Annotated in this window: 50 protein-coding genes and 1 pseudogene (2 of these 51 cut by a window edge); 22 read left to right on the top strand and 29 right to left on the bottom strand. The window is 41.9% G+C overall.

Annotation, left to right across the window (positions count from 1 at the left end; genetic code table 11):
* Positions 1-2,188: the 5' portion of an AAA domain-containing protein gene (locus RMX69_RS02770; RefSeq protein WP_322636461.1), read on the bottom strand. It extends 1,832 nt beyond the left edge of the window; only the first 2,188 of its 4,020 coding nucleotides appear in the window; its start codon is at positions 2,186-2,188; its stop codon lies off the left edge, out of view.
* Positions 2,189-2,427: 239 nt separating this feature from the next.
* On the opposite strand from RMX69_RS02770, the gene RMX69_RS02765 reads away from it, so the two are divergent.
* The 8 genes from RMX69_RS02765 (at position 2,428) to pstB (ending at position 10,336) form a co-directional block, all read left to right on the top strand.
* Positions 2,428-3,681 carry an exonuclease SbcCD subunit D gene (locus RMX69_RS02765; RefSeq protein ID WP_322636460.1) on the top strand — a complete coding sequence of 418 codons (1,254 nt, stop codon included), beginning with the start codon at positions 2,428-2,430 and terminating at the stop codon, positions 3,679-3,681.
* A gap of 416 nt (positions 3,682-4,097) precedes the next feature.
* The gene (locus tag RMX69_RS02760) at positions 4,098-4,379 is read left to right on the top strand and encodes a hypothetical protein (RefSeq protein WP_322636459.1); all 282 of its coding nucleotides are present in this window, start codon (positions 4,098-4,100) and stop codon (positions 4,377-4,379) included.
* 15 nt (positions 4,380-4,394) lie between these two features.
* Positions 4,395-4,787 (top strand): type II toxin-antitoxin system VapC family toxin, encoded by a 393-nt coding sequence (locus tag RMX69_RS02755; protein ID WP_322636458.1) that lies wholly within the window; start codon positions 4,395-4,397, stop codon positions 4,785-4,787.
* Between the two features lie 554 nt (positions 4,788-5,341).
* The gene (locus RMX69_RS02750; protein ID WP_322636457.1) at positions 5,342-6,499 is read left to right on the top strand and encodes a sulfate ABC transporter substrate-binding protein; all 1,158 of its coding nucleotides are present in this window, start codon (positions 5,342-5,344) and stop codon (positions 6,497-6,499) included.
* Between the two features lie 57 nt (positions 6,500-6,556).
* Complete coding sequence (locus RMX69_RS02745; protein ID WP_322636456.1) at positions 6,557-7,558, top strand: PstS family phosphate ABC transporter substrate-binding protein; 1,002 nt, start codon at positions 6,557-6,559, stop codon at positions 7,556-7,558.
* Positions 7,559-7,609: 51 nt separating this feature from the next.
* The gene (gene pstC, locus RMX69_RS02740) at positions 7,610-8,551 is read left to right on the top strand and encodes a phosphate ABC transporter permease subunit PstC (protein WP_322636455.1); all 942 of its coding nucleotides are present in this window, start codon (positions 7,610-7,612) and stop codon (positions 8,549-8,551) included.
* 6 nt (positions 8,552-8,557) lie between these two features.
* Positions 8,558-9,457, top strand: coding sequence for a phosphate ABC transporter permease PstA (gene pstA, locus RMX69_RS02735; protein ID WP_322636454.1), 900 nt, complete (start codon positions 8,558-8,560; stop codon positions 9,455-9,457).
* A gap of 51 nt (positions 9,458-9,508) precedes the next feature.
* Positions 9,509-10,336 (top strand): phosphate ABC transporter ATP-binding protein PstB, encoded by an 828-nt coding sequence (gene pstB / locus RMX69_RS02730; RefSeq protein ID WP_289795197.1) that lies wholly within the window; start codon positions 9,509-9,511, stop codon positions 10,334-10,336.
* Between the two features lie 283 nt (positions 10,337-10,619).
* Here pstB and RMX69_RS02725 read toward each other — a convergent pair whose 3' ends face one another.
* Positions 10,620-10,766, bottom strand: a complete 147-nt coding sequence (locus tag RMX69_RS02725; protein WP_289799886.1) for a UPF0175 family protein — start codon at positions 10,764-10,766, stop codon at positions 10,620-10,622.
* A 505-nt stretch (positions 10,767-11,271) separates the two neighbouring features.
* Between RMX69_RS02725 and RMX69_RS02720 the strand changes: the two genes are divergently transcribed.
* Both RMX69_RS02720 and RMX69_RS02715 read left to right on the top strand, forming a co-directional pair.
* A complete protein-coding gene (locus RMX69_RS02720; RefSeq protein WP_289795195.1) occupies positions 11,272-11,697 on the top strand; it encodes a hypothetical protein in 426 nt (141 codons plus the stop codon).
* Between the two features lie 83 nt (positions 11,698-11,780).
* The gene (locus RMX69_RS02715; protein WP_322636453.1) at positions 11,781-13,901 is read left to right on the top strand and encodes a single-stranded-DNA-specific exonuclease RecJ; all 2,121 of its coding nucleotides are present in this window, start codon (positions 11,781-11,783) and stop codon (positions 13,899-13,901) included.
* A gap of 78 nt (positions 13,902-13,979) precedes the next feature.
* Here RMX69_RS02715 and psb30 read toward each other — a convergent pair whose 3' ends face one another.
* Positions 13,980-14,114 carry a photosystem II reaction center protein Ycf12/Psb30 gene (gene psb30, locus RMX69_RS02710; protein ID WP_199784655.1) on the bottom strand — a complete coding sequence of 45 codons (135 nt, stop codon included), beginning with the start codon at positions 14,112-14,114 and terminating at the stop codon, positions 13,980-13,982.
* A gap of 227 nt (positions 14,115-14,341) precedes the next feature.
* Here psb30 and RMX69_RS02705 point away from each other — a divergent pair, with 227 nt between their 5' ends.
* The 3 genes from RMX69_RS02705 (at position 14,342) to RMX69_RS02695 (ending at position 15,700) form a co-directional block, all read left to right on the top strand.
* On the top strand, positions 14,342-14,692 hold the full coding sequence (locus RMX69_RS02705; protein WP_104907911.1) for a YkgJ family cysteine cluster protein: 351 nt from the start codon (positions 14,342-14,344) through the stop codon (positions 14,690-14,692).
* A gap of 162 nt (positions 14,693-14,854) precedes the next feature.
* Complete coding sequence (locus RMX69_RS02700; protein WP_322636452.1) at positions 14,855-15,283, top strand: TMEM165/GDT1 family protein; 429 nt, start codon at positions 14,855-14,857, stop codon at positions 15,281-15,283.
* A gap of 114 nt (positions 15,284-15,397) precedes the next feature.
* Positions 15,398-15,700 carry a TMEM165/GDT1 family protein gene (locus tag RMX69_RS02695; protein ID WP_104907910.1) on the top strand — a complete coding sequence of 101 codons (303 nt, stop codon included), beginning with the start codon at positions 15,398-15,400 and terminating at the stop codon, positions 15,698-15,700.
* 34 nt (positions 15,701-15,734) lie between these two features.
* Here RMX69_RS02695 and RMX69_RS02690 read toward each other — a convergent pair whose 3' ends face one another.
* Together RMX69_RS02690 and RMX69_RS02685 are read right to left on the bottom strand one after the other, a co-directional pair.
* A complete protein-coding gene (locus tag RMX69_RS02690; RefSeq protein ID WP_322636547.1) occupies positions 15,735-16,127 on the bottom strand; it encodes a phytochelatin synthase family protein in 393 nt (130 codons plus the stop codon).
* 212 nt (positions 16,128-16,339) lie between these two features.
* Positions 16,340-17,266, bottom strand: a complete 927-nt coding sequence (locus RMX69_RS02685; protein WP_322636451.1) for a cobalamin-binding protein — start codon at positions 17,264-17,266, stop codon at positions 16,340-16,342.
* 449 nt (positions 17,267-17,715) lie between these two features.
* Here RMX69_RS02685 and RMX69_RS02680 point away from each other — a divergent pair, with 449 nt between their 5' ends.
* On the top strand, positions 17,716-19,935 hold the full coding sequence (locus RMX69_RS02680; RefSeq protein WP_289795192.1) for an ATP-binding protein: 2,220 nt from the start codon (positions 17,716-17,718) through the stop codon (positions 19,933-19,935).
* A 207-nt stretch (positions 19,936-20,142) separates the two neighbouring features.
* Here the strand turns inward: RMX69_RS02680 and RMX69_RS02675 are convergent, their stop codons facing one another.
* From RMX69_RS02675 to RMX69_RS02660, 4 genes and pseudogenes are all read right to left on the bottom strand, one after another.
* Positions 20,143-20,589 (bottom strand): GNAT family N-acetyltransferase, encoded by a 447-nt coding sequence (locus RMX69_RS02675; protein ID WP_289795191.1) that lies wholly within the window; start codon positions 20,587-20,589, stop codon positions 20,143-20,145.
* Positions 20,590-20,782: 193 nt separating this feature from the next.
* Positions 20,783-23,797, bottom strand: a complete 3,015-nt coding sequence (gene pruA / locus RMX69_RS02670) for an L-glutamate gamma-semialdehyde dehydrogenase (RefSeq protein ID WP_322636450.1) — start codon at positions 23,795-23,797, stop codon at positions 20,783-20,785.
* A 348-nt stretch (positions 23,798-24,145) separates the two neighbouring features.
* Positions 24,146-25,516: a protein kinase domain-containing protein gene (locus tag RMX69_RS02665; RefSeq protein WP_289795189.1), complete on the bottom strand. Its 1,371-nt coding sequence runs from the start codon at positions 25,514-25,516 to the stop codon at positions 24,146-24,148.
* Between the two features lie 51 nt (positions 25,517-25,567).
* Positions 25,568-25,792 (bottom strand): annotated as a pseudogene (locus RMX69_RS02660) (GUN4 domain-containing protein); the annotation flags it as partial.
* A gap of 47 nt (positions 25,793-25,839) precedes the next feature.
* On the opposite strand from RMX69_RS02660, the gene RMX69_RS02655 reads away from it, so the two are divergent.
* Entirely contained in the window at positions 25,840-26,490 is a 651-nt protein-coding gene (locus RMX69_RS02655; protein WP_289795188.1) for a hypothetical protein, read from the top strand.
* A gap of 147 nt (positions 26,491-26,637) precedes the next feature.
* On the opposite strand, the gene RMX69_RS02650 is transcribed toward RMX69_RS02655, so the two are convergent.
* The 11 genes from RMX69_RS02650 to RMX69_RS02600 form a co-directional block, all read right to left on the bottom strand.
* Positions 26,638-27,366: a HEAT repeat domain-containing protein gene (locus RMX69_RS02650; protein ID WP_322636449.1), complete on the bottom strand. Its 729-nt coding sequence runs from the start codon at positions 27,364-27,366 to the stop codon at positions 26,638-26,640.
* A 170-nt stretch (positions 27,367-27,536) separates the two neighbouring features.
* On the bottom strand, positions 27,537-28,382 hold the full coding sequence (locus RMX69_RS02645; RefSeq protein WP_289795186.1) for a HEAT repeat domain-containing protein: 846 nt from the start codon (positions 28,380-28,382) through the stop codon (positions 27,537-27,539).
* Positions 28,382-28,639: a phycobilisome linker polypeptide gene (locus RMX69_RS02640; protein ID WP_409878079.1), complete on the bottom strand. Its 258-nt coding sequence runs from the start codon at positions 28,637-28,639 to the stop codon at positions 28,382-28,384. Before RMX69_RS02640 ends, RMX69_RS02645 begins: the two co-directional genes overlap by 1 nt.
* A gap of 83 nt (positions 28,640-28,722) precedes the next feature.
* On the bottom strand, positions 28,723-29,592 hold the full coding sequence (locus RMX69_RS02635; RefSeq protein WP_289795185.1) for a phycobilisome linker polypeptide: 870 nt from the start codon (positions 29,590-29,592) through the stop codon (positions 28,723-28,725).
* Positions 29,593-29,766: 174 nt separating this feature from the next.
* Positions 29,767-30,579 carry a phycobilisome linker polypeptide gene (locus tag RMX69_RS02630; protein WP_289795184.1) on the bottom strand — a complete coding sequence of 271 codons (813 nt, stop codon included), beginning with the start codon at positions 30,577-30,579 and terminating at the stop codon, positions 29,767-29,769.
* 690 nt (positions 30,580-31,269) lie between these two features.
* On the bottom strand, positions 31,270-31,761 hold the full coding sequence (gene cpcA, locus RMX69_RS02625) for a phycocyanin subunit alpha (RefSeq protein ID WP_012411562.1): 492 nt from the start codon (positions 31,759-31,761) through the stop codon (positions 31,270-31,272).
* A 92-nt stretch (positions 31,762-31,853) separates the two neighbouring features.
* Entirely contained in the window at positions 31,854-32,375 is a 522-nt protein-coding gene (locus RMX69_RS02620; RefSeq protein ID WP_289795183.1) for a phycocyanin subunit beta, read from the bottom strand.
* 430 nt (positions 32,376-32,805) lie between these two features.
* Positions 32,806-33,144, bottom strand: a complete 339-nt coding sequence (locus RMX69_RS02615) for a hypothetical protein (protein ID WP_322636443.1) — start codon at positions 33,142-33,144, stop codon at positions 32,806-32,808.
* Positions 33,145-33,316: 172 nt separating this feature from the next.
* Positions 33,317-34,336 carry an adenosyl-hopene transferase HpnH gene (gene hpnH, locus RMX69_RS02610; RefSeq protein WP_289795181.1) on the bottom strand — a complete coding sequence of 340 codons (1,020 nt, stop codon included), beginning with the start codon at positions 34,334-34,336 and terminating at the stop codon, positions 33,317-33,319.
* A 55-nt stretch (positions 34,337-34,391) separates the two neighbouring features.
* Positions 34,392-35,417, bottom strand: a complete 1,026-nt coding sequence (hpnA, locus tag RMX69_RS02605; RefSeq protein ID WP_322636441.1) for a hopanoid-associated sugar epimerase — start codon at positions 35,415-35,417, stop codon at positions 34,392-34,394.
* Positions 35,417-38,266: an efflux RND transporter permease subunit gene (locus RMX69_RS02600; RefSeq protein ID WP_322636439.1), complete on the bottom strand. Its 2,850-nt coding sequence runs from the start codon at positions 38,264-38,266 to the stop codon at positions 35,417-35,419. Before RMX69_RS02600 ends, hpnA begins: the two co-directional genes overlap by 1 nt.
* A 120-nt stretch (positions 38,267-38,386) precedes the next feature.
* Between RMX69_RS02600 and RMX69_RS02595 the strand changes: the two genes are divergently transcribed.
* Positions 38,387-39,076 (top strand): phosphorylase, encoded by a 690-nt coding sequence (locus RMX69_RS02595; protein ID WP_322636438.1) that lies wholly within the window; start codon positions 38,387-38,389, stop codon positions 39,074-39,076.
* 456 nt (positions 39,077-39,532) lie between these two features.
* Positions 39,533-41,233: a bifunctional diguanylate cyclase/phosphodiesterase gene (locus tag RMX69_RS02590; protein ID WP_322636436.1), complete on the top strand. Its 1,701-nt coding sequence runs from the start codon at positions 39,533-39,535 to the stop codon at positions 41,231-41,233.
* Positions 41,234-41,656: 423 nt separating this feature from the next.
* Here the strand turns inward: RMX69_RS02590 and RMX69_RS02585 are convergent, their stop codons facing one another.
* Complete coding sequence (locus tag RMX69_RS02585; protein ID WP_322636434.1) at positions 41,657-42,307, bottom strand: LuxR C-terminal-related transcriptional regulator; 651 nt, start codon at positions 42,305-42,307, stop codon at positions 41,657-41,659.
* A gap of 111 nt (positions 42,308-42,418) precedes the next feature.
* Between RMX69_RS02585 and RMX69_RS02580 the strand changes: the two genes are divergently transcribed.
* The 3 genes from RMX69_RS02580 (at position 42,419) to RMX69_RS02570 (ending at position 45,004) form a co-directional block, all read left to right on the top strand.
* Positions 42,419-42,835, top strand: a complete 417-nt coding sequence (locus RMX69_RS02580; RefSeq protein ID WP_322636433.1) for a DUF6220 domain-containing protein — start codon at positions 42,419-42,421, stop codon at positions 42,833-42,835.
* Positions 42,836-42,891: 56 nt separating this feature from the next.
* Positions 42,892-43,725 (top strand): sulfurtransferase, encoded by an 834-nt coding sequence (locus RMX69_RS02575; RefSeq protein WP_322636431.1) that lies wholly within the window; start codon positions 42,892-42,894, stop codon positions 43,723-43,725.
* A gap of 154 nt (positions 43,726-43,879) precedes the next feature.
* Positions 43,880-45,004, top strand: coding sequence for a site-2 protease family protein (locus RMX69_RS02570; RefSeq protein WP_322636546.1), 1,125 nt, complete (start codon positions 43,880-43,882; stop codon positions 45,002-45,004).
* A 234-nt stretch (positions 45,005-45,238) separates the two neighbouring features.
* Here the strand turns inward: RMX69_RS02570 and RMX69_RS02565 are convergent, their stop codons facing one another.
* The 6 genes from RMX69_RS02565 to RMX69_RS02540 form a co-directional block, all read right to left on the bottom strand.
* Positions 45,239-45,958, bottom strand: coding sequence for a choice-of-anchor K domain-containing protein (locus tag RMX69_RS02565; protein ID WP_322636430.1), 720 nt, complete (start codon positions 45,956-45,958; stop codon positions 45,239-45,241).
* 510 nt (positions 45,959-46,468) lie between these two features.
* On the bottom strand, positions 46,469-48,682 hold the full coding sequence (locus tag RMX69_RS02560; RefSeq protein ID WP_289795173.1) for a tetratricopeptide repeat protein: 2,214 nt from the start codon (positions 48,680-48,682) through the stop codon (positions 46,469-46,471).
* Between the two features lie 266 nt (positions 48,683-48,948).
* Complete coding sequence (psb34, locus tag RMX69_RS02555; protein ID WP_289795172.1) at positions 48,949-49,128, bottom strand: photosystem II assembly protein Psb34; 180 nt, start codon at positions 49,126-49,128, stop codon at positions 48,949-48,951.
* A 282-nt stretch (positions 49,129-49,410) separates the two neighbouring features.
* Complete coding sequence (locus RMX69_RS02550) at positions 49,411-51,498, bottom strand: thiazole synthase (protein WP_322636429.1); 2,088 nt, start codon at positions 51,496-51,498, stop codon at positions 49,411-49,413.
* Between the two features lie 132 nt (positions 51,499-51,630).
* Complete coding sequence (locus tag RMX69_RS02545) at positions 51,631-52,020, bottom strand: hypothetical protein (RefSeq protein ID WP_322636427.1); 390 nt, start codon at positions 52,018-52,020, stop codon at positions 51,631-51,633.
* A 17-nt stretch (positions 52,021-52,037) separates the two neighbouring features.
* A complete protein-coding gene (locus RMX69_RS02540; RefSeq protein WP_289795169.1) occupies positions 52,038-52,376 on the bottom strand; it encodes a 2Fe-2S iron-sulfur cluster-binding protein in 339 nt (112 codons plus the stop codon).
* A gap of 75 nt (positions 52,377-52,451) precedes the next feature.
* Between RMX69_RS02540 and cimA the strand changes: the two genes are divergently transcribed.
* Complete coding sequence (gene cimA / locus RMX69_RS02535; protein WP_322636425.1) at positions 52,452-54,122, top strand: citramalate synthase; 1,671 nt, start codon at positions 52,452-52,454, stop codon at positions 54,120-54,122.
* Positions 54,123-54,393: 271 nt separating this feature from the next.
* Here cimA and RMX69_RS02530 read toward each other — a convergent pair whose 3' ends face one another.
* Entirely contained in the window at positions 54,394-55,272 is an 879-nt protein-coding gene (locus RMX69_RS02530) for a M48 family metallopeptidase (RefSeq protein WP_322636424.1), read from the bottom strand.
* A gap of 212 nt (positions 55,273-55,484) precedes the next feature.
* On the opposite strand from RMX69_RS02530, the gene RMX69_RS02525 reads away from it, so the two are divergent.
* On the top strand, positions 55,485-56,705 hold the full coding sequence (locus RMX69_RS02525) for an acetate kinase (protein WP_289795166.1): 1,221 nt from the start codon (positions 55,485-55,487) through the stop codon (positions 56,703-56,705).
* Positions 56,706-56,817: 112 nt separating this feature from the next.
* On the opposite strand, the gene RMX69_RS02520 is transcribed toward RMX69_RS02525, so the two are convergent.
* Positions 56,818-57,671, bottom strand: partial view of a hypothetical protein gene (locus tag RMX69_RS02520; RefSeq protein WP_289795165.1) — the 3' portion only. Its footprint extends 94 nt past the window's final position; the window shows 854 of its 948 coding nt (coding positions 95-948); its start codon lies beyond the right edge, outside the window; the stop codon is at positions 56,818-56,820.

The raw sequence follows: 57,671 nt of genomic DNA, 5'->3' as shown, positions 1-57,671 counted from the left end.
ATTCAAAGCCTTCTGTTATCAAGTTTCGTGAAATCTGTAAATTTGTTAATAAAGTCCTAAGTTCTTGCAAATTTTCAGATGAAGAGATAACTATTGCAACTTCCTTTGAAGGCAGTGAATGACTTTGTAGACTTTTCAACCAATTCAATGCTTGCTCAATAGCATCTAAGTCTGGCATTTGAGCTTCAAAGAATGAACCAAACGCTCGATGATATTGATGTGTAGTATCTTTTAATTTATTCCAAGTTTCACGTTGCCGAATTGCATTATCAATATCTTTAATTAATTCTTGGTCAGTCACTCTATTTTTTACTTTTTGGAGGCTAATAAGGCTTCTGCGAGTAGGTAAATAACCACATTTTAACCAGCGAAAAATACCTTTATAATTCTGAAAGCGTTCTTTAAATTCCGTCAATTCTGGTAAATTCCAGCTTAAAAACTCATTGATGTATTTATTACTAAAATCTGAGCCTATACGTTGAAGTTCACCAATATCATCTTTAAGTTCATCAAAGTTTTGTTGCAAAGTATTTAATATCGTTCCTCGCAACCAATTCTTAGGAAAACGTGGAGGTACTTCAATAAGATGAGCTATCGCTAGCTGAAGCTTGTCTAAACCTAATAAAGTGTTAGCAGGTTCTATTTTTAATAAGTGCCGCAAACGAGTAGTAGTTATTGTGGCAAGCTGAATTCCTTGTCGCAAGTCGTCAATATTCTGGCGTAAGTCACTGCTAACATCAGAATTCCATCTCCTTATGGGACTACTTGACCATATAGTTTTCTGTCTTCCTCGAAAAAATGGCTCAAATTGTCCCAGGTCATTCAGTAAATCTTTAGCTTCCAACAATAATCTTTTTTCTGACCAATCTTTAAGATTATAGGTATTAAATTCGAGTGTCGTATTTAACTCTCGTTCCAGTTTGAGTAATTCACCATAAAGTTCAAAAGCAGATTTGTTTATTGGCTGGTGTTTATGATGCAAACTTGCAGTGTAACTATTGAGGCTTTGCTGACAGTTACGCAATTGTTGAAAGAATATATCTCGCTTTCCCTGTTGTAACTCAGTTTCATTTCTTTGTGACAAACGAATTTTAGTTTGATTTAGTTCTTTTACAAACTCTTTGGTCTTAGTTGTACCTTTATGGTGTAGGTTTAAACATAAGTCTTCAAGGCTAGGCTCAGAATCTCGTCGTAGTGTCTTGTATACGGCATCTAAGGCAGTCTCCTTTTCTGCAACTAGCAGAACTGTTTTGTTTTTGCCTATTAGTTCGGCAATTATGTTGGCAATCGTTTGGCTTTTTCCTGTCCCTGGAGGCCCCTGGACTACAAAACTAAGCCCTGCCTTTGCAGCTTCAATTACTACTTGCTGGCTAGAATCAGCATTACATATCTGATATATCAATTCAGGATTGATTGTATCCAGTTCTTTATCTGTGATAGTTTTAATATCACTACGATTTTCTTGTGCTTCTTGTAGAGCAAGCCCTTGCAGAACCGGGTGATTGGCGATGAGTTCCTGATTTTGTTCGAGATCCTTAACCATCGCTGTTTTGACAGACTCAAATAAGGTAATATAAGCAGTCTCTTCTAGTTGCCAATCCTGCTTTTCGCCTATAGCAGTACGCACTGCATTTATAAATCCTTCATAGCCCAAATTTTGAAGTGTTTCAGTTTCAGGCAACGTGATATTAAATTCGTCACGTAGCTTGTTTACTAAAAGGAAGTTAATGGAAATATCCTCATCAGTAGAGCATAGTGTATATTCTGGTGGTTTCTTACCTTTCTTTTGTAATTCCACTGGAATGAGCAACAGAGGAGATACTAACTTATCCTTCTCCTTTTTTTCTTGAGGCTTTGCAGTATCAAACCAGGTCAAAGTACCAAGGACTAGGAACAGGCTAATAAAACCCTTTTCTTCTATTGTTTTTTTTGCTTCTCTACGCAGTTTATCTAGATGCTTGATGAGGTCAGCTTCAGTTTGGTTAGTTCTCAACTCCTTAAAGGAAATTGATTCAGATTCATATCCAGCGAGGTTGTCAAATAAGATTAAAGATGATGTAACAACCTCAATTTTTGGCTTTTTGCTCTTTCGGAAGTCAAGTAGTGGATTACTGTTACTTGAACCAGCAAGTGTATCCCTCCAATCATTGATTTTTCGTTGAATTACAGGATCTATGCCGTTACTCATTGACTTCCGATTGCTAGCAGTTAATCAAAACAAACTTTTTTCTAATACTTTATATTTTAAGTAAAATCCCTTAGAAAGTGTATATTGTTTGTACAAACTTCATATAGTAGTGCAATAACCTATACCAAAACATCAAAGAACACGCAAACAACTGACCCGTAATTGCTAAGTTTGAGACATTTAGAGAGTTTTCAATAGCTATTTGTCATTAATATGTAGACAAAGAACAAAGGACAAATATGATTAAAATCCTCCATCTTTCCGATATCCACATGGGAAGCGGCTTTTCCCACGGACGAATTAATCCGGCAACTGGATTAAACACACGATTGGAGGATTTTGTCAATACATTATCTTTGTGTATTGACCGAGCGCTGACAGATGCAGTCGATATGGTGATATTTGGTGGCGATGCTTTCCCGGATGCTACACCACCACCTTATGTACAACATGCTTTTGCCAACCAGTTTCGCCGTCTTATGGATGCCAATATTCCAACAGTGCTGTTGGTAGGCAACCATGACCAACATTCCCAAGGACAGGGAGGGGCGAGTTTAAATATTTATCGCACTTTGGGAGTGCCAGGGTTTGTTGTTGGTGATACATTAACTACTCACTGTATTGAAACCCGTAATGGCAAAGTGCAAGTAATTACTCTGCCTTGGCTGACTCGTTCCACACTGATGACTCGCCAAGAGACTGAAGGTTTATCTTTAGCGGAAGTAAACCAACTATTAACAGAACGTCTGCGAGTTGTTTTAGAAGGGGAAGTTCGCCGTCTTGACCCCGATGTGCCTACTATTCTTTTGGCTCACTTGATGGCTGACAATGCAACCTTGGGCGCAGAACGCTTTTTGGCAGTAGGTAAAGGCTTTACTCTACCCCTATCTTTGCTGACACGACCTTGTTTTGATTATGTAGCGTTGGGACACGTCCACCGCCATCAAAATTTGAATAAATCTAACAACCCGCCGGTGATTTATCCAGGGAGTATTGAGCGGGTAGATTTTAGCGAAGAAAAAGAAGACAAAGGCTATGTAATGCTGGAACTGGAGCGGGGAAGCGCTGAATGGGAATTTTGTCCCTTAACAGTTCGGACTTTCCAAACTATTGAGGTGGATATCTCGAAAGCAGATGATCCGCAAGCGGTGTTAATGAAAGCGATCGCCAAGTATGATATTGAAGATGCTGTAGTGCGGCTAATTTACAAACTCCGCTCTGAACAGATGGATTTAATTGACAGTTCCTCTCTACATACTGCTTTAAGTCCCGCTCACACCTACACCATTCAAGCAGAATTAGTGAGTCAATTAGCCAGACCCCGAATTCCTGAATTGAGTGCGAGTAGCAGCATCGACCCAATGGAAGCGTTAAAAACTTACTTGAACAACCGCGAAGACCTCAAAGATATTGCAACATCAATGATGGATGCAGCGCAGAAGTTACTAGCAGATGAAGTGGAAGTTTGGCTGGAAGCAGCAAATAATTCGTAATTCGTAATACTTCTCTACGAGAGGCTGCGCCCGAAGCGTAGCTATGCCGCAGGCTTTACGACTACGCGGTAGTTGAGCGCAGTCGAAACTCAGTACAAGTTCGTAATTCGTAATTAACAATTCTTATGGAATTGCCACGGGAAGCGAGTTTATTTTCGTCAAATTAGTGACAGGAAATCCACCGCATTATGCTTTATCAAAGGGTTTTTTGATGCTGAACCCTGGAAATGAATTGTACCACGTGCTACGTATATTGAAGGGTCTGACTCAGTTGGTGAGTACTTAAATCTTATCGCCTGATTATCTGTTCTACCAGGAGAGTCAATATCTGACAACCAGCCGCTACATCAGTTAGCATTAAGTGATGAGAAAATGTCTGAGATTTGAATAGTAGTGATTACAGGAGTAAGTATAAAATGAAGATTAGGGGAATAAAACGCGGTCAAACTATTGAATTATTAGAGCAAATTCACAGTATTCCTGATGGAGCAGAAATAATCGTTAATCTAGAGCTTACTTCTACTAAATCTGTCGTAGCAAAACTAGACTTGACAGATGAAGAAAGGCTTGCAAAATTGAATAAATTATTTGGAGTTTGGCAAGACCAACCAGAGTTGATAGATATATTTGCTGAAATTGACCAGCAACGTCATCCTTACCAAGGAAGGGTGATAGACTCAATAGATAAAAATAGATAAATAGAAGAAAGGCTAATGTATCTTCTAGATACTAACATTTGTATTGCATTGCTTAATGGCAATACCAAAGCAGTACCTATATTTAATCGCTATTTCAGCCAATGCTATCTATCTACAATAGTAGTTTCAGAACTTTACAAAGGTGTTTACTGTTCTAAACAAGTTGAAAAAAATTTAGAAACACTAGCACAACTAACTGAACTATTACCCATTGAGCCATTTGATATAGATGCTGCAAGAGAATTTGGTAAAATTCAAAGTGAATTGAGGCAAATTGGTAGACCAACAGGAGAAGTAGATGCACTAATTGCTGCCGTTGTCCGCTCTCGTAATGATATTTTGGTTACGAACAATATCAAGGATTTTGAAAATATACTTGATTTGCAATTAGAGAACTGGTTAGAGTAGCAAAAAATCTGTATGAGTATTTCTACAATTAAGCGATCGCTTGATTATATATTCTCACCGGATGTGCGATCGCTCTTTCAATAATGAGAAAATATACTATCTATAAATTTAGGGAAGTTCATGATGAAGCGAGAATTTAATGTAATTCTCGAACGAGATGCAGATGGCTACTTTGTTGCTTCCGTCCCAAATTTTCATAATATCGTAATGAGCGCGATCACTAGATATGATTTTCAAAATGCTTTAATGCGACTACTTTGTTTTACAAACACCTTTACGGCTAAAAAAAGTCGAGTTTTCACTCCTGTTTTGTATTAAAAATCACATATTTTTGAGCAAATATTATGTATACATCTGGATTGTTTTGCTTGCCAGCAGAAAAACCCGTTTTTTGAAATACCTTGGTAAATCAGATTTATTTACTACTTTTGATCGTAAATTGCTCACTTAGTCAAAAAAATTTAATCCAGATGATAAATATTATTCTATATACCCTATAATTCTCATAATCACGGTATCCATGTAGAAATACCGTAGATTTAGGGGTGATTCTGATGAGCAAGTCGCAACAACCGACACAATTAAGTAAATTCCTCAGTGAGGAGATACAGGCTTATGCAATGAAAGCCTTGCGGAATATACAAATATCGTATCAACATACAATCAGAAGTTGGTTGGATGGACGCAGTATCCAAAGCTTTGTGAGTCTGTTTTTAATAAGTATTTTTTTGAGTATAGCAGTTGCCTCCTGTTCTGGAAGCAGTTCAGCTAGCAAAAATGATGTTAAGTTAAAACTCGCTTCTTTCTCCGTCACCAAAGCTGCACATGACCAGATAATTCCCAAATTTGTCGAAAGCTGGAAGAAAGAACACAACCAAAACGTCACGATTGAGGCGACTTATGGGGGTTCTGGCGCTCAAGCGGCTACAGTCATTGACGGTTCGCAAGAAGCAGATATAGTACATTTGGCACTTCCCCTAGATGTGATCAAAATTCAGCAAGCCGATTTGATTAAGTCAGGTTGGGAAACCAGATATCCGAGAAATGGTATTGTCAGTAAATCTGTAGCTGCGATCGTTACTCGTGAAGGTAATCCCAAAAATATTCAGACTTGGGCAGACTTGGCAAAAGATGGCGTGAAAATAATTGCAGCTAACCCAAAAACTTCTGGTATTGCTATCTGGGAATTCTTAGCTTTTTGGAGTTCTGTGAGTTTAACAGGTGGTGACGAAACCGCAGCATTAGATTATGTCACCAAAGTTTATAAGAACATCCCGGTATTGACGAAAGATGCCCGTGAAGCTAGCGATTCATTCTTCAAAAAAGGCGAGGGAGATGTCTTAATTAACTACGAAAATGAGGTGATTTTGGCGCAAATAGGTGGATTAAAACTGCCTTATGTTGTACCTCAAGTTAATATTTCCATCGATAATCCTGTGGCTCTAGTTGATAAAAACGTTGATAAACACGGTACAAGAGAAGTTGCACAAGCATTTGTCAATTTTCTTTACTCCACAGAAGCTCAACGGGAATTTGCTAAATTACAGTATCGTCCTGTTAACCCCACTGTCACTCAAGAAATAGCGTCAAAACAGCCGCCAATTAAAACTTTATTTACCTCTCAAGATTTAGGTGGTTGGGAGCTTATCCAGAAAAAGTTTTTTGAAGATGGGGCAATTTTTGACAAAGTTCAAGCTGCTAGCAAAGCATAAACTTTACTTTTTTAAGCAGCATTATTTGTATAGTCACTTTATCTCAATTGATAATTTATGAGCTTTCATCGCAGATTTAAAGATAGCTTTTTCTTCACATCTTTAATGGTTCTTGCCAGTAGCACCACTGCTTGTAACGGTGGACAAGAATTGAAAAGTCAAGTGAGTATTGATGGTGCAGCCGTGGGTTTTCCTATTTCTTTAGCAGTTGCAGAAGAATACCAGAAGGTGAAATCTGACGCGAAAGTTAGTGTTGCTTCCAGTGGTACTGGTGGCGGTTTCAGTAAATTTTGTAATGGCGATATTGATGTTGTTGGTGCTTCTCGTACCATCAGAAATGAAGAAATTAAAAAATGTAAAAGTAAGAACATTGAATTTGTGGAGTTACCGATAGGTTTAGACGGCGTAGCTGTAATTGCAAATCGTAAAAACGATTTTGCTAAATGTCTAACCATTAAGGAAATGAACACAATTTGGAGTGCTAAATCAGACGGCAAAATCTTGACTTGGGATCAAGTTAATCCTAAATTTCCTAAGCTACCACTGAAGCTTTATGCTCCGGCTTCTGATACGGGAACTTTTGATTATTTAACTCAAGCCGTTACTGGTAAAGCCAAGAATGGGCGCACTGACTACACTCCTAGCCATAATCAAAACCTGCTAGTGCAAGGTGTTTCTGGAGATGAATCAGCATTGGCTTATGTAGGGATATCTTACTACATTCAAAACCAGGAAAAGCTCAATTTAGTTGCTATCGAAAATCTCAAAGGAGAATGCAAAAAACCAGTTCCGTTGGATAATGTCCTCAAAAATACCTACACACCTTTGTCTCGTCCCCTGTTTATATATGTCAGTAAGATATCTTTAGATAACAAACCAGCAGTCAAAGAATTTGTAGATTTTTATCTAGAAAATTCTTGGAAGTGGGTAGATGGTGCTGGATATGTAGCACTACCTGATGAAGCTTACGTCAAGGTAAAACAAAAATTTGCTGCTGGTGAAACTGGGACAAAATTTCAAAAAGCCAAACCAGGTGAACCAATTACAAACTTTCTTTAGACAAATACCCATTCAGATGTAACTTGATTTGTAGTCACAACCTCACTGTTTATGCAAAATTCAACTTCTCAAGACGATCCTTATTTATTACCCAGACAATCACTAGACAAAGATATATCTGAAGATATATCAGAAAGGATTGTGGGAACGATTTTATTTGCTTGTGCTTTAGTTTCTATTTTGACTACCTTTGGTATTGTCATAATTATTTTTCAGGAGACATTTGGTTTTTTCCAAGAAGTTTCTTTTGCTCAATTCTTTCTTGATACTAAATGGACACCTCTATTTGCAGAGAGGCATTTTGGCATTTGGCCTTTAATTAATGGCACTTTCTTGACTACAGCTATTGCTATGTCAGTGGCGATTCCTTTGGGTTTATGTTCTGCCATTTATTTGAGTGAATATGCTCAACCCAAAGTAGCAGCAGTTTTACGCCCAGCCGTGGAACTTTTAGCAGGAATTCCAACTGTAGTATATGGTTACTTTGCACTATTGTTTCTGACACCATTGCTGCGGCATATTATCCCTTTAGAAATATTCAATTCCTTGAGTGCGGGGGTAATGATGGGAATCATGATTACTCCCACCGTTGGCTCTATTAGCTTAGATGCTATTAAATCAGTTCCGCGTTCTTTGCGCGAAGGAGCTTATGCTTTAGGTATCACTAAACTAGAAACTATTTTTAAAGTAGTTTTACCAGCCGCACTTTCGGGGATTATCGCTTCGATTATTTTGGGTATTTCTCGCGCTGTGGGTGAAACCATGACTGTCCTCATCGCCGCTGGACTACAGCCGAAGCTGACTATTAGCTTTGCAGAATCAATCGCAACGATGACTGCTTATATGGCACAAATTTCTGGCGGAGATAGTCCGCGTGGAAGTCTCAATTTCAAGACTTTATATGCTGTAGGTGCGGTTTTGTTTTTGATTACCCTATCTTTGAATATTGTTAGTTACTGGATTGCTAATCGTTATAAGGAAAAATACGAGTAATAAAATATGGCTACTAGTTATCAAGAAAATGATTCCTTTGCATCTGGGGCAGAATTTACTGATAATGTTGACAAAAGGGAGAGTTTAGGAAAAGTATTTGAAGTAATTTTTCTATTTGGTTTGATGATTGGGATATTTGTCCTAGCTTTGCTCCTTTTCGATATTTTGGGAGACGGATTAGGTAGATTTTTATCCCCAGGATTTCTCACAGATACCCCTTCTCGTTTTCCTGACCAAGGTGGTATTCGTCCTGCTATTGTTAGCAGCATTTTGTTGGGACTTGTTGTGATTTTTGTAACTGTCCCAATTGGTGTAGGAGCAGCTTTATATCTCGAAGAGTATGCACCCAAAGCTTGGTGGACAGCGATTATTGAGATTAATATCAGTAATCTGGCGGGTGTACCTTCTATCGTCTATGGGTTGCTGGGTTTAGGAGTTTTTAATTATTTGCTTGGGTTTGGCCCTGCTTTGATTTCTGGTGCATTGACTTTATCTTTGCTGTCTTTACCAGTAATTATTGTCACCTCTAGAGAAGCAATTCGCGCCGTACCGGATTCTTTGAGAAATGCTTCTTACGGCTTAGGTGTCACCAAATGGAAAACTATTAGCAGTCATGTTTTACCTTATGCTGTTCCTGGTATTTTGACAGGGGTGATTATCTCTGTATCTCGTGCTATTGGTGATGCAGCATCTCTAATTGTTGTCGGTGCTGTAGGTTTTCTTACTTTTGACCCTGGTTTGTTCCAGAGATTTATGGCATTACCCATTCAAATTTACAGTTATATCACTCGTCCTGAACCGGGTTTTGCTAGTGCAGCAGCAGCAACAATTATTGCGTTGTTACTCTTGATTTTAGCTTTAAATGGCGTAGCAATTTATATCCGACAACGCTTCTCAATCCGTTAGATAATTAAATATCTAATTTAATACATTCACAGATATTAGGAGATACGAAAAATGACTTATAGCAATAGTAGAAGTCAATCAGATAGTGCCACAATAGACAAAGATAATTCTGTATTTAATGTTGAAGGTGTGAAAGTCTATTATGGAGGATTTCTAGCACTTATAGATGTCTACCTAAAAATTCCTGATAAACAAATTATTGCTTTTATTGGCCCTTCAGGATGCGGTAAAAGTACCTTATTGCGTTGCTTCAACCGGATGAATGATTTAATCCCTGGAGCTAAGGTAGAGGGTAGACTGAATTATCGCGATCGCAATATCTATGATCCTAAGATAAATTCGGTCAAATTACGCCGCCAAATCGGAATGGTTTTTCAAAGACCGAATCCTTTCCCCAAGTCAATATACGAAAATATTGCCTTTGCTCCCCTTGCTAACGGTTACAAAGGTAACGTTGATGAATTGGTGGAAGATTCCCTCAGACGCGCTGCTATTTGGGATGAAGTCAAAGACAAACTCAAAGAGAAGGGAACTGCATTATCTGGCGGACAACAGCAACGACTTTGCATTGCGCGTGCGATCGCCATGAAGCCAGATGTATTATTAATGGATGAGCCATGTTCTGCTCTCGACCCAATTTCTAGCCGCCAAGTAGAAGAACTCTGCTTAGAACTTAAGGAGCAATACACCATCATCATGGTGACACACAATATGCAGCAAGCTTCTAGAGTCGCAGATTTCACAGCTTTCTTCAATACGGAAATTGACGAGTATGGCAAACGTCGCGGCAAATTAGTTGAGTTTAATCCGACAGCGCAAATGTTCAGTTCTCCTCAAACCAAAGAAGCTGAAGATTATATCAGTGGACGGTTTGGTTAAAGAGCCTGTTCTAAGTATTTAGGATAATAGACAACCTTGTACAATAAAGTAAAACTTTGTACAGGGTTTTGTTTTGTGATACCAGACTCACTAAAATAGCGATCGCACTACAGACTCAATCCATAATGCATAGGAGAGTCACTCTATGCTGCATAACACTCAAAAAATTTTGTTTGAGTTTTATGTGGGAAGTAATATTCGCTGATAAAGTTGGGGTAAAAGTTCCAGTTGCGCGATAATTGCCAAGGAAATGAGGGGGCTGCTATCGGCAACGATAACAGAGTTAATCATCGCGCAATTCGTCGGCGATTTGGTCATCATCTAAGTTGATAACAGGGATTTGCAAACGTCCTAGTTCGTACATGAACTGCGGTTTGTTCATGCTGCAAAAGGCGGCGGCTTTACCAAGCGATACAGCGCTTCCCGCTATTATATAATACAGTTTTTATCCTTGCTCCTCTCCTAGCATAGCTTTCAGGTTTTAAAATGTACCTCATAGCTGCCGGAAGTGCTGGAGTCTGCGTAGCTCAAATAGTTTGACTGCGAGCAAAAATGTGAGTTCTGCTTCTAACGCTTGGGGTGATTTACCGGAGGTAATAAGTAATATCATGTCCGCCAAATTACCCATAATAAAATAACCCCTCCCCGCCTGCGGGGAGGGGAGACAAAGCACAGCTTTGGCGGAGTGGGGTTCTTCGGGTTTAATAAGCAATCAAGCGGACATGATATAAGTCATCGGGATAATGAAGGGATAGGATGTGCATGATTCACTTCTATGTTTCTGATTCCTAATTCTGTCTTGATTATGGCTTACACCAGTCCAACTTTGTGATGGGCTGATGTTGCTTTGCATTAGCTTAATTCTGGAAAATATGCTGAGGCTTAATAGTCCGAAGTCGAAGTAATATTTAGGATTAGTACTTATACTGTGTATTATGTTTAAACTTTTGTCCTTGGCTTTAGTTACAGCTACCATTCTAGTTGCATCAATCAATAATCCCAGTGCTACATTAGCTCGAACTTGTGCTTCTAAGTGTGGGTCGCACCCAATTCAATTTACACCTGGGCAACATATCCGAGTTGAAGTTGTAAATAGCACACCTAATCTGATTAAAATTCAAAAACCCTCCGGGACTGATGCAATATCCTTGAGTCCAGGGCAGAAATTAAATTTAGGACAAATAGAAGGTACAGAACCAAATACATCTTTGATATTTTGGAGCGAAAAAGGTTTATCACTACAAGCAATTGTCTCTAAACTTAACTTTGGTACATTGCGACTCGAACTCCGTCCGACTTGGCGCTCTCCGGGCGATCGCTCGTTGTATATTATGGATGATGGTAAGATAAACGTGTTTTAACAGACAAGTTAGGAGTTAGGAGTTATGAGTTAAGAAATAACTTTTAATTCAAAACTCCTAACTTTTAACTCCTAACTTTTATTGTGCTAGACCGACCTGTATCTGAACTATCAAAGCCTCGCCGACGCTTACCCGATCAGCGCTGGCAGATTTATCCGCAAAAACCAGAATTTGCCCAAAATCTGGCGGTTTTGACAAATATTTCACCCATTGTTAGCCAGTTGTTGATTAATCGTGGTTTGGAAACACCAGAACAGGTACAAGAATTTTTAGATCCAGAGTCTTTAGTTTTGCCTTCGCCTTTGGAAGATTTCCCAGATTTAGCGATTAGTTTAGAGTTGTTGGAAAATGCGATCGCTTCTCAAACAAAAATTGCGATTTGTGGTGACTACGATGCTGATGGAATGACCAGCACTGCTCTACTTTTGCGTAGTCTCCGCACTTTAGGCGCACAAGTAGATTATGCTATCCCCAGCCGGATGCACGAAGGTTACGGTATTAATAAACGCATAGTTGAAGAATTTCACAGCGAAGGTGTGGGGCTAATTCTGACTGTAGATAATGGTATCTCTGCGTTTGAACCAGTTGCTAGGGCTAGAGAACTTGGTGTTGCAGTAATCATCACCGATCACCACGATGTACCCCAAAAACTACCGCCAGCTAACGCTATCCTCAACCCCAAACTAATAGCTGAATCCTCACCTTATCGGGGTGTTGCTGGTGTTGGTGTTGCCTACATCTTGGCAGTTTCTCTAGCACAACAGTTAGGCCAAACTAAGGGCTTAATCCAGCCAATGCTAGCATTATTTACACTGGGAACGATCGCAGATTTAGCCCCTTTAACTGGTGTAAATCGCCGTTGGGTGAAACGTGGTTTACAGCATTTACCCAAATCCAACTTAGCTGGGATACAGGCGTTGATTCAGGTAGGTGGTGTGCAGGCGAGAGATGAGGGAGCAGGGGAGCAGGGGAGCAAGGGAGCAGAGGAGAAAAGCTCCAATCCAAAATCCAAAATCCAAAATCCAAAATCGCTAAAGCCTGAAGATATCGGGTTTCGCTTGGGGCCGCGAATTAATGCTATCGGTCGGATTGGTAATCCCCAGACTGTGATTGAATTGCTGACTACAGATGATATGGGAGTAGCGCTGGAAAGAGCAATGCAGTGCGAACAAATCAACGCTTCTCGTCAGGAAATGTGTCAGCAAATTGAACAAGAAGCGATCGCTTATGTGGAGGCAGAATTTGTTACATCTCTACAAAAAGACCGTGTATTAATTGTTGTTCAACCTAATTGGCATCACGGCGTTATTGGGATTGTCGCCTCCCGCTTGGTGGAACGCTACGGTGTTCCTGTATTTATCGGGACTTATGAAGATGAGGAACATATACGCGGTTCAGCACGCTCAATTCCAGAGTTTCATGTATTTGAAGCTTTGGAATATTGTCACGATTTACTAGGGAAATTTGGTGGACACAAAGCAGCCGGTGGGTTCTCTTTACCAGCAGAGAATTTACAGGTGTTGCGATCGCGTTTGATTGAGTTTGCTAATCAGTGTCTTGAACCCCAACATCTCAAGCCTCTGTTGAAAATTGATGCCGAAGTCAATCTCAATCATCTTAATCAACAGCTTTATCAACAGCTTAATGCTCTACATCCCTGCGGTATGGACAACCCCGATCCAGTTTTTTGGACACCTAATGTCCAAGTGGTTGAGCAAAAAATCGTCGGGAAGGGTCATATTAAACTGACAATTGCCCAAACTATTGATAATCAGGAGTATCAAATAAAAGCGATCGCTTGGCGTTGGGGCGACTACTTCCGCTTACCATCGCGTGTGGATATCGCTTACAAATTGCGAGAAAATTACTTTAACGGTAACACCAGCATTGAGCTAGAGTTAATCGGAGTCAGATTGCCAATTCAGATTCAACAATTTTTTGCTTCGCCACTTCTCCAGTCAAGTACCACCTTTGAGTACAACCAGCGACAATATACTTGTGGTTTCTATAAAAACGGTATTGAAGCAGAATTAAGAATTAAAAATTCTGAAGGCAAAGTATTAGCCATGCACCCAGGACAGATGATTGGTTTACTGGGCACTAATCGTCAAAATGCCAAAGAAGTTGATATTTCTCGACCACAGTATGACAATATTATTCAAGCTGCCCTTCAGGCGTTATCAGTACTGAGTGCTGAGTTATGAGTTATGAGTTATGAATTCTTAATTAACTTCTCACTCCTAACTCTTAACTGTTAACTCCTTAGTCAGCACTCAGCACTACTATAGGTTGCCGTTGCGAAATGCCAGCAAAAAGATTACCACTGGCCCAGCAATTACAATTAGTGCCACGGATAGCAATTGGAAAATAACTTCCCAATTGATACTGGTAAAAGCGTTAAACAAAGAGTCAAACATTTTTCCTTTTCTCCTCCCAATAGTCTTAAAAAATTCAATAACTTAATTAGAAAACCCGAAATCGATCATATATGGCTATGGCCTGTTAGATTTAATTTACTTAACAAAATTATAAGAAAAGATATAAAAACGTAAAATAGGGGGATTGGGATTAGGGGAGAGGTGACAGGGAATAATCTGTACCCTATTCCCTGTCCCCTATTCCCTTCTTCAATCCCTAATCCAAAATGTCAACTTGGCAATGTGTAAAGCAATGTGGAGCCTGCTGTAATCTCGACCCAGCAGAGCGTCCAGACTTGGAAGAGTATCTCTCACCACCAGAACTAGAACTCTACCTCAGCATGGTAGGCGAAGGGGGATGGTGCGTTAATTTCGACCATACCACGCGAGAATGTCGCATCTACCCTAATCGTCCGCGCTTCTGCCGTGTGGAATCAGAAGTGTTTCAAGATATGTATGGGGTTGAACCAGAAGAAGTCAACGATTTTGCTATTGACTGCTGTCGCCAGCAAATAGAGGGAGTATACGGCGATCGCAGTTTAGAAATATTACGCTTCGACAAAGCTGTTGGCCTTTGACCAAAAAGCAGGGGAGCAGAGGAGAAGTTGTAGTAAGTCTTTCCCCTCTGCCTCTTCTTTGACACCCAACCCTCCTTTTTTTGTGTGGGGTTGCAATTTATGACAAAAATCTGAGAAAATGATAGAAATATGAAAAGCCCCTAGCAACCCAAACTACTGCTTGTGAAACTTGACTCTGTACCTTTGGAGATTTCTGGCATATCTCACACTGAGATCGAGCTAGAACTGAAAGATAGCAATGATATTAACTTAACTCCCGTGATCGCTCCCTTGGTTCAGCCTGTAATTGCCGATAGTCCTCAAAAGCAGCAATCAGCGCTAGTAGTTTTTGGTACGACTTTTGTAACCATTTTTCTAGCAGAAATTGGAGATAAGACTCAGCTATCGACTTTGTTAATGAGCGCACAATCTCATTCGCCGTGGGTGGTATTTATCGGCTCGGCGGCGGCGCTAATAACCACCAGCTTATTAGGTGTGCTTTTAGGTAGTTGGATAGCCAGCCGACTCAGCCCAAAAACGGTAGAAAAATCAGCCGGCGTGATGTTGTTAGTAATTTCTATAATGCTGTTTTGGGATGTATTCCAAGGTTAGTTAAAAGTTAGGAGTTAGGAGTTAGAAGTTACTAGTTAAGAATTAGGAATTAAAAGTTAGTAGTTATTCTCCCTCATCTCCCCCTGCTCCCTATTCCCCATTTCCCCTAAATATATGGATTGGCATTTATTAGGACTTAGCTTTATTACAGTTTTTTTATCAGAATTGGGTGACAAAAGTCAGCTAGCAGCGATCGCACTTTCAGGACGTTCTAATTCTCCACGTGCAGTATTTTTTGGTGCAGCAGGGGCATTGCTGTTGACAAGCCTGTTGGGATCGTTAGCAGGGGGTGCAGTAGCCGAATTATTACCTACACGTGTTTTAAAAGCGATCGCGGCTGTAGGATTTGCCATTCTTGCTGCACGCCTGCTGTTATTTAACAATGAACCATCGGTAGATTCTGAGCAAACACCGTAACTGACGTTAGTAATCCCAGTATTCCTTAAGGAGTTTATTCAGAATGGAGAGCGTTCAAGGCGATTTCTGCTGGATGAACCACCCCATTACCTGCTAGATTGACTTTCTCCTTCCTACGAAGCACAATCATGCCACGAGAGCGATTCGATGAAGAATCCTTATCTACGCAAGCGGCATATATGCGCCCAATTGGGCATTTCCAAAACTGGGTATATCGTTTGGGATTTGTATCTGCAATGGTGATTTCTTGAGTTTCCGGTTCATAGTCTGCCAATAAGGAGAAGTGACCACCTTCTAAGCTTGGATTTTCATGAGCAATACGGGTATTGAAGTTAAGAATGTGGACATCATTCTCATCACAAACGGCAGCTTCAACTTCACGTGTGAATGCTTCGAGCGTCATACTGGGTTTATCAAAATGCTCCACCCGAATGGACACAGGTATTTCTTTTCTTTCAATATAAGTTCGACAGGTATCATAAGTTTCTGCTAACTAGCCCTTTCAAGGTGACAAAGGAAGATACGATGTTCCAGTGCTACCACCTTGAATCCTCCGCCCAGATTTGGGGATTTTTGAAGGTCGAAATAACCACTCTTCGTTCCAAATTTCACCACCTTGAAAAGGCTAATCTAGTTAAGTTACAAAACTTCCCAAGCAGTTCCTTTGTAGCCGTATTGAAAAATTTCTGGATGCAAAATTTCTGCCAAAATTTCTAGAGAATCTACCAGTCGCGGCCCTGGACGATTAAAGTAAGAATTGCCGTCAGTAATGTAGACTCTACCAGCCTTGGTAGCATGTAGTTTTTCCCATTCTGGACGTTGAGTTAATAAATTGGCTTCTTTGCGAGTGCGGTTTAAATCAAAGCCACAAGGCATAAAAACAATTACATCGGGATTAGTTGTTAATAGTGTTTCCCACGGCAAGACCGGAGAAGGCTGACCTGTAGCGCAAAATAAAGACTGTCCTCCTGCTAAGTTAACTAATTCAGGAATCCAATTAGCGGCGACCATCAAAGGATCAGTCCACTCGATACAGGCGACAGTAGGCAGTTCATCTAAAGAAAGTCCTTGGATTTTTTGCTGACAAATTTTGACGCGAGCTTCTAAATTTTCTAAGACTTTTACCGAGTCTACATCAAAGATATTGCCGACTCGCTCAATGTCAGCCCAAACATCCGTGAGAATATTGGGTTGTAAAGAAATAATCTGAGGTTTACTGTCAATCAGTGTAGCAACTGCCTTTTCAACATCATGTAAGCTAACAGCACAAACATCGCACTGGTCTTGAGTGAGAATATGGGTAGGCTGCAATTTCTCTAAAACATCTGTTTTGATTTCATAAATACTAAGAGCAGATTGCAATAAATTATTCACTTCGTCGTGAATTTGGCTGCTGGAGGCATCACTATTTAAACGTGCTTGGGTACAAATGGGGCGATTGAGGATTTCTGGAGGGTAATCACATTCGTGCGATCGCCCCACAATAGCATTAACCAACCCTAGTGTCGCTAAAATCTCTGTTCCACCGGGAATCAGGGAAACAATTCTTACATCACTATCTTTCATCGCTCCACCTCCGCAAATGCTTGCCGTTACCTTTAGTTTGGCAGAATTTGAGCCATTAGGTATCTTTCTCTAGGAGAATCAAGGGTATTTTGCTAGTCAGTACTAAGCAAGAAATTGTACTGGAGATTGGGTATTGGGAAGAATCTTTACCACTCCCCAGTTCCAAATTAAAAATACTATACTACTTATACTACTTGATAGTAGAATTACTTAATAGTGAAATTACTTCAAATGCTAATTATCCCCTGGCAAAAATTAATCGTATGAAGTAATAGAAATAATCAGCAAAATCTAGCTTATAACTAATTAGCCAGAATTATAAAATTTGATTAGAAAAATTATACTTTCCGGTTATGAAAAACCCTATCAAGTAATTGTAGTTATACAAAGACAGTTTTACTTTTTCCGTAGAACTGCAAGTCCAAATTATTTCTTCTTGAGGGCAACTAATGCAGGTGGTGTCAGCTAGAGATATTACAGAGCAGAACCAGGCCCAAGAGGCTTTACGAATCAGAGAAAATAGTCGGCGAAAACAAAGCCAGACGCTGGTGCAACTGGCAAGAAGCAAGACATTTCAGCAAGGTAATCTCAATGCCGTATTGAGGGAAATCACTGAAACAGCTGCTCAGACGCTGTTAGTAGAGCGAGTTGGGGTATGGTTATATAATGAAGAGCGTTCAAAAATTGAATGCATTAATTTATATGATGTTAAGACTAAGGAGCATACCTTTGGTAACTCACTTTTAAAAACAGATTTTCCTGCTTATTTCCAGGCTTTAGAAGAGGAACGTACTATTGCCGCAGATGATGCCAGAAACGATCCCAGAACCCAAGAATTATCCGAGTCTTATCTTTCAGTGTTGGGGATCACATCTATACTAGACGCACCAATTTGGCTAGAGGGTCATTTGGTAGGCGTAGTGTGTCACGAACACATAGGCGAAGGTCGCCAATGGACTTTAGAAGAAGAGAGTTTTGCTGGCTCAATTGCAGATTTTGTGACACTGGCTATAGAAGCAAGCGAGCGAAACGTCGTACAGGAAGCACTGCGACAGAGTGAGGCACAATTTCGGGCGATTTTTGAGCGTTCGTCTATCGGTATTGGCCTGATAGATATGAAAGCGCAGATAGTCGATACTAATCTGGCACTGTGCGAGATTTTAGGATATAGCCGAGAAGAGTTATACGGCAAGTGCTTTACAGATTACATTTCCATAGAAAGGGAGGATTTAAAACTTTACAAACAACTGATGTCAGGAATTCGCACAGACTTAAAGAGAACTTCGAGGGACGGTTTACAACCTTCCAACCATCAGAAACAGCTTGTTGAAAGACATCGTATTGAGATAGAAAGACGCTGCCAGCATCAAAATGGTAGCTTAGTTTGGACTCATATCTCTGTTTCTGTTATACCAGGCAGCAATGGTAAACCTGAGTTTTTTCTAGCGATGATTGAGGATATTACTGAACGTAAGCAAACAGAGTTGAAACTACGCGCTTCTCAAGAAGCAGCAGAAGCCGCCAGTCGAGCAAAAACTGAATTTTTAGCAACCATGAGTCATGAGTTGCGGACACCTCTCAATGCGATTATGGGTTTATCACAGTTATTGCAACAAGAAATAGTTGGCTCTTTGAATGAAAAGCAGAACGAATATGTAAGTTGTATATACAGTAGTGGTGAACATCTGCTGGCAGTGATTAACGATATCCTTGACTTATCTAAGGTAGAAGCAGGTAAAGAGGAGCTGTTACTATCATCTTTATCAGTGGCAGATATATGTAATTATGCCATCTGGACAGTGCGCGATCGCGCCTCAGAAAAGGGATTGCAACTCACACATGAAATTGACCAAGAAGCTGATATTTGTATTGCTGATGAGCGCCGCATCAAGCAAATGCTACTCAACTTGCTGACCAATGCGATTAAATTTACCCCAGCAGGTGAAGTATCGCTGGTAGTCAAAAAAGTGCCACAAGGGATAACGTTTACAGTTTCAGATACTGGCATTGGTATAGATTCAAGCCAGTTTCAATTTCTATTTGAACCGTTTAAACAGCTTGACAGCCGGTTAAATCGGCAGTATGAAGGCACTGGTTTGGGTTTAGCCTTGACGCGGAAATTAGCGCGTTTACATGGTGGAGATGTTACCGTGACATCAACTTTAGGAAAGGGCAGTCAATTCACTCTGTTTCTACCAAATTTAGAGCATCCGGGAAATGGGGAAAATGAGACAAATGAGATAGATAAGATAGATGAGACAGAAGAAGAAGCAAATTTTACTTCTTCAGTCATCCCCACAAATAAAACTATTTTGCTTGTAGAAGAAGAGGAAAACACAGCAACAGTGTTGCAAGATTATCTCCACACAATTGGCTACCAAGTCATGTGGATAGATAATAGTAACGACTTTTTGAAACAGGTACAAAGCTTCCAACCAGATTTAGTTTTTTTTGATTTGCAGTTAGTAAAAAAAGATGTTCATATCTGTAATTTGCTGAAAATCCTTAGAAAAGAGCCTTATCGGGAACATTTACCGATTGTAATGACGACCTTTAGCGAACCTTTAGAGGAGGAAATTGCCATGTTGCCAGGTAGCGCTAATGACTACCTTGTTAAGCCAATTCGCATAGTCCAGTTAGAGTCTATTTTGATAAGATATTTTAGCTAATTGCTCATAAAAATGCATTTTTGTATAAACATTTCTGTGAAAAAATATACTATAGCAGTCCTAAATCATTTGTGAAAATTATATATCTCTTTCTTCTTTCTTCCCTTTGCGCCCTTCTCTGAGGAGACGCTGCGCGAAAGCGTACTTTACGGTTCGTTTTCTTATTTATAATTTTTCACGAATCAAATAGGATTGCTATATATAACTTTACTTTAGCTGTGAAAACCTTTTTCTCATTTTCACATGGAGAATACTAGCTTCTTCAAATATTTCTCCTTCTTCTATAAAATCCAGTTTCTTGTATAAATCTTTCACATATTCTTGAGCATGAATCACTACTTCTAGAATATTTTGGTTAGCTATCATCTGTAGGGCATTTTCCATAATTTTCTTACCAATACCTTGCCCTCTAACTGTCGATAAAACAGCTAACCTTTCTATTTTGGCAGTTTTATCATCTAAATATCTGATTCTAGCAGTCCCCACAACTTCCATATTTAAATAAGCAATTAGATGATCGGATATTTCATCTTTGCCATCAAACTCTAAAGCTGGATCTACCCCTTGTTCTTCTTGAAAAACTGATTTTCTAATTGCTTGAATTGCCGGAAAATCTTTAGGTAATTCAGCAACTTTTATAACTAAATTACTCATTAAACTCTCTTTGATGTTAATACCTATTGTAGTTTAATGTGAGTTTGATGCACCTCTCCCTGCTTTGAACGAAAGTGCAAGCCTGTCCCTCTCGTAGTCGGAGAGGGAGGGTTTTACGCAGTAAAATCAGGGAGAGGTGTTTTGATTGTGCAAATTAGACCGATACTATATGAGCCGTGGAATTCACGTTAGTTTAATCTGCACCTTCAATTGGTGCAAAACCTTGACGTTGGATATTTTCTGTAACCGCGCGTGGTTCTAAAAATTGCAGTAAGTAATCAGGGCCGCCTGCTTTAGAACCTACTCCAGAAAGTTTGAATCCACCAAAGGGTTGCCGTCCAACGATCGCTCCGGTAATATTGCGGTTTATATACAAATTACCGACTTCAAATTCTGTCTGCGCTTGCTGAATGTGCGAAGGCGTTCTAGAATAAAGTCCGCCAGTTAAGGCGAAGTTTGTACCGTTGGCGACTGCTAAAGCTTCCTGAAAATCTTTCACCCGAATCACCGCCAGCACAGGGCCAAAAATTTCTTGCTGGGAAATTACCGCATTTGGCGATACTTCACTAAAGATGACTGGCCCGATAAAATATCCTTGTTCTGGTGCTGGTAATTCTAAGGCTAATTGTGATTCTGCCTTACCCTTCTCAATATACTCGCGGATGCGATCGCGGGCATTAGCATCAATTACTGGCCCAACTTGTGTACTTGGTAACTCTGCTTCTCCAATATTTAAGGATTTCGTTGCTTCCACCAACCGCTGCACAAAGGCATCATAAATCGGTTGCAGTACAATCACCCTAGAAGCAGCAGAACATTTTTGGCCGCTGTAACCAAATGCCGACTGTACTACCCCCACAACAGCTTGGTCTAAATCAGCACTTTCATCGACGATAATTGCATTCTTGCCGCCCATTTCTGCAATCACCCGCTTCATGTGCTTTTGTCCAGGTTTCAATGTTGCTGCTTCTGCGTAAATTCGACAGCCCACTTCTTGGGAACCTGTAAAAGCAATCACATGAGTATCTGGATGATTTACCAAATAAGCCCCAACTTGCGAACCCTTGCCAGGTACGTATTGAAATACACCTTTGGGAAAACCAGCGTCTACCAAGATTTCTGTGAGTTTTGCTGCAATTACAGAAGATGTTTCCGCAGGTTTGAGGAGAGTACAATTGCCCGAAACTAAAGCTGCAACTGTCATTCCACAAGCGATCGCTAGCGGAAAATTCCAGGGAGAAATCACTACAGCAATTCCCCGTGGCTGGTAAATATAACGATTAGTTTCGCCAGGTATGTCGTAATTCACACCTTTATCTAACCGTTCAATCTCATCAGCGTAGTAACGACAAAAGTCTATCGCTTCCGAAACCTCTCCATCGGCTTCCTTAACTGGTTTCCCAACTTCCAAAACTATCCAAGCTGAAAGTTCAGCGCGGCGGAGTTCCATCAAATCACCCGCTTTCCGCAAAATATCAGCGCGTTGTTTAGCTGGTGTTTTCTTCCACCCTGGAAACGCCGCTTTCGCAGCTTGCATCGCCTGTTCCGCTTGTTCGACGCTAATCAACCCAACTTTACCAATTACCTCACTGAACTTAGAAGGATTGAGAGAATCAACAAATTCCGGCGTGTTAACATACTCGCCATTAATCAGTGGTAAATAAGTTTTACCCAACTGTTGACGAACGTTTTGGAAAGCTTGCGCCGCCTTGGCTCTCACCTCTTCCTGGGCGTAATCGGTATCAGCAGCACCGAGGAAATGAGAGTCAGGAGTTAGGAGTGAAGAGCGATGCCCTGAGCCTGCCGAAGGGTTAGGAGTTAAAGATTTTTCTTCTTTGAGAATTGGCGGTGCTAATAATTCCTCAATTGGTCGATTTTCGAGATTTTGGCGTAAAAAAGAACTATTCGCGGTATTTTCCAACAATCGGCGAATTAAATACGCCATTCCAGGCAATAATTCACCGTAGGGACAGTAAACTCTAACTCGATAACCCTTGTCAACCAAAGCTTTTGCAACTTTATCACCCATACCGTAGAGGACTTGTAATTCAAAGCGACGGCGGGGGACATTTAAACTTTCAGCTATGGCAATGGCGCGAGAGTGCGATCGCACATTATGGCTACCAATGGCAGAATAGACATATTGATGATTTTCTAACAACAACTGAGTGATGGTTTCAAAGTTAGCATCAGTTGCGGCTTTATCGTTGTAAACTGGCTGTTTCCAATGCTTTTGGGCTGCTTTAATGGTTTCTTGATCCCAATATGCGCCTTTCACCAAGCGGATTGTCAGAGGATAACCGCGCTGTTTCAACCAGGAAATTAGGTCTTCGGTATCTTGTTCGCTATCACGCAGATATGCTTGAATTGTCATGCCAATATCTGTGCGTTGCCGAAACTCATCTTCTAGTAACAGTTTTTTCAGAATGCTGAGAGTTATGTCCTTATAGGCATACTGTTCCATATCAAAATGCACAGCTGCACCCAACTCTTTAGCACGACGTAAGAGAATCCGAATGCGATCGCTAACTCGCTCCTCACTACCTTTAGCATCTAATGGATCAAATTGGGAATAAAAGGCCGTTAATTTCACAGAAACCTGAACTTTTGGTATCGGTTCGCCATCAGCCTCATCAATCGCCGGAATAACTGCCCAATTCTTCGATGCTTCCACCAATTGTTGCATTAATTCTAGATAGCGTTCTAGATAAGACTGCGCTTCGGTTTCAGTAATTACGGCTTCACCAAGTAAGTCGATGGTGAAAGCCATTTTTTCTTTTCGCAGTCGCTCAACTGTTTTGATGACTTGTTTAATATTTTCCCCAGAAATATATTTATGGGCAAGAGTCTCAACCGCTGTACCAACGGTTGTCGCAGCAACTTGTCCTGGCATAGAATCAGGGTTAGCAAAGTTTAGCATTCCCTTCAAAGCTGCCGGTAATTCTACAGATTCATCGCCTAAATATTCTTGTAAATGTGAGGCAATTTCTGATTTACTGTGCAAAGCAGGTAGCGTATCTATAAAGCGAAATAGCTGCACCCGCAATCCAGGGTTACTCATTGCCCAAGCTAGTAATTTATCATCCCAACGCATTTGATCCCGCAGGGAAGAAAAAAACGAACGATTTTCCTGCGTTGCTGCGAGAAGTTGTTTAGCAATTTCTTGGGTTTTAGCTTCGTAGGTGCTTGTTTGTACTTGTAATACCACTGATAATAACTCCGTTAATCAAGGCAAGGCTTTTTGTCGAAAGCTTGTGTCTTCTATTTTGACGCTTTCATTTAACTGTCACCATGATGCGGAATTCGTAATTCCTATACCGTAAGGATTTGATTGATTTTGAATGATAAGCTAAACCACATCTAGTTTACATATCTAAAATTTATATAACTCTTGTGGGGTGGGCATCTTGCCCGCCGTAATTATGCAATTTAAATGTGGAACAGCTTATAGTTACGCCGTGCATTCTAGGGACTTGCAATTAAAAAATATTCCATTGTAGGGGTGCAAGACCCTACGACAGAGGTGGATTAAATAGATAATAAAATGCTGTAAACTCTACCATGACAACGCACTTAACAATGCCCGCTTAAATTCAGCTGCACTCTTAAAGTGAATTTCTGGCTTATCAACCAACGCCAAATCAATCACCTGCGCTAGGGGTTGCATAATTGTTGCATCTCGTTGGCGAATTGGTATGGGATTATTCTGTAAAACTGCCAGAAAGGGATCGCCTGTGAAGTTGCGGGGGAAACAACCTGTTAGCATATTGTAGAGACAAGCCGCAACTGCCCAAATATCTACCTCCGGTTGGGCATATTTAAAGTTAAGCACCTGCTGTCGCGGCATGAAAACGGGAGTACCAGCTTGAGTACCAGTCAAAGTTTGACCACTTAAACCAGCTAAGTCAAAGGCCTTAGATAAGCCGTAATCACCGATTTTAGCCACCAGTTTTCCATCAATCTTAGTCAGGAAGATATTACTCGGTTTGAGGTCGCGGTGAACTATACCTTTACCTTTGCCAAACTTACCATCAGCCAGTTTGACATAAGGAAGTTCAACATTGTGGGCATATTCTAAAGCGTCTAAAATTTGCAGAATAATTGGTACTGCAATCTCAACAGACAATCGCCCACCCAGTTGTTGCATGAAATCCCATACAGTACCGCCCTCACAATATTCCATTGTAAAAAAGAAGATAATTTGCGAGAAGCCACAATCCATCAGTTGCACTACATGAGGATGTTGCAAAGCCTTGGTGTTTTCCGTCTCCCGGAGAAACATCTGCACAGCGAAGTCATTCGCCGCCACTGCTGGTAACATCACCTTTAAGGCTATGAACTTGCCAGACTGATTATGCTGTGCTAAATAAACTTCTCCGAATTCACTAGTGCTGAGAAGTTTGACAAGATTATAACCGCTAATTGCTTTGAGGTTGCGATCGCCACTCTTAGCCAAATTCAGAAAGTATTTGATAATGTCTAAGAAATAAGCTTGTTGTACTGGGTTATTTTTGACAGTAACATCGTCAGGGATGAAGGTTGGTAGATTTACTTCATCTGGATGTATTTCTATACTAACTTTGAAGACAGTGTGACCTAAGTTGATTTCGTCGCCTGTTCGTAAGTCATACTCTGGAAACTGTAATTTTACGGCTTCTTCAGCCGTTTGATTTCGTTGGCGTTGTCCGATGTTTTTACCGTTAATGTAAGTGCCATTTTTACTACCAAAGTCCCGCACCCGAATATCAGGAGGATTAATATCCAGTAGACAGTGATAGCGGGAGATGCCCCGATGATTCTCATCATCTGGTAACTGGGGATTGCAATCTGGACTTCTACCGATTATGCAGCTAGTGCGGCAATCAAAAATATATTGTTGTCCTAATAATTGTCCTTGGATAACGGTAAGGATGATTTTAGCTGGCATCTTAACAATAAAAAATTAATGCCCACGATCATAACTTCCCTGTATCAGATATCACAGTGGTGAACCACTCATATCCCGCAAAGTCTCTGAGATTAAATTCGGTTGAATACTGATTACAAATCTTGATGGGAAAGAAAACACCCACAACTTGGTACGGATGTCTTCACAGGGAAAGTTGTCAATATCTTGAGGACGAAACCAGCCTTCCTTTTCTCTTTTAGGGACTACTAACATAACTCGCATCGCCTCTTCATTTGCTTCTTTCCACTCTCCATCTGCATATACTTGTTTTTTCCAATACTCAGAATGGGTATACTGCCTCTATGCCTACAGAAAACTTTATGGATATTTTATTTTATAACTGGCAACACACACTCCAACCCTTTGGCGTTGACCAGGTAGCGGCTGAAAAAGCCTTTAATCTCTTGGTTGAAGCTTATTCTACCCCTGGTCGCTACTACCATACACTGAAACACATTGATCGCGTCCTCAGCACAATTGAGGTTTTGCAAGGTTACACCAACAACCTAGCTGCTGTTCAACTAGCTGCCTGGTTTCATGATGTAGTGTATGACGCTGAAGCTAAAGATAACGAAGAACGAAGCGCAGACTATGCTTTTGAGTTGCTGAGTAATTTTGGTATTCCAGAAAGTATCATAACTACTGTCACCCGTCTGATTCTGAACACTAAAGACCACCAAGCTGCGGTAAATGACTATGATAGCCAAGTCTTAATTGATGCAGATTTAGCGATTTTGGCTACTAACTCAGTGGATTATGAAGAATATGCCCATGCTATTCGTCAGGAATATGGCTGGGTGGCAGAGGCAGACTATATTACAGGTCGTCAGAAAATTTTAGAAAGATTTTTACAGCGATCGCGTATTTATTTTACGCCTTTAATGTCAGAGTTTGCCGAACCATCTGCTCGTGGCAATATCCAGGCAGAAATTCAGTCTTTATCGCCTGGTTAGTTTTACCAAAACTAAGGTCTTGGGAACCAGGACTCCCCATCGGAGAAGCGAATGCAAGAACTAATAAAACAAGGAGTTCTGAAGGCTATCCCCGATGAATTGGCAGAACCTAACACCATACCGCAAAGGCGGTTGGTGTCTGGTAATTTACCGTCTGCCACCACCACGATGAGGTATTTCAGACACTTCAGTATTTTCTAGCTTTCTTTTCGGTGCAAACATTTCTTGATGTTGTTGCTGTTGAATTTTTTGCTGTGCAAATTCTACGCGGGTACGAACTCCCAAATCGGCATCAGTATCGAGTATTTGCTGAAGTTGATTTGTAATCCGTGACGCTTGCTCTGGTAAAGTGACTGCTATGGCTAGTGCAAGTGTTTCTAAACTCGTCACTGCTGCATAACGCACTATCCACTCTGGATCTTGAGAAATTAGTAATAGCGCCTCTAATACCTGAGTCTGAACAGATTCCACTTTCTCAGCAGGGAGTTGCTGCCAGCGTAAAGTGCCTAATCCCCTAGCAGCTGCCCGCCGCACGCTTAAGGAAAAATCAGTTTTTGCTGCCTCTAACAAGGTATCCAGCGCCCGAACATCGCCAATTCCCGCTAAGGCACGGATAGCCCAAGCTCTAGCACTGTAGTTGTAGTCATCAATTAGTTCCAATAGTGACGGTACTGCGGCTTCTCCGATCGCAATTAGTCCATCTACTGCTGCCACTGCTGCCCCTGGATTGTTGTAGCCTAAAGCTGCAATCAGAGTGGGAACAGATTCCTCTATGCCAGCTGCCGCTAACTCCTGAACTGCGTCTAATAAGCGATCCGAGGAGTCTGCTTCTTCCACAGCACGAATTAATATTTGGGCAAGGTCACTGTTATTCATAATAATTTGCCATCAGTCATTAGGGATCTGCCAATTGTAGCTTAAGTCCTCCGTAGTTGACATCAGGCATAAACCCCCTAGCCCTTATCTCGCAGTTATGTTAGGGGTTTATGCCTGATTAACAGTTAATTTAAGCGTATTAATAACAACTAATGCCTGGGAAATTATAACTACAAAAGCGAGTCCATCAAATTTATCACTTTAATCGCACCATCAGACAAAGTGCTTGTTGCTGTGTGGTTAACTTGATGTTCTAGTAATCCTTTAAGAGAAATTAGCTTTAGACTATTTTCGGCAAGAGTTTCGGCGATCGCATCTGCTGCGGGTAGATAGCCAATTGCTCCCAAGTCTGCTAACACTGCTCGACGCAATTGCAATTTTTCTCCTGCCAGAGCTTTTACTAACCGTTCTCCATAAGCTGGTTCTTGAGTTAATTGATACATAGCTCGTGCGGCAGCATATTGCACCAATTCTATTGGATGCTCTAAAAATGGTTTTACCAAGGGGACGCACTCAGTCGCCCTCAAGGCTCCCAAGGCTTCTAAAATGGCTTCGTAGGGTTGAGATAAATCAGGCTGCTTTGATATCAGCTGCTCTCCTTGCAAACCTACTTGTAATAACTCAATCAGGGCGGGAATGCAAACCGGATCACCCAGCATTTCTAAGGATTGTGCTGCTGCTTCGCGGACATAAAAATCTGAGCAGTCTAAACACGCAATTAAAGGTGAGACTGCCTGGCGATCGCCTAGTTTCCCTAATGCCCTAGCTGCGTTTCTTCGCAGAGGATATCCGCCTTCTGGTGTTCTATCGGCTTCATCCTCTAACGCTTTAATCAATCCTGTAACCGCAGCTGCTTCACAGATCCGAAACCTACCCAACCACCAAGCAGCATAAAATCGCAGACCTAAATCTGCACTCTCAAGATTAGTGATCGCTTGCTCTACTGTTAAAGATTCACCATCGCCAGAGTTACCTGTCGGTGATAAATCTTCAAATTTCTGCGGACTAGAATTCATTATGAAGAAGGAGGATCGCTTTGTTCGCTATCTGTTTGAGGTTCAGCGTTCAATGGCTGAATGCTGACTATTTTGCCACCCAAGCGAGTAATCCGCTGCATTTCTTGATTCATCCGGTTCTCAGGTACTGTGAAAAACACAGTTGCACTAGAACGAATGGGATAGTTGGTTTTTTCAGTTTCTTCGCTTTGGCGCAGACCTACTACTTCATACCGAAAGTAGCGACTACTCGTTCTACTACTAATTGACCCAACCATAAAATTAATTCCCAATTTTAAATTGTCATTAGTCTTTTGCCTTTAATAATGACTAATGACTAATGACTATTGACAAATTGACACTAAAGGGGTTTCACACTAGCTATTTTACCACCTTGTTTTACCACTCTCTGGAAGTAACTAGATAGTTCTTCATAAGGTATAACCACGGCTTGATTGACGCGGCGTGTGCTAGGATAACCAGCTCCAAAAACACCTGCTACTTCAATGCGGTACAGTCTGCCTTCTTTACCAAAGGTTCCTGCACCACCAAAAGTACTGTTGGGGGTAACGCCTTTTTCAGAAGCAACGTATGAAAAGCCTGAGGAAGCACCAGAGGGAGGAACAACAACGGATGCGCTATTGCGACCTAGTTCGCTAGCAAGGCGAGAGGATTTGCCTTTGAGTTGGGAGGTATCGCTACTGGCATAGCCGCGATAAAGTTGGAATATCCGGCTAAATCCGACAGTTTTCTGTCCTGTTTGGGTATTAAAGCCACGATAGTAAGGCACTATATTTTCACCAAAGCTAGATTGATACTCTGGCGAATCAATATAAGAATCAATATCGGCTTCATATCCCTTGGTTTGATACAAGTCTAAGTGATAGACGACATCAGACTCATCATAAGGGGCACGACCCAACAAATGTTTGTAGTTTAGTTCAATGACGCGAGTTTGGAAGTTGTCGTAGAAAAATTTGGTTTTGTACAATTCTGATTTAGCTAATTGACGCACAAACTCTTGGACTGTACTTTTGCCATCGCGCAGAATAGATTCAGCACTTGTCAGGCGGTCAGATGCCAAGATGTAGTTGTTGCCCAACACCTGACGATAGACGGCAGAAATTACTCTTTCAATGTCTTCTTTGGTTGCATTTGGACGCAATTCCACAGGAGACTGATCGCTAAAAGGTTCTGTTCCCAAACGGGAAGCTGCTGTTGTAATAGCCATTGGTAATTTTCCTTTTGTAATTAGTAGTTGGAAAAATTAGGAGTTAGGAGTGTAAGAGTTAGGAGTTAAGGGTAGGGATATAGTTAGGAATTTAAAACTCATAACTTCTAACTCCTCACTCCTCACTTCTAACTCCTCACTCCTAACTCCTCCCTTAATTCCCCAATTCCCTATTTATACGGCTGTAATGCTAATAACCTTACTGCCCTTGCGATTCAACTGCTGCAATTTACTAGAAAGTTGCTCGTAGGATACGATCAATTCCGCAGTACCGCGCCTTACTACAGTTGAGTTTGGGGAAGCAGCTTGTAGCACTCTGATCCGGTATGTTTCGCCGCGTTCGCCTCGAGAAAGACCTGCTAAGGCTCCAGCAGAGACTGGGTAAATGGGTGAAGCTAGATTTTTAGCCACTTCCCAAGTTAGCCGTCCTTGTTTTTGTCCTTGAGCGCGATCGCTATTGGCATAACCACGATACAGTTGAAACAGTCGGCTATAGCCAACATTTTTCTGTCCTACTTGACTTTTAAAGCCTTTATAGTAGGGGACAATATTTTCGCCAAAACTCTCTTGATATTCTAATGAGTCAATGTAGGAATTAATCTCAGCTTCGTAACCTTGTGAGTTGTAAAGCTCAACATGATACGAAATCTCTGACTCATCTTCTGGGGCACGCCCCAATAAATGCTTATAATTCAACTCGATAAACCGAGTTTGGGAGTTGGAGTGGAAAAACTTATCCCGATAGAGTTCTGATTGAGCAATGGCTAGCACAAATCCCCTAACGGTGATTGCACCTTGCTGCAACAGTGATTCTGCACTCTCTAGACGATCTCCTTCTAGTAGATATGCGTTACCTAAAACCTGACGGTAAGCCGCCCGGATAACCACTGCTACATCGGCTTCTGTTCTATCAGGGCGTAGTTCTACTGGTGCTGAATTTTCAAACGCTCCAATCCCTAATCTTGCTGCTTGTCCCAAAGCTGCCATCTTTAAAACCTCCTCAGTTTTAACTGCAAAACTGAAAACTTTTTAGAAAATTTTTTCTAGTCTTTTAACAGTCTTTTTGAAATTGACACTCACCTTACCTAAAGTAAGGCGATTTTTAAGACATAGCTGCCTTAACATCCTGTTTCCACAGGTTCCCAGGCTCACCCTATCGGTTTGGCAGTCTCTCATGGGGGAGAAACCTCTAGAAGTTCTCTCTCTGCCAGAGACTACGCATATCTTGCTTCCTCATAGGGGACTGCGCTAGCGTCTTTCCTTCCCTATGGGACGCTCCGCGAACACGTAGCGTCTCATAAGAGAAGGGAGAAGATTGCGCTCGCTGCCTCACCACATCTGCCACAAGGGCGTAGTGATATCTCCTTAAGTTATTTCGGGCGTATACTTTCCCCCAGTCTGAGGGTAGGTTTTTAAATCTTGTACTGACAAAAATATTGTGCCAATTGACGGTAGCTTAAAAGAGGCACTGGGTTGTTAACTTTCCCAAAGTTGTAGCAAATACCGTGCTACTTCGGCAGCTTTCATCCCTGTTCTAAAGCAAAAAATACAGAACTATGTTCCTCTTTCTCCAGGGTTTTCAGCTAGCTTTTCTTAAAAAACTGCCCGGAGAGGTAAACAACTCATAGAACTCACTTGTCATAAGAGCTGATTTCCTCTCCGGGCTAAAGAAACACTCTAGCTTAGAGTATTGATTACGTAGTCGATGTAGGAATTTGCTTCAACAGCTGGATCGCCGCTGAGTCCGTGGTTAGCTTTGATGTACTTGAGAGCTTCAATGTACCAGCTAGGAGACAGATCAAAAGTCCGGTTGATTTCAGCCAAACCAGAAATCAAGAAATCATCCAAGGGACCTGTGCCACCAACAACTAAAGCGTATGTGATAATCCGCAAGTAGTAGCCGACATCACGTACACACTTGCCTTTACCGCGCGCATCAGACGCGAAGTTAGGGCCTTGTTGTTGAGTGGTGTAAGGGAACTTGTTATATACTGCTTGAGCAGCACCTTCGGTCAAGCGTTGAGCATTAGCGCTCAATGCTTTTGCTGCTTGTAAGCTAGCAGGAGCTTGGCGGAAGCGACCAAAAGCAACTTGAATTTCGGTGCTGCTGAGGTAGCGTCCTTGAGAATCAGCCGATGCGATTGCTTCAGTTAGAGGTGTTTTTGTCATTTTTGGTATTTCCCTTTTACAAACGTTATGGTTGAAATTTTGTTTTGTCCTATGGACAATTATTTAGTCAACATCAGCAATGCAAGCTTTGCTTAAGCTACAGCAGCAGCAGCACGATCGAAATAGCTAGCTATTTCAGATGCCAAAGCACTGCAATCGCCTCTGGTGATATTGTTTGTATCGTTGACAATTGCCAAAGAAGCTTGTTTCAGCTTTTGAATACCAACAGCAACTGAAGCTCCTGGAGTTCCCAATGCCAAGTAGGTTTCCCGCAATCCATTGAGGGCACGATCATCTAGCACGCTGGAATCGCCAGCAAAGATAGCGTAGGTGATATAGCGAAGAATGATGTCCAAGTCTCTGATACAAGCAGCTGCACGACGGCTGGTGTAAGCATTACCACCGGGAGTGATCAATTGGGGTTGTTCTGCCCACAAATCACGAGCCGCAGCAGCAACAAGAGCTGACGCATTGCTGGTAATACGGTTAACAGCATCTGCACGCTTGTTACCATCTTTGACTAGTTCGCTCAATGCATCCAATTGTGCATCGGAGAGATATTCGCCGCGTGTATCAGCTTGGGAAACTACTTTTGCAAATGCATCTAAAACCATTGCGTTAAATCTCCTAATTTGCTTGGTTAAGAATAATTGGACTCAAAACTGAATGGTTCAGTTAGATTTTTGATGTCAGCACTGCCTGACGAGTTACGAAAGGTTTAAAACAGACACCCAAGAAATAAGTTTACGATCTCCAGGCTTTCAGATTAAAACTTTTGTTAAAAAACTTCAAACTTCTATGAACGACTGGAAAACCTGATTAAGATGTTGTTTTTTACTTCCAAGTTCTCTTTATACAATGCTGCCGTATCATAATTTATTACAAATTATTATTATGTTTGTGAAAATTATTTACATAACTTCATATTTTGGACTCGATTTTAGTTTATGAGCCGAGCGCTGCTCTTGTGGAAGGACAATAGGTGTTGTAGTTACTGTCACTTTGTAGCTATGTCTTATATGTCTTATGTAAAATTACTCGAATTTATTGTTGAGAAAGTCGATTATGTGTATCGTGAGCAGCACGAGCTTCAAGCTGGCGACGACGCCCAACTTCACGACTTGGTTCGTCTGTACCCGCTTGAGAAACTGCTAGTGTTAACTTCACTAATTTCTGAAATTGTGTAGTTCGGCTAGAGAGCCAAGCTTCCTCTTGCCAACGAGTATCAGCAATTGTGATTTGCCGATGAGCTAGTTTTTCACTAGGAAGGTTCGCGAGTTCATGTAGTGGATATGACGATGTACCACTGATACTAAGTAGGCGTTGACCAGTGCCACGAATCTCATAATACATTTGCAGGTCACGACCAGATACAAATGGCATGAGTATTTTTCCTGATGAATTTCGGCGAATTTGGCTGAGGGAGCGATCGCAATATCTCTAAATAAGCATCCTTTTTTAACTATCGTATGTTGTTAGACATAGTTCCAGTGCAATCAGAATCCTTAAAGGGTGCATAAGCGTCGCACCCTTGATATGTAGTATTTACTACTTCTTAATTCCTACCAAACACACTGCCAAGGGCACGCGCCATATTTTGCGGCTGCATTGCATCCATTGCGGCGGTTGGTTCGTAGCCACAATGAACCATACAATCGGCACACTTAGGATTACCACTCTTCTGGCCGTATTGACTCCAGTCAGTTTGTGCGAGTAATTCCTTAAAGGTAGAGTAATAACCTTCGTTCAGTAGATAGCAAGGTTTTTGCCAACCGAGAACGCTATAACTAGGGCTACCCCAAGGTGTGCATTCGTAGTCCTTCTCACCAGTGAGAAAATCTAGGAATAACGGATTGTGATTGAAGTTCCAGTTTTTTTCACCACTTTTGTAAGGAGCCAAAATTTCGCGGAAGAGGGCGCGGGTTTGTTCGCGGTGGAGAAAATGATCTTGATCTGGTGCCCACTCGTAACTGTAGCCGGGAGAAATCATCATCCCGTCAGTATTTAGTGTTTCCAGAAAGTTAAAGAACTCTTGCATATCTTTAGGTTCAGTACCTTCAAAGATAGTGGTGTTAGTGGTGACACGAAAGCCTTGAGCTTTAGCGGCGCGAATGGCTTTAACAGCAATATCAAAAACACCTTTACGATCGACGCATTGATCGTGTAATTCCCGCATTCCATCTAAATGCACGCTGAAAGTTAGATAAGGGGAAGGTTGAAATTTATCTAGGCTTTTTTCTAATAACAAACCATTGGTACACAAGTAAATATATTTCTTGCGCTCAATTAATCCCTGGACGATCTCATCAATCTGGGGGTGCAATAGAGGTTCTCCCCCAGGAATTGAGACAACTGGTGCGCCACACTCTTCCACAGCAGCAAAACACTGTTCTGGGGTGAGATTTTGCTTTAATATTTCCTTTGGGTGTTGGATCTTACCACAACCAGTACAAGCGAGATTACACCGAAAAAGAGGTTCCAACATCAACACTAAGGGGAAGCGTTTGCGTCCTTTCAAACGCTGTGTAACAAGATACTTCCCAATATCCATAGCTTGTTGTAGATTCACTGCCATTGTTGCGATCGCTCCTCTTTTAAAGATAAATGCACCACTTTCTCAACCCCAAAATTTATCTATGGGGTCTTAAATTTTGAATTCTGAATTTCCCAGAGGGGTTAACATATCCCTGAGCAACAAACCAATCCACAGCATCTTTGAGTGCGGCATTCAGCGAAGATTGGGGTAGACCCAATTCTCGTACAGCCTTTGAAGCATTGTAATACATAGGTTGTTTCGCCATCCGAACACCATCTAATGGTACTGAGGGCGATTTACCTAGTGGTGCGAGAATTTTTTCATCAACCCAGGCAACACTCAGGGGCAACCAAGCGGGTACTGTTTGTTGAGGTGCGCTAAGACCTGTGATATCGGCGAGTTGTTCGAGTAGTTGCTTGAGACTGAGGTTTTGATGACCTAAGATATAGCGATCGCCAGATTTACCCCGCTGCAAAGCCAGTAAATGCCCCCATGCCACATCCCGCACATCGATAAAATTTAGACCAGTATCTAAGTAAAAGGGCATTTGCCGTTGCAAAAACCGTAAAATTATATCACCCGTCGGGGTAGGTTTGATATCCAACGAGCCAATGGGGCTGCTGGGATTGACAATAACTACCTCCTGACCTGTAGCAACGGCTTGCATGGCTTCTTGTTCAGCCAGAAACTTAGACTTTTTGTAGTTACCCACCAACTTTTCTAAGGGACTCTGATGTGTTTCATCAACGACTTGACCAGATGATCCTACCCCAATCGCTGCCACTGAACTCGTGTATACGGTGCGCTCAATGTTAGCCTTGCGAGCGGCTGCCAACACATTGCGCGTACCCAGGACATTGTGACGGTGGAGTAATTCACGGTCTGTTTGCCAGAGGGAATAATGGGCTGCGACATGAAATAGGTATTGACAACCTGCCATCTGTTGCCAGAGATTTGGATCGTTCAAATCACCTTTGACAATTTCCACATCCAAACCGTGTAGATTCTCCAAATTGCTGCTTGAGCGTACCAGCGCTTTGACAGCATATCCTTCTTGTAGGAGCAATCGTACCAAATGAGCGCCAATAAAACCCGTACCCCCCGTGATAAAAACCTGCATCAACTTCCCCCCTGCTCTCCTGCTCCCCGGTCACTGAGCGAAGCCGAAGTGCTGCTCCTGTTCTTAAACCGAGGAAACCAATCATCCAAGATGGTGTAAACTACGGGCACAACAATCAAACTGAGGATAGTGGAAGTTACTAGTCCACCTGCGATCGCTACAGCCATAGGCGATCGCAATTCCGAACCAGCACCAAAACCTAATGCGATCGGTAGCATCCCTAAAAGTGTAGAGGCAGTGGTCATCATAATTGGTCTAAGGCGCACTGGCCCTGCTCTGAGAATCGCCTCTGTGCGGTCTAAGCCAGATTTGCGGAGTTGGTTGATGTAATCTACTAGCAAGATGGCATTTTTGTTTGCTAGTCCCAACAAAAACACAAAACCAATTAGCGAGATCATGCCAAAGTCACTTTTGGTAAAGAGTAAAGCTAGCATGGCACCGACAATTGACAAGGGCAAAGAAACACCAATAACTAAAGGGTCTATCCAGCTTTTGAACAGCAAAATCAGTACTACGACAATGCACAGTGCTGATAAAAGCAAAGTAGTGCCAAAACTACTAAATACTTCACCTTGGCGGGCAGAATCTCCTCCCAAGTCTAAAGTTACACCAGCAGGTAATACTGCTTTTGCTTCCTCTACTAATTGGTCTGTGGCACTCCCCAAGGACAAATCTTTGCCCAGATTGGCACTGATATAAGCAACTCTTTGATTGTTGAGCCGCTCAATTTGAAAAACTGTGCCCTGCAAATTTGTTTCACTTGTTACGGTCACATCAGCAAATCCCGGTAGTCTTTCGATGCGCTCTTTAATTGCCTTGGCAGCTTTGCTGAGGCTTTGGAGGTTATCGCCTTGTAGTGATGCCTGTAAGGGTTTTTGTCCACCAGTGTCAACAAATTGAATATCTTCCACACTCGTACTCACGCCAGAGAGATTAGGCAAAGACGAGCGTAATTGGTCTTGTACTTCCGCAGTCTGGATGTTGCGATCTTCCTTGAGCTTTACATAAAGCGTACCTTTATTTGGCTCACCCTCACGAGAACCAACAGTAGTAAATACTGTTTCTACTACTGGAGATTTTCTCACCACATCTTCTAATTTCTTGGCAACCTCTAGAGAATCGTTTAAGGGGTTAGGAATTGGTGACTGGAGACTAGGATTTATCCCCTGCTCCCCTGCCCCTCGGTCACTGAGCCTGTCCTGAGCGTAGCCGAAGGGCGTAGTCGTTGGCGTGGTCACTGAGCGTTGAAGTGCAGCCTCTGTCTGCGACACGCTGCGCGAACGTAGAGAAGTGCTGCTCCCCTGCCCCCCTGCTCCACTAGGAATACTCGGCAAAGGTGCGGTATAAGTAATATTGAACTCGCCGCGATCTAATTTAGGAATAAATCCTTTGGGAATTAGTAGACTCAGCGCCATACCTGCAACAAAGCTAAGTATGGCTAATGCAATAACTGTCTTACGGTGGTGTAAAGACCAGTTAAGTAAGTTTCTATAAAATTGGGCAAAATTCACCCAGGTGTTTGCTTTCTGACGGCGTTGGGGATTTGAATTAGCAGGTTTTAACCAGTAGGTAGCTAAAGCTGGTGATAATGTACGAGCAACCAATGTTGAAGCAATCATCGCTGCTGAAACTGTGATCCCAAATGGCTTGAAGAACTGTCCGATGACTCCTCCCATCAAACCAATGGGTAAAAAAACTGCTACAGCAGTAGCAGTGGTGGCGATAACTGTTAAGCCAATTTCATCTGTAGCAGAAAAAGCGGCTTGGCGAGGAGTTTCGCCATCTTCAATGTGCCGCATGATATTTTCGACATCAATGATCGCATCATCAATTACACTACCAATCACCAAAGCTAAAGCCAGCAGGGTGATCGTTTCCAGGTTGAAGCCGAAAATCGCCATAACGATAAACGTCGCCAACAAAGATGTAGGAATCGCTAAGGCAGAGATCAGAGTTGCCCGCCAATTCCACAAAAAAGGAAAAATCACTACGATAGACAATAAGACTGCTTCCAGCAAAGCATCGATTGTTGACTGGGTGGCTTGGCGGATGTATTCTGCTTGGGTGGCAGCTAAGGTGAGTTTGACATCTTTTAGGGTAGAGCGTAGTCTTTGGACTTCTTTTTCAACTCGACTCACGACTTCCAAAGTATTAGCACTACCGCGTTTGATTACCTGAAATGCCAGTGCATCTTGACCGTTAAACCGGACTAATGTCGCCCCACCTTGGGGGAGAGCCGTTGCACTCGCATTCGCTGGATTTACCGGAGGAGTTGCCGTCGCAGCGCCTAGTAGTGAGACTTTTAATACTCCTGGTAATTTAGCGATCGCACTGACAATCTCATCTTGCGCTAACTTCGTCAAATCTTTGAGATTCCGTGTCGGACTCTCTATGGCATAGCTAATGGCGGCTGACTCGTTTAGATTCAGGGGAATAATTTTAGAAGTCGCTCCTTGAGGTAGAGTCAACTGCTTCAGGGCAGTTTCAACCTTTTTAGTCGATGTTTCTAAATTCGTCCCAACGGCAAAAGAAAGGGCAACCGCTGTTTGACTAGGATAGGTTGATGAGCGAATATTCTCCAGTCCTTCTAGAGAGCGGAGGCGTTCTTCTAGGGGTTTGGTGAGCTTTGCTTCTGTATCCAGGGCAGTTGTCAGGGGGGCTGTAGCATTTACAACCACCACTGGAAAGGTAATATCTGGAAACAAAGCATACTTCAGGGAACTGAAAGCTAGAACACCAGCTACCGTTACGGCAATCCAAAAACTCACCGTCAGCCACGAAAATTGAATTGCCAATTTGGAAATATTGAAGAGTTCTCGTGCGGATTTGGAGTTATGAAGCTTTACCATCTTGGAAAATTATCGTGTGGATGACACAATTATTTAGTCATGCTACAGCAATCATCTTCGGTTTGCTAATTTTGGTTACTACATATTGACCGTTAAAATTTAAAACTATCGAGACAGCTAGTGCCTAATTTTTTGCCCATCAACACAATTCTGGTACCTCAAGGAGCAGAATACAAAGCTGTGTGTCACGGATTAAGCGGTATTACTGCCTCCATCCCAAAAGTAGTAGCCATACCTGTTGGGATGAAGCCTTTACTCAAATACCTGCAACAAGGACAATTTCGGACTCCAAAATCCAGAGTGCTGATTATGGGTATATGTGGCAGCTTGAGCGATCGCTATACAGTTGGTGATATTGTGCTGTATCAAAATTGTATTTATCAGGGGAAACAGCAAGAATGCGATCGCACTCTTACAACACAATTGCACTCTTCACTATCAGAAAAAGTATCCTTAGTCAAGTCCCTGACAAGCGATCGCCTAATTTGGTCTGCATCCGAAAAACGTCGTTTAGGTGAGACTTTGGCGGCTGATGTTGTTGATATGGAAGGATTTACCGCTTTAGAATTTTTCAATGCGGCTGGAGTGTCCGTGGCAATGCTGCGAGTAGTTAGCGACGATTGTCAGCATAATATCCCCGATCTCACACCAGCAATTAACTCTGATGGCTCTCTCAATCCTTTGCCGTTAGCGATCGCCATGCTTCGACAACCCTTTGCCGCTACTAGGTTGATTCGAGGTTCATTAACAGCATTAAAGGTGTTAGAGCAAGTTACAAATCTGCTTTTTTCAGGCTTTAGCAATAAATAATCTGTTACGTCTTTACAGCAATTTTTAGATAAATAACCATGCAGTAGAGACACAGTTTTGCTATGCCCTGACAAAATATAGCAATCCTAAATTATTTTTGAAAACATCTCTTTACTTTCTTTGCATTCTCTGCGTCTTTGCCATTAGTTATAAAAATAGTTTTTCACTATTTTTCACTAATAAAATCGAATTTATATATTTTTTTACTCTGACATCACCTGAAGACAAACTAATAAAAATTAACCTGGTGTAGGTATTTATTGTGAGATTATTTATGGATAATTTTTACATAAACTTTATGCTAAACATATCAAAGAGAAACCTAGATTGGGAACCATAATATATAACCTTATCAGGGTTGGGTTCCATGAGAGCTAATTGTACTGAATTGTAAATCACAAATACCCTTTTGCCAGAATAGCTCGGAACTAATTTACCAACTATCGAACAGAATTTATGAAGCTCAATCTATACTCGTTCCTAGCTAGTTTTCCATTACTCAAAAAAAGTTACACCGCTAAGATCATGTTGGTGGCATTTTTGGGTACTCACATACCACTTCTAAGCTTACTCTTGAGTTTCGTTATCTCAAACTCCTATTCCTTAGAGATGACGATCCGAGTTATGCTTATTGCTCTGTTGGCTACTTTAGCGGGTACAGCCGCCACCCTCTACGCAATACACCACCTCCTCAAACCGGTTATTTTTACATCTGCGGCATTGCAAAATTATCTAAACACCAAAACCTTGCCTGAATTGCCCACAGAATTTACTGATGAAGTCGGTACACTGATGGCAGATACCTCACAAACTCTTCACAAATTAGATGAGTTAATTCATTACATCAGTAATTATGACAATATAACTGGATTGCCCAATCGCGATTTATTCCGCGATCGCCTCCATCAGACTCTATCTCAACCTGAAAATAACCAGCGCTTTGTAGCGGTGTTTTTACTAGGTATTGATGATTTCACTGCTATGAGTCATGGTTTGGAGCATGAAACAACAAATTTGTTGTTAAGAGCAGTTGGTCAGAGGTTATCACTTTGTATGACACAAACAGATATTCTTGCCCATTTGAGTGGAGATGAATTTACCATTGCCCGCATAGATATTGTTTCTTTTGAAAGTGTAATTAAGCTATCTCAGATGCTGTTAAGTACCCTGAGTAAACCCTTTTCCATAGAGGGTAACTTGATTCATATCACCGCCAGCATCGGTATCACAATTAATGGAATAAATGAGCATAATAGCGGAGATGAACTTTTGCAACAGGCTCATATAGCACTGTATCAGGCGAAGCGGCAAGGGCGTAGCAAATACCAATTCTATTCACCAGAAATTAATGCTCAGTTGCAGGAGCGAATAACTTTAGAAAATGAATTACATAGAGCGCTTGAGCGCAACGAAATGCTGGTTTATTATCAACCTCTAATTGATTTACACAGCGGACAAATTACAGCTATGGAAGCGTTGGTTCGCTGGCAGCATCCGACATTAGGTTTGGTTTCTCCAACAAAGTTTATTCCCATTGCAGAAGCCAATGGTTTGATCCTACCAATTGGTGAATGGGTCTTGCGAGCTGCTTGTGCCCAAAACCGTGCTTGGCAGCTTGCTGGATTTAACCCAATTCGGATATCTGTAAATCTGTCAGCTCGACAGTTTGAACTACCGAATCTGGTTGAGGTTGTCAGTCAAATTCTTGAGGAGACTGGACTCCAAGTATCTTATTTGGAATTAGAAGTGACAGAAAGCTTCTTGATGGCTGATATGGAGCGATCGGTTAAAACCTTAAAACAATTACGAGAACTGGGTATATGGTTAGCTCTAGATGACTTCGGTACTGGTTATTCTTCCCTTAACTACTTGAAGCGCTTTCCTGTGAATATGCTCAAGATCGATCGCTCATTTGTACAGGATGTCACATCTAATCCTGATAGTGCTGCCGTCACGAATGCGATTATTGCCCTGGCAAAAAGCCTGCGGTTAAACATCACGGCAGAGGGTGTGGAAACCCAAGAACAGCTTGACTACCTGAAAATGCAGGGATGTGATGAAGGTCAGGGTTACTACTTCAGTTGTCCTGTACCCGCTGATATAATTACCCCGATGTTGCAGAAAACTTCTCAGCAGATGGAGAAAATTCCAGCATAAGTGAATGCCTAAGCCAGAAAATACACCCCTGATAACGTTTCACTTGAATTTTGCTAGAAATGGTTATCAGGGGGCAAGTTAAGGAGGCAGCTATATTGGACAAATCCTGATAAATAAATTTAGGCTTCCACCGTGAGCCTTAGCCGAACGGACATTAACAAGGACGCTGTATTTCTTGCGCCTACTTAATAAAATACATATTTTTTTGTTTTTCATAAATAAATTTAGTTGCTCTCAGACCATTTTGCCTCCAGAGAAAATTCTTTTCTAAAACCTCCTACCTGGTTGTTGAGCGACTTGCCCTGACTTGTGCCGAGCGGAGCCGAGGTAGCGTAGTCGAAGGGAGTCGAAACACTGCCCGCTGCCTTTCTTCGATGACATAAGCAGAGAAATCCAGGATTAATAAAGCCAATAAAAAGTTATTTATTTTGAAACTGTGGAAAGCTTTGCAACCATGTGAGCACGAGATGAAACTTCAAGCTTGCGAAACATCCTTTTTAAGGCTTGCTTGACAGAGTTTTCAGTAATCCAAAGTTCAGCACTAATTTCTGCATTGGTTTGTCCTTGAGCCACCAAGGAAGCAATTTGCATTTCTCGAGGCGTTAAACGCTTTGTCTGTAATAGTGGTTGTTGCAATCGCGCCATTGCCACCCAAGTAGAAATATGCAGACAAAGCGCACTCAAATCTGTAAGATTTTGTGAATTAAATGCAGGCATTCCTTGCTGACGTGTCAAACCTACTACACCCACTAACTCACCATTGTTGACAATTGGCCCTGCCATCACGTGCCAGTGATCGGCACGAGGACAAATCAATTTCCATGTCTTAGGTTCTACTACCAAAGCTTCATGAACAGGGGCATGGCGTTCTAGTAAGTAGCGTGCAACTGGATTATGTTGAGGTGATAATGCAATTTGCAGTGCTTTGTCAACTAGAGAAATTTGGGCAAAGAAAAACAGCCCACATCGTGTAGCTGAAAAATACTCACTCATTTCTGCGGATATGTGCGATCGCAAAGTCTGTTCATCTTGAGCTTGAGCAATTCCATGAAATAGAGCTTGTAAGGCAACCATGATTTGCAAAGTGTACTCGTTTGAGGTCTAGGCGCAGTATCGCAACCAGACCTATCTTAGCTTTAGTCACACCAACTCAAATCCTTTGTTTGGTTTTTGGGATGACTTTACATGACTGTAAATTCTGGCATTGATGACACACAGATATCCGGGCGCTGGATGCAAATCAGTTTTTTGATCGCCACAGTGCTTTTCAATCTCTGTTTAATAATCCAAGTATTCAGTGTTGGACTGGCTTACTTTTACAACTCTGATTGGTGGAACCTACATATTTGGCTCGTGCGAGGATATGGCGGACTCTCACTAATTTTGTTGATATGGGTGTTTTTGATTCCCTTTCCTCGAAGAGTCCGAAACCTAACAGCAAGTATGCCAGTGCTACTGGGACTGCAATTTATCACAATTCACTTGCATTATTTGCCTTTAGCAGTATTCCACCCACTCATCGGCTTTTCCTTATTCTCTATTTCCACAACCCTAGTGCATCGGACATCGCACATCGTATTTCCCAACCACAACCAAGACTAAATCGTTCAGAAAACACAAGTTTCAATTCTTTTCGCCCTATTACAGGAGAAATACAAGTGACTCAATACGCCGATCCATCTGTTCTCGTTGATACCCAGTGGCTTGCAAATCATCTCAACGATCCAAACATCCGCATTATTGAAGTGGATATCAGCCCAAAGCCATACAAAAATGCTCACATACCTGGTGCTGTCTTCTGGAACTTCGTTAGAGATTTACTATTGCCGGATTTGAAGGTGAATTGGGATGCGATCGCTTTTGAAAGGCTGATGGCACGTTCAGGCATCACCAATGACACCACAGTGATTGCTTATGGCAGCTATCCGGGAACGGGAGCCTGGATTTTCTGGTTGTTGAAAGTCTTTGGACATGAGAAGGTACGAGTTCTCAATGGCGGCTACCAAAAATGGAAATCAGAAGGCCGTCCACTAGCAACTGAATTATCTACGTTTGCTTCCACTAATTACTGTACCAAAGGTATTGATGCTCATCTGCGAGTATTACACAATGAAGTTCAGGCATCGATAGGTAGAAGCGATAGGGTGTTGTTAGATGTCCGAACACTGCAAGAATACTCTGGTGAGTGGTTTTTCGATCGGCCACCAAAAGCAGGCGAACGTACTGGACATATTCCCGGTGCAGTGCATCTTGAGCATATTTTAACTCTCAATAAGGATGGAACTTTTAAATCATTCAACAAATTGAAAAATCTTTATGAGAGTAAAGGCATTACGACTGATAAGGAAGTGTTCCCCTACTGTGCCATCGGTGGGCGTTCTGGATATACCTGGTTTGTCTTAAAGTATTTATTGGGCTATCCGAATGTTCGCAATTATGATGGCTCTTGGAATGAGTGGAGTCGCTTGCCTGATGTAGCGATCGAGAGGTAGTGAGAGTTATTGGACAATATTCCTAATAACCGCACCTTTACAGACGGACACCACTACCGCCATCAAGATTAAAATCTCTTAACCTTTCGTTACACTAGAGACATCGAGAAGGACGAAAACAAACCTCTCGAAGCTGAAATCAAAGGTGAACGACATGAATGGCACAATTCGCGTTGGTAATCTCTTCGGAATTCCCTTCTATATCCATCCGTCATGGTTTTTAGTTCTGGGCTTGGTAACTTGGAGCTATAGCAGTGGACTGGCGGCGCAATTTCCCCAATTGTCAGCGGGATTAGCTTTGCTACTAGGATTGATGACAGCGCTGATGTTATTTGCCTCTGTCGTCGCCCATGAATTAGGCCACAGTTTTGTTGCGATTGGTCAGGGAATTGATGTCAAATCCATCACACTGTTTATATTTGGCGGTTTGGCGAGCTTAGAAAAAGAGTCGAAAACCCCAGGTGAGGCTTTCTGGGTAGCGATCGCCGGGCCAATGGTAAGCTTACTACTCTGCGGCATCGTTACAGCGATTGGTGTTACTACATCTGCATCAGGGCCGTTAGCAGCAATTCTTGGTGTTCTAGCTTCTGTTAACTTGGCATTAGCCCTGTTTAACCTGATTCCTGGCTTGCCCTTAGATGGCGGAAATATACTGAAAGCTCTTGTTTGGAAAATTACAGGTAATCCTTATAAAGGTGTAACCTTTGCGAGTCGAGTTGGGCAAATCTTTGGTTGGGTAGCAATTCTTTCTGGTGTAGTTCCTCTACTATTATTTGGCAACGCCGGTAACTTCTGGAATTTGTTAATTGGCTTCTTCTTGTTGCAAAATGCTGGTAATTCGGCTCAATTTGCCAGAGTCCAGGAAAAACTCACAGGTTTGACAGCCGAAGATGCTGTAACTCATGACAGCCCGATTGTATCTGCTAATCTTACTCTCAGAGAGTTTGCCGATGAGCGAGTCATAAGTGGACAAAACTGGCATCGGTTCTTAGTGACTGATGATGATGGACAATTAGTAGGTGCGATCGCAGTTGATAATTTAAGAACCATCCCTACAGCACTGTGGTCAGAAACTCAAGTTAAACAAGTCATGCGACCAATTACTGAATCTACCACAGTCCAATCAGATCAACCTCTGCTAGAAGTCATGCAGTTACTCGAACAAAAAAAACTATCTGTGCTTCCCGTGATTCGTGAGAATGGCGTTCTAGTTGGAATCTTAGAAAAAGCTGCAATTATCCAGCTACTTCAAAGCCGAACCCAACCTAACCCTGCATAAAGACGCAATTCATCGCATCTATCAAAAAACCATAAACCCTTGTAGAGACGCGATAAATCGCGTCTCTACATTTTTTTTATCACCCAAATTTTTGATTGCATGAAAAAAATCCGTACAATTCAAAGAGCCTTCTTGAGCGTTGCCTCTTATCTGTCCCCGTAAATAAATTCAAAAATCAAATCGGATTGTTATGTAGCACTCCTATTTAATTTTTGAACAAGACTCAGTATATATCTATTCCCTATTCCCTGTATTTTTTTTCCAAGAATTTTTACGAGATATCAGGTATATCCCTAGCAAGGATAGACTCAACACTGATGCAGGTTCGGGTATAGTTTTGATTTTGGCATAAATAGCTGTTGTAGTTGTAGCTTCTTCGAGAGCCTTAATACTTATCTGGCGACGGTCTGGATTAAAACCGATTAACTCAAGGGTATATTTATTACTTCCAAAGCTGAAACTGCGATTACTCAAATTTGTGTCTAAAAATACTAAGTCTGCACTCTTTTCAGGATCTTTTGGGTCGTTAAGTGTATTTACTAAACGCAAGTTGAAGTCAAAAACTTGGCTGGTTCCCACAGGAGGGCTGAAAGATACATTGAGATTTAAAGGTACAAATCCAACGCCTGAATCAGTGCGTATCTTTCCATTGAAGTAAGTCAAATCAGCTATTTTGAATACAGAGTTAATGTCCGCAGAAAATGAAGTTCCATTAAAGGTTAGTTTATTTGGAAATTTTGGCGGCAAATCAGCTTGACCCCAAGTAAATGTGTTACTTCCCACACCTGTATATATGGGATTAGTATCGCTGATTCCTGGAGTAGGATTTCCCCATGTCGCACTAGAGATGCCAGAAAAAGTTAGAGCTTGTGCTTGACCAGAGAAACCAAATCCTGTGGTCGAACTCACAAAAAAACTAGATATAGCAGTAGCCAAAACAAAACTTAGTTTCATAATTCTAGGTTTTAACGTTCATTCTGGAGCTTATTTCAAGTAAGTATTCAGTCTACCTTAGTAAAATTACGGAAAATATGCCAATGTCTTCTTGTATTTTTTATAAAATCTTTATGTTTATTTCAAAATAATTTAATGAATAATTTATATTTATGAAGTTAAAATTATTGACTGTCAAAATATATTTCACTAGTTTGTAATTAGTAAAACAGTAAACCTATTGCAAAATTTCCCTAACACGCTACCTTCCGGCAAGAGTGGAGACTTTGACGTAAGTCAAAGGCGGAGTGGGGTTCTTTTTTGGATTTATGCAATAAGTCTAGTAATTGCGTAGGCGTAGCCCGCACTTCTCTACGAGACACAACACGAACGGCATGGTTCGACTCCGCTCACCAGCCGCTCAGTGACCATCGTAAACATCGTTACCTTACTTGACTTACCAATAAATTGTCAAGCTGATATGAAGTTACAGTTTTTTGACATTCTCCAGACTATGGGGAGAAATGGGATTCACAATTTTGACAAAATCTCTGGTAACAACTGGCTTGGAACTTTAGATAAAGCCAGATTTTGTCCTTGTATCCCCAACTCATTATGAAAAGCACGAATAGTTTTCACCACATAAGCAAAGGTTGTTTGATAAGCCTCTAGTTGTTTACTTAATCCGTTTAAGGCTTGCAAATGGTTATCTAATGCCACTTCTAAGTGTTGAGAGCGTGTTGCTTTGTCGCCATTAAAAGACTTATCTATTACTAGCTGATAATGTGCTAATCCTAGGTTATTGTGAGAGGCAAGCAAATCAAAACTTAAAGAAGTACCGCTAAGTGAGTTAGCCAAAGCTATAGCTTCTTCGTAAGCGCTGATACATAGTTGCAGATACTTTTGCCGTGCCTCTTTAGTAGTCTCAGATAGGTTTGCTAGATGCCAGTAAGCAGTACCCAGATTATTTTGTGTAGCGGCGCAAGCACTGGGAACATTAGCTGGAGTGCGATACTTGAGAGCTTCGCTATAAACATCTATAGCTAGCTGGAGATTTTGGGCAGGTTGTTCGTATTGTGCCAGATTCCAACACGCAGTACCGATATTGTTTTGAATCATCCCATACTTCAGCGGTTCCTCTTCAGGGTTGTAGTGTATAAGTGCTTCATTGTAAGCTGCGATCGCTTTCTTTAAATGCACAATCGGTTGGTTGTATTGCCCTAAATGCCAGTAGGCAGTACCCAAATTATTTTGGCAAGCCGCATACTTTAATGAATCCATATCCGCTGTACGGTAGCTGAGTGCTTCACTGTAAGCGAAAATTGCTTGTTGCCAATTTTCCGATGGGTGAGAGAAACGAGCTAAATCACCATAGGCTGTCCCCAAATTATTTTGCACACGAGCGTAAGTTTCCGAATGTGTCTGGGGCGAAATTATCTTTAACGCCAACTGATAAAATTCTATTGCCTGCTCTATATAAGTTTGTCCCTCCTCAGAATTGGGTGGTGTGCGGTATAGCATCCAGTAGAGTGTACCCAAATCATTCAAGATATCTGGGAGTTGCGGTGAGCTTTCGTCATAGCTAATTGCCTCCTGATAGGCAATAATTGCCACCATCAGGTTTTCTAAAGTCGCCTCTCCTTGCTCAATGCGAAGACGGTATAAAGTACCCAAGCGATGATAAGCCTTTGCCAGTATCTCCTCTGAAACAAGATTTTCGTGTAATTCTTCAATCTCCAATAAAATCTGCTGTGGTTGTAAGGAATCCTCTGTATTTCTAGCAATACTTGTATTAATTGTTGCTATTACTAGCTCCGTTAACTCACTGCTAATATAAGATAAAGATGACAGCGATTGATTATTACTCCCACTACCAGACCGATTTGTAGATTCCTGTTGTTGTGGCGTAGCCTTCAATAAATCTGCTGTTGATGGTGAAACTTCCTCAGTTTTGTGTACGCGATTCCCTTGTACCTCTACTGGGAAATCAGAATTATTCTCAAATTTGAATTCAGTGGCTGCGGTTCTGAGTTCTGCTTGGTTAGCTGATTCATCTAGAATTGACTGCTCAATATTCCCTAAATCTAAGCTTCCAGAACGTGAAAAACGTTCTGGATAGGCCAAATTCTGAGTTGCTGGTGTGGGTTCTCCAGCAAACACAAATACGCCAGTACGACAACGCCAAAACTGTGGTGCTGATTGCTTGATAGCCGATAACCAAGGACGCGGTATCCACAAAAGCAAATTAGATTCTAGAAATCGGCTGGATTCTTGTGTAGAGAAATATTGTTCGCTTAAGCGGAGATAGTGCAAAAATAACCGCTGTGTCGCCACTGGTTGCTTAGTGAGATGCTCCACGCCGACAATCTGAAATGCTGGTACTGGAAAAGGTCTTCCAGGAGTATCTTTTGATGCCCCAACTATTGGCGGTGGGTAGTTAGTCAACCATTGATTAATCTGGATTATGGGATTGGGATCGTTTAAATTCAAACGCAACGTGACTAATCGCGGATAAGCTGGAGTGCTATTTTCCTGAGCATTTGATGATTGATATAGCACCTGTCCAACAGGATAAGCCAATGTAGAATGCAAACGGGCTGCCACCTGATTTCTTAGGTATAAATCATCACAAACTGCCAAAAGAATTTGTCGTCGTAAGCCAAGACTTAAGGCAAGTTTCAGGCGGTGGTATACTTGCCGATTCCAAGTAGAATTATTGTTGTGTGCAGTATCATTCACGCTCATAGCGGCTAAAGAGCCAAAACACAGTACATATCACCTTTTTGGGTGCATTCAAGTGGGCTAAAGTCATAATAAAAATGATTTTTAATAAGTAGATGTTGTGCTGCTCAAGATATATTGAGCCTTCAATTATAGTAAGAACAATAAAGTATAATTATATACTTTCATTCCTAGTTCAATTTTAACAAAAAATAAAAAAGCAGGCCCCTCTTAAAATCGGAACCTGAAAAACTATAAAAAAGATGAAGTTTTCTTAAAATGTTTTACGATCAACTGCTCTTAGAAACAAAGAAGGCGACTAGAATCAAGCCGACAACCAAAGCTGTAGCGGCAATTCCTAGTAGGATGTAAGTTCGCTTTTGCCCTTCTGTGGGAGGTTCTGCTTGATAAACCTTTGGTTCCCGGGCAAAATTATTTAGAAGACCGCCTTCTTCATTGGTATAGGGCATGAATAAATTCCTTTATCTTTATCGTTAATTTAATGTTACATAAATGCTAAATCTGGTCTTAAACTGCTAGATAAATCGTTACATTTTGGATTTAAAAGAGGCAGAGGGGCACAGGGGAAAAACTTACTGCAACTTCTCCTCGGTAACATAACGTAGCTGTTGGCGCAGCCTCTTGTAGAGAAGTGCTACTCCTCTGCTCCCTGGTCACTGAGCGTAGCCGTTGGCGAAGCCTCTCGTAGAGAAGTGCTACCCCTCTGCTCCCCTGCCTCTTGTCCTCATTCTTTAACTAGTAATCGTCCCAGTTAGAGGTGAACTAGGACTGGCGTAATCTTTAATAGGCATTCTGCCAGCAAGGTATGCTAGACGACCGGCAACTGCTGCCAAATTCATGGCACGAGCCATTGCTGCTGGTTTTGGAGAAAGAGCGATCGCACTATTAATCAACAAAGCATCTGCTCCCAATTCCATTGCCTGGGCGGCTTCTGAGGGCGAACCAATACCAGCATCTACTACCACTGGCACACCTGCATTTTCAATGATAATTTGGATATTGGCAGTTGTTTTCAGTCCTTGTCCAGAACCAATGGGTGATGCCAAAGGCATGACTGTAGCACAGCCTACTTCTTCTAAACGCTTGGCTAACATAGGATCGGCGTTGATATAGGGCAATACTGCAAAGCCTTCTTTAACTAGTTGTTCTGCTGCTTGCAGTGTCCCAATTGGATCTGGGAGTAAATACTTAAGGTCAGGTATTACTTCTAACTTTATAAAGTTATTATCTTCTTGCCCCAACAATTTCGCCATTTCTCGCCCTAAACGCGCCACCCGAATCGCCTCTTCGGCAGTTTGACAACCTGCTGTATTGGGTAACATCCAGATTTTCGTCCAATCCAAGGCTTCCGCTAAACCTTCATGTCCCGGAGCCTTGGTTTGTACCCGTCGGACTGCCACGGTGACAATTTGGCAATCGCTGGCGGCGATGCTTTGCTGCATTTCCTCAATGCTGCGATACTTACCAGTTCCCGTCATCAAGCGGGATTGGAAGGTTTTGCCAGCGATAATCAGTGGGGAGTCTTGAGTGGGAAGTGGGGATATAGCAGAGTGATGTCCGTTAGAGAAATTGGCAGAGTGAGTCAGCATTGGGGTGGAGGTAGATGACTGGGACTGGAAGCGCGAATAGTGAAAATCAGCAAGTAGGGGGTCAGATTTTTGTTCTAAGATTAAATCGGCAATCAAAGCGGCGGTTACGGGCGCAAGTAGAATTCCATTGCGGTAATGACCCGTAGCAAAGGTTAAATTTTGACAGTGGCTAGTGCCAAGAATGGGTAATTCATCAGGGGTGATTGGGCGAAATCCCCACCAAAATTCCTGGATGGGATAATGCTTTAATTGGGGATACAGGCGGATGGCAGCTTGTAGTAATTTTTGAATTCCTTCTGGGGTGTTGTTGGGGATAAAGCCAACGTCTTCACTGGTTGCGCCAATAACCAGGCGATCGCGTCTTGGTACGATGTAAATATCCTGCCCAAACAAAACCCGCTTCAAAGGCAATTCCGGCGAAACTTCTGGTATCCGCACACTCAGCATTTGTCCTTTTCTAGGTAGCACAGGTAGCGGTAACAATTCATTTGACCAAGCACCTGAAGCTAAAACATAGTGTGCGGCGCGAATTATTCCAGCATTGGTTTGCACCCCAACCACTTGTCCTTGCTGCTGTAAAAATCCTTCTACCGTAATACCATCTTTGAGTTCAACACCAACAAACTCAGCCGCCGTCCGCAATACATGAGCTAGAGCTTTATTATCAACTTGTGCGTCTTCAGGATACCACCAGCCACCAACTACCTCGGCTCCCAATCCTGGCTGATATTGATGAATTGCCTCTTTATTTAACCAGTAACAGGGGGATGAAGGAGATGAGGAGGAAAGACTTTCCCCTCTGCCCCCCTGCTCCCCTGCTCCCTGGTCACTGAGCGTAGCCGTTGGCGAAGCCTCTCGTAGAGAAGTGCTGCCCCCCCGGTTACTGAGCGTAGTCGTTGGCGCAGCCTCTCGTAGAGAAGTATGCTCCCCTGCCTCTTCAAAAACAGGTGCAAGGATACCACAGGCACGGTAGCCAGTATTTAAGCCGGTCAGTTCTTCTAATTTGCGCGTCCAGTCGGGATATAAGGCACGCGATCGCCAACACAAGGAACGCATTGCCTCATTAGCAATGTTTTCCGCATCTGGTGCCAACATCCCGGCGGCGGCGTGGGTAGCGGCAGCCTGGAAGTCACGACAAAGCACGGTGACGTTTGTCCCGCGCAATTTTAGTTCAATGGCGATCGCTAAACCAATAACGCCGCCACCAATAATCACAGTCTCACTAATCATTAGTCATTAGTCATTAGTCATCTGTCATTAGCCATTTATCATTAGTACATAACTAATAACTCATAACTCATAACTCATAACTTATAACTTATAACTTGTAACTAAAGACGGGTCTGAAGAAGGATCTGATCGTTACCACAAGGCGCGAATTGGTTCGTTGCCTTGATTTGGATCGCTAGATGGTGTGCTTGTTTCTGAAGAATCTGTATTGTTATCTGTTGTATTGTCAGTTGAGTCATCGCCAGAATTCTGGGCAACATTACTCCTGTTATCAGGTCTTGGGGCTACAATACCGCGTCTATTTTCGTTGGTTTCAGTTGTTTCGTTTCCTTCTGTTGCAGTTTCTTCATTCTTGCTGCCAGCACTGCTATTAACATTGATATTAGCTGGCAGGACTTCTGATTTCTTGTCACTAGGAGCGTTAGCAGTTTGTACGCCCATTGGAAAGTTGATGCCCAGTAATGTACCAAGCAGAATGGCTAAACCGCCAGCCATTAAAATTAAGGGTGTCCATCTACCCATCTTGTCTTAACTCCTTTTTAACCTTTTGGTGTCCACACTATTCGAGAACCTTGTCCCCAAAATCCATCAAACTTTGTCACTTTCACGTCGCCCAAAACCTGAGTTTGACAGGCTAAACGTAAGTCTGTTGTAGGAGAATGGGGAGGAAGCGAACGCCGTGTTCGATCGCGCCAGTTCGCTGCTGAGACTTTGCCCTCTACCTTAACCGCGCAGGTACCGCAACTGCCAATGCCCCGACAGTTTATTACCTTAGCACCGTCATTGTAGAGGTTAATACCATTTTGCAGCAAAATCTTGCGGAGATTGCTTCCATGCTCGCAATCAATTGTTTTACCTTCAGCTATTACTTTAGGCATTTTTAAATTGCCAAACTGGCTTTTTGTTGTATATTGACACATTGCCTCGAAAGTTGTCTCGTCGGTCCCAGTTTTATGACCACAAATTCTTCACCTCAACTTTGGCTCTATGACACTACATTACGGGATGGCACTCAGCGCGAGGGGCTATCTGTATCGATAGAAGATAAGTTACGCATTGCCCGTAGACTCGATCAGCTGGGAATTCCCTTTATTGAAGGTGGTTGGCCTGGAGCCAATCCCAAGGATGTACAATTTTTCTGGCAACTCCAAGAAGATCCGCTCAAACAGGCTGAAATTGTCGCTTTTTGCTCGACTCGCCGCCCCAACTCTACTGCCGCCACCGAACCGATGCTACAGGATATTTTGGCTGCGGGAACTCGCTGGGTAACGATTTTTGGCAAATCTTGGGATTTACATGTGACAACCGGACTCAAGACGACATTAGAAGAAAATTTGGCGATGATTCGCGACACTATTGAGTACCTCCGTTCTCAAGGTCGTCGCATTATCTACGATGCCGAACATTGGTTTGATGGCTATAAGCACAATCGAGATTATGCTTTACAGACATTAGAGGCTGCGATCGCCTCTGGTGCGGAATGGCTAGTCCTCTGTGATACCAATGGTGGCACTTTACCCCACGAAATTAGCCAAATTGTTCAAGATGTCATTAGTCATTTGTCATTGGTCACTTGTCAAGAAGCAATAACTGAGGACATAGACGCGCTAGCGGCTTCAATAATTCCTCAAATTGGAATTCATACTCATAACGATTCGGAAATGGCGGTTGCTAACGCAATAGCCGCCGTGATGGCAGGGGCAAAGATGGTACAGGGCACAATTAATGGTTACGGTGAACGTTGCGGTAATGCTAACCTCTGTTCGTTAATTCCCAATTTACAACTGAAGGCGGGTTACAGTTGTATCACAGAAGACCAGCTCACACAACTTACAGAAGCTAGTCGTTTTGTGAGTGAGGTAGTCAACCTTGCGCCAGATGAACACGCTCCCTTTGTGGGACGTTCGGCTTTTGCCCACAAGGGCGGTATTCATGTATCAGCGGTGGAACGTAATCCCCTGACTTACGAACACATTCAGCCGGAACAAGTCGGGAATCGTCGCCGCATTGTGATTTCGGAACAGTCTGGACTGAGCAATGTTTTAGCCAAAGCCCGCAGTTTTGGGATTGAATTGGATCAACAAAAGGCAGAGGCTAGAGAAATTCTCCAGCGCCTCAAAGATTTGGAGAGTGAAGGATTTCAATTTGAAGCCGCAGAGGCGAGTTTTGTGCTATTGATGCACGAAGCTTTGGGAGGTCGCCAAAAGTTTTTTGAAGTCAAAGGTTTTCAAGTCCACTGCGACTTGATTGAGGGGAAAGAAACTAGCAATGCCCTAGCTACAGTTAAAGTCGCTGTTGACGGGAAAAATATTTTGGAGGCGGCGGAAGGTAACGGGCCCGTTGCAGCTTTGGATGCAGCTTTACGCAAGGCTTTGGTGAACTTTTATCCCCAAATTGCAACCTTTGATTTGACAGATTACAAAGTACGAATTCTCAACGGACATACGGGCACTGCGGCGAAAACCCGTGTGTTGGTAGAATCAGGCAATGGTCGTCAACGCTGGACGACGGTAGGGGTTTCTACCAATATTTTGGCGGCTTCCTATCAAGCGGTGGTGGAGGGTTTAGAATACGGTTTGTTGTTACATTCCCAAGCAGAAGCAGTCGTGAAAGCTTCTAGTTGACAAAAGGGATATGTAGTGTAACTACGGTTGGGGGAAAGGGGAAAGGGAAAAGGGAAAGGGGGAGAAAAATCTTTAACCCAAACCCACTAAACCTTTTCCCTAAAGGTAATTCTGAGTTCAAAATATTTATCCGAACTGTATTGTATGTAGTCTAGGGAAAGTTTGCATTTTTGGATGAAAAGGGGAAGCGATCGCACTTTGGCGATCGCTTCTTACCATATATTAAAAATTTTGCGCTTATATAGCAAAAAAGCCGTTGTAAATAGAAGCTCTACCAATTGCGCCATCCACCTTTGGGTGCAACTTCATTATTAGTAGACTTCAGTCCGTGACTGTGCAACAGAGTTTGATATTCGGTGCTGCTGGCCCAACGGTCAATTTCTCGCGCCCGCAGTACTGGCACTGGATGGGTTAATTGGGCTGTACGGGCAGCTTTGACCATTTCACCCAGTTCTGTCTTGCTAATATCATCGTAAGCGCGGGCTTGGGCAACAAAGGCATCGAGATTCAGTTGGGGCGCTAAGGTGGGAGAACCACCAGCCAACTTCATCAACACCGACATGACAACTTTCGGGTCTTGGGTTGCTAGTAATGCGGCGCGATCGCAGGTAAACTCAGCACAACGTACCCATTCCAAAAGTTGCGCCTGTATGGCTTGAGCAACAAAAGTACCGACATTGGGGACAATCGCCGCAGCTAATATTAATAAGTTTACAGGAGTCAAGTAAACGCTATGGTCACACTTGAGATGTCCCAGCTCGTGGGCGATTACTGCCTGTATTTCCTCTGGTGTGAGAATATCAATCAGGGAAGTGTGTAGCACCACAAAAGGCTGCTTACCCCGCACAGCAAAAGTATAGGCGTTGGGAGCCGGATGTTGCCGGACGTACAACTGGGGAGGCTCTATATCCAGGATTTTACAGGCATCTAACAACAGCTTGTATAAATCGGGTAGTTGCTTTTCACCCACCAAAATGCTAGAGGCAATATTTTCCACATAGAAAACCTGCTCTGCCATTGGCCCAAGCCAATTTCGCACCAACATATCTATGCCTGGTATCTGCTTGAGCGTTTTGGTAGCTTCCAGGTCTAATGGATGACGAAATGAGTCAGCTTTTAAACCAATCAGCGGGGTTTTGAAGAAAGACATAGTGCAACAAGCTATAAAAAAATACAACTATGGAATCTGGCTGGATAGATAAACAGCCTCCCACAGTTAGTATAACGATTTCATTAAGGGGAGCAGTATTTTTAGTTTCTCGCGATCGCAAACTCTAAAAACTTATACATCGTTGAAAAAACTAAACATGAGGCCAGATTTAGTGACACGATCAAAGGTGATCATGTTTTTATGTTGTCACTATGAAAATATTGGTACTGAATGCCGGATCGAGTAGCCAAAAGAGTTGTCTGTATGAAATTGCAGATGAAACTCTGCCTACCCAAGCACCCCAACCCCTTTGGGAAGGGAAAATCAACTGGACTCAAGATCGAAGTGTGGCAGAAATTGAGGTGAAAACTGCAACAGGTGAAACGCTGCAAAAATCAATCTCTGGTGATTCCCCAGAGGCGCACCTCACCTATATGCTCAATACACTTAATCGTGATGCTACCAAGGTAATCGATCAGTTATCAGAAATCGATGTAGTGGGGCATCGGATAGTACATGGTGGAGAGGATTATCGAGATAGCGTGGTAATTACGGAGGATGTCAAAAAGGCGATCGCCGATCTGTCTAACCTTGCCCCAGCGCATAATCCGGTGGGTTTGGAAGGCATAGAAGCAATTGAACAAATCTTAGGAAATGTCACCCAAGTAGCAGCCTTTGATACCGGATTTCATGGTACTTTACCCGATGCAGCAGCAATCTATCCCGGCCCATATCAGTGGGTAGAGCAAGGTATTCGTCGCTATGGGTTTCATGGTATTAGTCACCAATACTGTTCTCAACGTGCTGTCCAAATTCTCGGTCGAGATGTTGCATCTGAGCGGTTAATTATCTGTCATCTGGGCAATGGTTGCTCTTTAGCGGCGATTAAAAACGGTCGCAGTATTGATACTACTATGGGATTCACGCCCGTAGAAGGATTGATGATGGGTAGTCGTTCTGGTTCAGTCGATCCGGGGATTCTGATTTACCTGTTGCGGCACTGCAATTACTCTGTAGAAAAGTTGGATGAGTTATTAAATAAAGCTTCTGGGTTAAAGGGAATTTCGGGTGTATCTAGCGATATGCGTGAAGTGAGAGAAGCCATCGCTCAAGGTAATTCCCGCGCTCAACTAGCATGGGATATCTACGTGCATCGCTTGCGTTCTGGTATTGGCGCAATGCTTGCTAGTTTGGGCGGATTAGATGCTTTAGTATTCACCGCTGGCGTGGGTGAAAACTCTCCACAAATTCGCCAAGCCACCTGTGAAGCCTTTGGATTTATCGGACTGAAAATAGACCTTGAGAAAAATCAACAGCAGCCAGTCGATAAAGATATTGCCACACCTGACTCAACGGTGAGAGTATTAGTGATACATACTCAAGAAGATTGGGCGATCGCCGGACAATGTTGGCAGTTGTTGAAACATAATTAGAAAGTCTAATTGAATTTGGGTAAGATTGTTTGAATATTTCAGCTACCCTAATCTTTTTCTTAAAACAGTCTTTCACAAGAAAATACTTTTTTCAATGCCTCACACCCAGTTTTCAAGCTAGTAACCAACGCATAAAGACTTTACCAATTTGCCCTACTATAAAACTAAAAACCCATTGTAATAACGGCCCAGTTAGTGACAAAAGTAGCAAAAATAAGAAATTAGTGGGAGTAAAAATAAAAATACTAGAAGTGACACAACTTAGTCCCCATGCCAGCCAATTTCGATATTGATAACTAATATAAGTCCATCTTGGAAGCTGATTAACCAGCCAATAGCGAATAGTAGCAAATACAACAGATGTTACTAATCCAGCAAGTATTGATAATGAAAATGCTAAGTTTAATCTCCATACAAAAAAAGTAGCAGGGAATAACGAAGCTAGTTCCCAAGAGAATAAATTTAATTTAGTCCGAAGACAGCTTAGTATTTGTTCAATAAGCCAATAATGCAAATAAACAATATTTAAGCACTCAGGATTTTTGATAAAATCACTCTTGATTTTGTGAATTATGTCACCATAAAATAAAATATTACTTTGTAAAACAATATCTTGTTCTTTCCAGAGATATAAATCTGATGTATCTTCTCTATAATAAGAATTAAAAGTAATTCCATACTGTAGCGTTGATTTTTTTTGTAATGATTTATTCCAGAATAATTTGATAAAACTTATTATAAAAGTATCATCAAATATTTTAAAGTTTTTTTTAGTAATTACTAATTTCTGGTATGGCGTAGTGTTCTTATTAACGCAAATCTGCTCGCTAAAACAGTTGTAGTACCAAATATAAGCTAGTAATTTTGACGGAATGTATAAAGAGCAGCCTATTTCTCGTGCTTCTTCAATTTGTTTTAAAATGGTCTTATTTAGATAAAAAGTATACTGTCCTGGCTCAACCTTAA

The sequence above is a fragment of the Nostoc sp. EspVER01 genome (assembly GCF_034530635.1).
GTDB lineage: Bacteria > Cyanobacteriota > Cyanobacteriia > Cyanobacteriales > Nostocaceae > Nostoc.
This window is presented reverse-complemented; position numbering and strand designations above follow the sequence as displayed.

Coding starts and splice junctions, on each gene's coding strand:
- RMX69_RS02745 (WP_322636456.1), top strand. CDS start 6,557: ATGAGCTTTCATCGCAGATTTAAAGATAGCTTTTTCTTCACATCTTTA.
- RMX69_RS02755 (WP_322636458.1), top strand. CDS start 4,395: ATGTATCTTCTAGATACTAACATTTGTATTGCATTGCTTAATGGCAAT.
- RMX69_RS02640 (WP_409878079.1), bottom strand. CDS start 28,639: ATGGTTGGGTCAATTAGTAGTAGAACGAGTAGTCGCTACTTTCGGTAT.
- RMX69_RS02540 (WP_289795169.1), bottom strand. CDS start 52,376: ATGCCTAAAGTAATAGCTGAAGGTAAAACAATTGATTGCGAGCATGGA.
- RMX69_RS02560 (WP_289795173.1), bottom strand. CDS start 48,682: ATGAGCGTGAATGATACTGCACACAACAATAATTCTACTTGGAATCGG.
- RMX69_RS02585 (WP_322636434.1), bottom strand. CDS start 42,307: ATGGTTGCCTTACAAGCTCTATTTCATGGAATTGCTCAAGCTCAAGAT.
- RMX69_RS02675 (WP_289795191.1), bottom strand. CDS start 20,589: ATGAGTAATTTAGTTATAAAAGTTGCTGAATTACCTAAAGATTTTCCG.
- RMX69_RS02600 (WP_322636439.1), bottom strand. CDS start 38,266: ATGGTAAAGCTTCATAACTCCAAATCCGCACGAGAACTCTTCAATATT.
- RMX69_RS02665 (WP_289795189.1), bottom strand. CDS start 25,516: ATGCCAGCTAAAATCATCCTTACCGTTATCCAAGGACAATTATTAGGA.
- RMX69_RS02530 (WP_322636424.1), bottom strand. CDS start 55,272: ATGTCTTTCTTCAAAACCCCGCTGATTGGTTTAAAAGCTGACTCATTT.
- RMX69_RS02680 (WP_289795192.1), top strand. CDS start 17,716: ATGCAGGTGGTGTCAGCTAGAGATATTACAGAGCAGAACCAGGCCCAA.
- RMX69_RS02525 (WP_289795166.1), top strand. CDS start 55,485: ATGAAAATATTGGTACTGAATGCCGGATCGAGTAGCCAAAAGAGTTGT.
- RMX69_RS02650 (WP_322636449.1), bottom strand. CDS start 27,366: ATGAATAACAGTGACCTTGCCCAAATATTAATTCGTGCTGTGGAAGAA.
- RMX69_RS02630 (WP_289795184.1), bottom strand. CDS start 30,579: ATGGCAGCTTTGGGACAAGCAGCAAGATTAGGGATTGGAGCGTTTGAA.
- RMX69_RS02620 (WP_289795183.1), bottom strand. CDS start 32,375: ATGGTTTTAGATGCATTTGCAAAAGTAGTTTCCCAAGCTGATACACGC.
- hpnA (WP_322636441.1), bottom strand. CDS start 35,417: ATGCAGGTTTTTATCACGGGGGGTACGGGTTTTATTGGCGCTCATTTG.
- psb34 (WP_289795172.1), bottom strand. CDS start 49,128: ATGCCCTATACCAATGAAGAAGGCGGTCTTCTAAATAATTTTGCCCGG.
- RMX69_RS02545 (WP_322636427.1), bottom strand. CDS start 52,020: ATGGGTAGATGGACACCCTTAATTTTAATGGCTGGCGGTTTAGCCATT.
- cpcA (WP_012411562.1), bottom strand. CDS start 31,761: ATGACAAAAACACCTCTAACTGAAGCAATCGCATCGGCTGATTCTCAA.
- RMX69_RS02655 (WP_289795188.1), top strand. CDS start 25,840: ATGCCTACAGAAAACTTTATGGATATTTTATTTTATAACTGGCAACAC.
- pstB (WP_289795197.1), top strand. CDS start 9,509: ATGACTTATAGCAATAGTAGAAGTCAATCAGATAGTGCCACAATAGAC.
- RMX69_RS02590 (WP_322636436.1), top strand. CDS start 39,533: ATGAAGCTCAATCTATACTCGTTCCTAGCTAGTTTTCCATTACTCAAA.
- RMX69_RS02580 (WP_322636433.1), top strand. CDS start 42,419: ATGACTGTAAATTCTGGCATTGATGACACACAGATATCCGGGCGCTGG.
- RMX69_RS02565 (WP_322636430.1), bottom strand. CDS start 45,958: ATGAAACTAAGTTTTGTTTTGGCTACTGCTATATCTAGTTTTTTTGTG.
- RMX69_RS02720 (WP_289795195.1), top strand. CDS start 11,272: ATGTTTAAACTTTTGTCCTTGGCTTTAGTTACAGCTACCATTCTAGTT.
- hpnH (WP_289795181.1), bottom strand. CDS start 34,336: ATGGCAGTGAATCTACAACAAGCTATGGATATTGGGAAGTATCTTGTT.
- RMX69_RS02635 (WP_289795185.1), bottom strand. CDS start 29,592: ATGGCTATTACAACAGCAGCTTCCCGTTTGGGAACAGAACCTTTTAGC.
- psb30 (WP_199784655.1), bottom strand. CDS start 14,114: ATGTTTGACTCTTTGTTTAACGCTTTTACCAGTATCAATTGGGAAGTT.
- RMX69_RS02570 (WP_322636546.1), top strand. CDS start 43,880: ATGAATGGCACAATTCGCGTTGGTAATCTCTTCGGAATTCCCTTCTAT.
- RMX69_RS02615 (WP_322636443.1), bottom strand. CDS start 33,144: ATGCCATTTGTATCTGGTCGTGACCTGCAAATGTATTATGAGATTCGT.
- RMX69_RS02645 (WP_289795186.1), bottom strand. CDS start 28,382: ATGAATTCTAGTCCGCAGAAATTTGAAGATTTATCACCGACAGGTAAC.
- RMX69_RS02685 (WP_322636451.1), bottom strand. CDS start 17,266: ATGAAAGATAGTGATGTAAGAATTGTTTCCCTGATTCCCGGTGGAACA.
- RMX69_RS02760 (WP_322636459.1), top strand. CDS start 4,098: ATGAAGATTAGGGGAATAAAACGCGGTCAAACTATTGAATTATTAGAG.
- cimA (WP_322636425.1), top strand. CDS start 52,452: ATGACCACAAATTCTTCACCTCAACTTTGGCTCTATGACACTACATTA.
- RMX69_RS02550 (WP_322636429.1), bottom strand. CDS start 51,498: ATGATTAGTGAGACTGTGATTATTGGTGGCGGCGTTATTGGTTTAGCG.
- pstA (WP_322636454.1), top strand. CDS start 8,558: ATGGCTACTAGTTATCAAGAAAATGATTCCTTTGCATCTGGGGCAGAA.
- pstC (WP_322636455.1), top strand. CDS start 7,610: ATGCAAAATTCAACTTCTCAAGACGATCCTTATTTATTACCCAGACAA.
- RMX69_RS02750 (WP_322636457.1), top strand. CDS start 5,342: ATGAGCAAGTCGCAACAACCGACACAATTAAGTAAATTCCTCAGTGAG.
- RMX69_RS02765 (WP_322636460.1), top strand. CDS start 2,428: ATGATTAAAATCCTCCATCTTTCCGATATCCACATGGGAAGCGGCTTT.
- RMX69_RS02705 (WP_104907911.1), top strand. CDS start 14,342: ATGTCAACTTGGCAATGTGTAAAGCAATGTGGAGCCTGCTGTAATCTC.
- RMX69_RS02695 (WP_104907910.1), top strand. CDS start 15,398: ATGGATTGGCATTTATTAGGACTTAGCTTTATTACAGTTTTTTTATCA.